The 57,671-nt window shown below is 38.3% G+C and carries 59 protein-coding genes, 1 other RNA gene and 2 other annotated features (1 of these 62 running past the window's edge); of the genes, 52 read left to right on the top strand and 8 right to left on the bottom strand.

Annotation, left to right across the window (positions count from 1 at the left end; all coding sequences use genetic code 11):
• From nadB to yajC, 13 genes are all read left to right on the top strand, one after another.
• Nucleotides 1–104: the end of an L-aspartate oxidase gene (gene nadB / locus NIZ91_17980; GenBank protein ID USY54604.1), read on the top strand. It extends 1,432 nt beyond the left edge of the window; only the last 104 of its 1,536 coding nucleotides appear in the window; its start codon lies off the left edge, out of view; the stop codon is at nt 102–104.
• Between the two features lie 35 nt (nt 105–139).
• Nucleotides 140–991, top strand: a complete 852-nt coding sequence (gene nadC / locus NIZ91_17975; GenBank protein USY54603.1) for a carboxylating nicotinate-nucleotide diphosphorylase — start codon at nt 140–142, stop codon at nt 989–991.
• Entirely contained in the window at nt 978–2,078 is a 1,101-nt protein-coding gene (gene nadA / locus NIZ91_17970) for a quinolinate synthase NadA (GenBank protein ID USY54602.1), read from the top strand. Before nadC ends, nadA begins: the two co-directional genes overlap by 14 nt.
• A gap of 208 nt (nt 2,079–2,286) precedes the next feature.
• Entirely contained in the window at nt 2,287–3,636 is a 1,350-nt protein-coding gene (gene safA, locus NIZ91_17965; GenBank protein ID USY54601.1) for a SafA/ExsA family spore coat assembly protein, read from the top strand.
• 64 nt (nt 3,637–3,700) lie between these two features.
• Nucleotides 3,701–4,600 (top strand): aminoglycoside phosphotransferase family protein, encoded by a 900-nt coding sequence (locus tag NIZ91_17960; protein ID USY54600.1) that lies wholly within the window; start codon nt 3,701–3,703, stop codon nt 4,598–4,600.
• A gap of 97 nt (nt 4,601–4,697) precedes the next feature.
• Nucleotides 4,698–5,423: a YhcN/YlaJ family sporulation lipoprotein gene (locus tag NIZ91_17955; GenBank protein USY54599.1), complete on the top strand. Its 726-nt coding sequence runs from the start codon at nt 4,698–4,700 to the stop codon at nt 5,421–5,423.
• Between the two features lie 289 nt (nt 5,424–5,712).
• The gene (locus NIZ91_17950; protein ID USY54598.1) at nt 5,713–6,219 is read left to right on the top strand and encodes an intercompartmental signaling factor BofC; all 507 of its coding nucleotides are present in this window, start codon (nt 5,713–5,715) and stop codon (nt 6,217–6,219) included.
• Nucleotides 6,220–6,487: 268 nt separating this feature from the next.
• Nucleotides 6,488–7,096: a Holliday junction branch migration protein RuvA gene (gene ruvA, locus NIZ91_17945; GenBank protein USY54597.1), complete on the top strand. Its 609-nt coding sequence runs from the start codon at nt 6,488–6,490 to the stop codon at nt 7,094–7,096.
• Nucleotides 7,097–7,115: 19 nt separating this feature from the next.
• Nucleotides 7,116–8,117 (top strand): Holliday junction branch migration DNA helicase RuvB, encoded by a 1,002-nt coding sequence (ruvB, locus tag NIZ91_17940; protein ID USY57217.1) that lies wholly within the window; start codon nt 7,116–7,118, stop codon nt 8,115–8,117.
• Nucleotides 8,114–8,314 carry a DUF2905 domain-containing protein gene (locus NIZ91_17935; protein USY54596.1) on the top strand — a complete coding sequence of 67 codons (201 nt, stop codon included), beginning with the start codon at nt 8,114–8,116 and terminating at the stop codon, nt 8,312–8,314. Before ruvB ends, NIZ91_17935 begins: the two co-directional genes overlap by 4 nt.
• Nucleotides 8,315–8,341: 27 nt before the next feature.
• A complete protein-coding gene (gene queA, locus NIZ91_17930) occupies nt 8,342–9,370 on the top strand; it encodes a tRNA preQ1(34) S-adenosylmethionine ribosyltransferase-isomerase QueA (GenBank protein ID USY54595.1) in 1,029 nt (342 codons plus the stop codon).
• Between the two features lie 23 nt (nt 9,371–9,393).
• On the top strand, nt 9,394–10,533 hold the full coding sequence (gene tgt / locus NIZ91_17925) for a tRNA guanosine(34) transglycosylase Tgt (protein USY54594.1): 1,140 nt from the start codon (nt 9,394–9,396) through the stop codon (nt 10,531–10,533).
• A 71-nt stretch (nt 10,534–10,604) separates the two neighbouring features.
• Nucleotides 10,605–10,868 carry a preprotein translocase subunit YajC gene (gene yajC / locus NIZ91_17920; protein USY54593.1) on the top strand — a complete coding sequence of 88 codons (264 nt, stop codon included), beginning with the start codon at nt 10,605–10,607 and terminating at the stop codon, nt 10,866–10,868.
• A gap of 36 nt (nt 10,869–10,904) precedes the next feature.
• Here the strand turns inward: yajC and NIZ91_17915 are convergent, their stop codons facing one another.
• Complete coding sequence (locus NIZ91_17915) at nt 10,905–11,288, bottom strand: TIGR04086 family membrane protein (protein USY54592.1); 384 nt, start codon at nt 11,286–11,288, stop codon at nt 10,905–10,907.
• A 143-nt stretch (nt 11,289–11,431) separates the two neighbouring features.
• Between NIZ91_17915 and NIZ91_17910 the strand changes: the two genes are divergently transcribed.
• Nucleotides 11,432–12,091: a DUF421 domain-containing protein gene (locus NIZ91_17910; protein USY54591.1), complete on the top strand. Its 660-nt coding sequence runs from the start codon at nt 11,432–11,434 to the stop codon at nt 12,089–12,091.
• A 28-nt stretch (nt 12,092–12,119) separates the two neighbouring features.
• Here NIZ91_17910 and spoVB read toward each other — a convergent pair whose 3' ends face one another.
• Complete coding sequence (gene spoVB, locus NIZ91_17905) at nt 12,120–13,670, bottom strand: stage V sporulation protein B (protein ID USY54590.1); 1,551 nt, start codon at nt 13,668–13,670, stop codon at nt 12,120–12,122.
• 145 nt (nt 13,671–13,815) lie between these two features.
• On the opposite strand from spoVB, the gene NIZ91_17900 reads away from it, so the two are divergent.
• The 7 genes from NIZ91_17900 to dtd all read left to right on the top strand — a co-directional run bounded on the left by NIZ91_17900 (nt 13,816) and on the right by dtd (nt 23,284).
• Nucleotides 13,816–14,109 (top strand): post-transcriptional regulator, encoded by a 294-nt coding sequence (locus NIZ91_17900; GenBank protein ID USY54589.1) that lies wholly within the window; start codon nt 13,816–13,818, stop codon nt 14,107–14,109.
• Nucleotides 14,110–14,223: 114 nt separating this feature from the next.
• Nucleotides 14,224–16,458, top strand: coding sequence for a protein translocase subunit SecDF (secDF, locus tag NIZ91_17895; GenBank protein USY54588.1), 2,235 nt, complete (start codon nt 14,224–14,226; stop codon nt 16,456–16,458).
• Nucleotides 16,459–16,593: 135 nt separating this feature from the next.
• On the top strand, nt 16,594–17,487 hold the full coding sequence (locus NIZ91_17890) for a cation diffusion facilitator family transporter (GenBank protein USY54587.1): 894 nt from the start codon (nt 16,594–16,596) through the stop codon (nt 17,485–17,487).
• A 71-nt stretch (nt 17,488–17,558) separates the two neighbouring features.
• Complete coding sequence (recJ, locus tag NIZ91_17885; protein ID USY54586.1) at nt 17,559–19,901, top strand: single-stranded-DNA-specific exonuclease RecJ; 2,343 nt, start codon at nt 17,559–17,561, stop codon at nt 19,899–19,901.
• A 15-nt stretch (nt 19,902–19,916) separates the two neighbouring features.
• A complete protein-coding gene (locus NIZ91_17880; GenBank protein USY54585.1) occupies nt 19,917–20,429 on the top strand; it encodes an adenine phosphoribosyltransferase in 513 nt (170 codons plus the stop codon).
• Nucleotides 20,430–20,622: 193 nt separating this feature from the next.
• Nucleotides 20,623–22,821 carry a bifunctional (p)ppGpp synthetase/guanosine-3',5'-bis(diphosphate) 3'-pyrophosphohydrolase gene (locus NIZ91_17875; GenBank protein USY54584.1) on the top strand — a complete coding sequence of 733 codons (2,199 nt, stop codon included), beginning with the start codon at nt 20,623–20,625 and terminating at the stop codon, nt 22,819–22,821.
• Nucleotides 22,822–22,837: 16 nt separating this feature from the next.
• The gene (gene dtd, locus NIZ91_17870) at nt 22,838–23,284 is read left to right on the top strand and encodes a D-aminoacyl-tRNA deacylase (GenBank protein USY54583.1); all 447 of its coding nucleotides are present in this window, start codon (nt 22,838–22,840) and stop codon (nt 23,282–23,284) included.
• A 50-nt stretch (nt 23,285–23,334) separates the two neighbouring features.
• On the opposite strand, the gene NIZ91_17865 is transcribed toward dtd, so the two are convergent.
• Nucleotides 23,335–24,225 carry an N-acetylmuramoyl-L-alanine amidase gene (locus tag NIZ91_17865; protein USY54582.1) on the bottom strand — a complete coding sequence of 297 codons (891 nt, stop codon included), beginning with the start codon at nt 24,223–24,225 and terminating at the stop codon, nt 23,335–23,337.
• 139 nt (nt 24,226–24,364) lie between these two features.
• On the opposite strand from NIZ91_17865, the gene NIZ91_17860 reads away from it, so the two are divergent.
• The 5 genes from NIZ91_17860 (at nt 24,365) to NIZ91_17840 (ending at nt 29,236) form a co-directional block, all read left to right on the top strand.
• Entirely contained in the window at nt 24,365–24,541 is a 177-nt protein-coding gene (locus NIZ91_17860; protein ID USY54581.1) for an RNA polymerase subunit sigma-70, read from the top strand.
• 130 nt (nt 24,542–24,671) lie between these two features.
• Nucleotides 24,672–24,905 (top strand) — a binding site (T-box leader).
• Nucleotides 24,906–24,972: 67 nt separating this feature from the next.
• Nucleotides 24,973–26,241, top strand: a complete 1,269-nt coding sequence (gene hisS, locus NIZ91_17855; GenBank protein ID USY54580.1) for a histidine--tRNA ligase — start codon at nt 24,973–24,975, stop codon at nt 26,239–26,241.
• Between the two features lie 12 nt (nt 26,242–26,253).
• The gene (gene aspS, locus NIZ91_17850; GenBank protein ID USY54579.1) at nt 26,254–28,032 is read left to right on the top strand and encodes an aspartate--tRNA ligase; all 1,779 of its coding nucleotides are present in this window, start codon (nt 26,254–26,256) and stop codon (nt 28,030–28,032) included.
• A gap of 46 nt (nt 28,033–28,078) precedes the next feature.
• Nucleotides 28,079–28,258: non-coding RNA, 6S RNA (gene ssrS, locus NIZ91_17845), on the top strand.
• Nucleotides 28,259–28,468: 210 nt separating this feature from the next.
• Entirely contained in the window at nt 28,469–29,236 is a 768-nt protein-coding gene (locus tag NIZ91_17840) for a tRNA threonylcarbamoyladenosine dehydratase (protein ID USY54578.1), read from the top strand.
• 82 nt (nt 29,237–29,318) lie between these two features.
• Here the strand turns inward: NIZ91_17840 and NIZ91_17835 are convergent, their stop codons facing one another.
• Entirely contained in the window at nt 29,319–30,584 is a 1,266-nt protein-coding gene (locus NIZ91_17835; protein USY54577.1) for a replication-associated recombination protein A, read from the bottom strand.
• Nucleotides 30,585–30,780: 196 nt separating this feature from the next.
• Here NIZ91_17835 and NIZ91_17830 point away from each other — a divergent pair, with 196 nt between their 5' ends.
• The 20 genes from NIZ91_17830 (at nt 30,781) to NIZ91_17735 (ending at nt 51,070) form a co-directional block, all read left to right on the top strand.
• Complete coding sequence (locus NIZ91_17830) at nt 30,781–31,197, top strand: Rrf2 family transcriptional regulator (protein ID USY54576.1); 417 nt, start codon at nt 30,781–30,783, stop codon at nt 31,195–31,197.
• A gap of 26 nt (nt 31,198–31,223) precedes the next feature.
• Nucleotides 31,224–32,366, top strand: coding sequence for a cysteine desulfurase (locus NIZ91_17825; GenBank protein USY54575.1), 1,143 nt, complete (start codon nt 31,224–31,226; stop codon nt 32,364–32,366).
• 28 nt (nt 32,367–32,394) lie between these two features.
• On the top strand, nt 32,395–33,507 hold the full coding sequence (gene mnmA, locus NIZ91_17820) for a tRNA 2-thiouridine(34) synthase MnmA (GenBank protein USY54574.1): 1,113 nt from the start codon (nt 32,395–32,397) through the stop codon (nt 33,505–33,507).
• A gap of 111 nt (nt 33,508–33,618) precedes the next feature.
• Nucleotides 33,619–34,278: a tetratricopeptide repeat protein gene (locus NIZ91_17815; GenBank protein ID USY54573.1), complete on the top strand. Its 660-nt coding sequence runs from the start codon at nt 33,619–33,621 to the stop codon at nt 34,276–34,278.
• A 28-nt stretch (nt 34,279–34,306) separates the two neighbouring features.
• A complete protein-coding gene (locus NIZ91_17810) occupies nt 34,307–36,670 on the top strand; it encodes an ATP-dependent RecD-like DNA helicase (GenBank protein USY54572.1) in 2,364 nt (787 codons plus the stop codon).
• Nucleotides 36,671–36,799: 129 nt separating this feature from the next.
• On the top strand, nt 36,800–36,991 hold the full coding sequence (locus NIZ91_17805) for a hypothetical protein (protein USY54571.1): 192 nt from the start codon (nt 36,800–36,802) through the stop codon (nt 36,989–36,991).
• 22 nt (nt 36,992–37,013) lie between these two features.
• Nucleotides 37,014–37,148: a YrzQ family protein gene (locus tag NIZ91_17800; GenBank protein USY54570.1), complete on the top strand. Its 135-nt coding sequence runs from the start codon at nt 37,014–37,016 to the stop codon at nt 37,146–37,148.
• Between the two features lie 131 nt (nt 37,149–37,279).
• Entirely contained in the window at nt 37,280–38,341 is a 1,062-nt protein-coding gene (locus NIZ91_17795; protein ID USY54569.1) for an AI-2E family transporter, read from the top strand.
• A gap of 51 nt (nt 38,342–38,392) precedes the next feature.
• Nucleotides 38,393–38,607: a binding site (T-box leader), on the top strand.
• Between the two features lie 133 nt (nt 38,608–38,740).
• Nucleotides 38,741–41,374, top strand: a complete 2,634-nt coding sequence (gene alaS, locus NIZ91_17790; GenBank protein USY54568.1) for an alanine--tRNA ligase — start codon at nt 38,741–38,743, stop codon at nt 41,372–41,374.
• An 84-nt stretch (nt 41,375–41,458) separates the two neighbouring features.
• The gene (locus tag NIZ91_17785; GenBank protein USY54567.1) at nt 41,459–41,728 is read left to right on the top strand and encodes an IreB family regulatory phosphoprotein; all 270 of its coding nucleotides are present in this window, start codon (nt 41,459–41,461) and stop codon (nt 41,726–41,728) included.
• Nucleotides 41,729–42,145 carry a Holliday junction resolvase RuvX gene (gene ruvX, locus NIZ91_17780; protein ID USY54566.1) on the top strand — a complete coding sequence of 139 codons (417 nt, stop codon included), beginning with the start codon at nt 41,729–41,731 and terminating at the stop codon, nt 42,143–42,145.
• A 124-nt stretch (nt 42,146–42,269) separates the two neighbouring features.
• The gene (locus NIZ91_17775; protein USY54565.1) at nt 42,270–42,554 is read left to right on the top strand and encodes a DUF1292 domain-containing protein; all 285 of its coding nucleotides are present in this window, start codon (nt 42,270–42,272) and stop codon (nt 42,552–42,554) included.
• Nucleotides 42,555–42,739: 185 nt separating this feature from the next.
• The gene (gene mltG, locus NIZ91_17770) at nt 42,740–43,840 is read left to right on the top strand and encodes an endolytic transglycosylase MltG (GenBank protein ID USY54564.1); all 1,101 of its coding nucleotides are present in this window, start codon (nt 42,740–42,742) and stop codon (nt 43,838–43,840) included.
• A gap of 332 nt (nt 43,841–44,172) precedes the next feature.
• Nucleotides 44,173–44,823 (top strand): O-methyltransferase, encoded by a 651-nt coding sequence (locus tag NIZ91_17765; GenBank protein ID USY54563.1) that lies wholly within the window; start codon nt 44,173–44,175, stop codon nt 44,821–44,823.
• Nucleotides 44,824–44,825: 2 nt separating this feature from the next.
• Nucleotides 44,826–45,755, top strand: coding sequence for a U32 family peptidase (locus tag NIZ91_17760; GenBank protein ID USY54562.1), 930 nt, complete (start codon nt 44,826–44,828; stop codon nt 45,753–45,755).
• A gap of 52 nt (nt 45,756–45,807) precedes the next feature.
• On the top strand, nt 45,808–47,070 hold the full coding sequence (locus NIZ91_17755) for a U32 family peptidase (protein ID USY54561.1): 1,263 nt from the start codon (nt 45,808–45,810) through the stop codon (nt 47,068–47,070).
• Nucleotides 47,071–47,077: 7 nt separating this feature from the next.
• Nucleotides 47,078–47,713: a uridine kinase gene (gene udk, locus NIZ91_17750; GenBank protein USY54560.1), complete on the top strand. Its 636-nt coding sequence runs from the start codon at nt 47,078–47,080 to the stop codon at nt 47,711–47,713.
• Nucleotides 47,714–47,926: 213 nt separating this feature from the next.
• Nucleotides 47,927–48,403, top strand: a complete 477-nt coding sequence (gene greA / locus NIZ91_17745) for a transcription elongation factor GreA (GenBank protein USY54559.1) — start codon at nt 47,927–47,929, stop codon at nt 48,401–48,403.
• A gap of 165 nt (nt 48,404–48,568) precedes the next feature.
• Nucleotides 48,569–50,326: a penicillin-binding protein 2 gene (locus tag NIZ91_17740; GenBank protein ID USY54558.1), complete on the top strand. Its 1,758-nt coding sequence runs from the start codon at nt 48,569–48,571 to the stop codon at nt 50,324–50,326.
• 114 nt (nt 50,327–50,440) lie between these two features.
• Nucleotides 50,441–51,070 carry a YrrS family protein gene (locus tag NIZ91_17735; protein USY54557.1) on the top strand — a complete coding sequence of 210 codons (630 nt, stop codon included), beginning with the start codon at nt 50,441–50,443 and terminating at the stop codon, nt 51,068–51,070.
• A gap of 19 nt (nt 51,071–51,089) precedes the next feature.
• Here the strand turns inward: NIZ91_17735 and NIZ91_17730 are convergent, their stop codons facing one another.
• Nucleotides 51,090–51,305 carry a YrzA family protein gene (locus tag NIZ91_17730; GenBank protein USY54556.1) on the bottom strand — a complete coding sequence of 72 codons (216 nt, stop codon included), beginning with the start codon at nt 51,303–51,305 and terminating at the stop codon, nt 51,090–51,092.
• 225 nt (nt 51,306–51,530) lie between these two features.
• On the opposite strand from NIZ91_17730, the gene NIZ91_17725 reads away from it, so the two are divergent.
• From NIZ91_17725 to NIZ91_17705, 5 genes are all read left to right on the top strand, one after another.
• A complete protein-coding gene (locus NIZ91_17725) occupies nt 51,531–52,172 on the top strand; it encodes a class I SAM-dependent methyltransferase (GenBank protein USY54555.1) in 642 nt (213 codons plus the stop codon).
• A gap of 18 nt (nt 52,173–52,190) precedes the next feature.
• Complete coding sequence (gene mtnN / locus NIZ91_17720; protein ID USY54554.1) at nt 52,191–52,886, top strand: 5'-methylthioadenosine/S-adenosylhomocysteine nucleosidase; 696 nt, start codon at nt 52,191–52,193, stop codon at nt 52,884–52,886.
• A 119-nt stretch (nt 52,887–53,005) separates the two neighbouring features.
• Nucleotides 53,006–53,929, top strand: coding sequence for a cysteine synthase family protein (locus NIZ91_17715; protein USY54553.1), 924 nt, complete (start codon nt 53,006–53,008; stop codon nt 53,927–53,929).
• 3 nt (nt 53,930–53,932) lie between these two features.
• Nucleotides 53,933–55,066 (top strand): bifunctional cystathionine gamma-lyase/homocysteine desulfhydrase, encoded by a 1,134-nt coding sequence (locus NIZ91_17710; protein USY57216.1) that lies wholly within the window; start codon nt 53,933–53,935, stop codon nt 55,064–55,066.
• A gap of 146 nt (nt 55,067–55,212) precedes the next feature.
• Entirely contained in the window at nt 55,213–55,455 is a 243-nt protein-coding gene (locus NIZ91_17705) for a YrhC family protein (GenBank protein ID USY57215.1), read from the top strand.
• 28 nt (nt 55,456–55,483) lie between these two features.
• Here NIZ91_17705 and sigK read toward each other — a convergent pair whose 3' ends face one another.
• Nucleotides 55,484–56,209: an RNA polymerase sporulation sigma factor SigK gene (gene sigK, locus NIZ91_17700; protein USY54552.1), complete on the bottom strand. Its 726-nt coding sequence runs from the start codon at nt 56,207–56,209 to the stop codon at nt 55,484–55,486.
• 214 nt (nt 56,210–56,423) lie between these two features.
• Here sigK and NIZ91_17695 point away from each other — a divergent pair, with 214 nt between their 5' ends.
• On the top strand, nt 56,424–56,585 hold the full coding sequence (locus NIZ91_17695; GenBank protein USY54551.1) for a hypothetical protein: 162 nt from the start codon (nt 56,424–56,426) through the stop codon (nt 56,583–56,585).
• 33 nt (nt 56,586–56,618) lie between these two features.
• On the opposite strand, the gene pssA is transcribed toward NIZ91_17695, so the two are convergent.
• Both pssA and NIZ91_17685 read right to left on the bottom strand, forming a co-directional pair.
• On the bottom strand, nt 56,619–57,158 hold the full coding sequence (gene pssA / locus NIZ91_17690) for a CDP-diacylglycerol--serine O-phosphatidyltransferase (protein USY54550.1): 540 nt from the start codon (nt 57,156–57,158) through the stop codon (nt 56,619–56,621).
• A 251-nt stretch (nt 57,159–57,409) separates the two neighbouring features.
• Nucleotides 57,410–57,550 carry a sporulation histidine kinase inhibitor Sda gene (locus tag NIZ91_17685; protein USY54549.1) on the bottom strand — a complete coding sequence of 47 codons (141 nt, stop codon included), beginning with the start codon at nt 57,548–57,550 and terminating at the stop codon, nt 57,410–57,412.
• Between the last annotated feature and the right edge of the window lie 121 nt (nt 57,551–57,671).

The following is a 57,671-nucleotide window of genomic DNA, read 5'->3' as shown; positions in this document are numbered from 1 at the left end:
GATGTGAAAGCAGAGGCGCTCACTATCGATCTGATTTCCCATATAAGGAACATAGTTGGGAGAAACAAAAGATTATTCATTCTTTAGAGGGTGTACTGGCTTAAATATGCATAATTAATGACAGAAAAGAGGGGATTTTGTGAATGCATTAAAGATTAAAACACTACTTCATCAATTTTTCATTGAAGATATTGGAGATCAAGATTTGACGAGTGAAGCCATTTTTTCACGTCACGAAACGGGATACGCTGAAATTGTTGCTAAGCAAAGTGGGATCTTTGTGGGTGATAGTATTATTGCAGAAGGCTTTTACCTAATAAATCAACAAGCGGAAGTTCAGCTGTATAAAAGAGACGGGGAACATGTTAAAGCTGGGGATATCATTGCAAAGGTTCATGGACCGATCCAAGCAATTTTAACAGGAGAGCGCGTTATTTTAAATCTTATTCAACGCATGAGTGGTATTGCAACAATGACTTTTCAAGCGAGAAAAATGATGGAAGGTACGCACACACAGATTTGTGATACGCGTAAAACGACGCCTGGACTTCGAGGGTTAGAGAAGTATGCTGTTCGCATGGGAGGCGGAGTAAATCATCGGTTTGGCCTATACGACGGAGTCATGTTAAAAGACAATCATATTGCGTATGCAGGTTCTATTAAAAAAGCTGTTTTAAAAGTGAAAGAATCTGTTGGACCAATGGTAAAGATAGAAGTTGAGATAGAGACCCTTGAACAGCTAAAAGAAGCGGTGGAAGCAGATGTAGATGTTATTATGTTTGATAACTGCCGTCCACAAACAATTAAGGAATGGATTTCCCTTGTACCAAATCATATCATGACAGAAGCTTCTGGTGGGATGACGTTAAATAACATAGCTTCATATAAAGACACGGGTGTAGATTATATTTCCTTAGGAGCTCTAACCCACTCTGTGCAGTCGCTTGATATTAGTTTAAACGTGGAGGAAATGAACCATGAACTTGTTTGAAACATTAAAGACTCAGACACTACCCCTTGAATATTCAACGATGTCAGATGAAGAGATGAAAAAAAGAATTAGAGTCATTAAGCAAAGGCTTGGTGATCAGCTTTACATATTAGGGCATCATTATCAAAAGGACGAAGTTTATGAGTTTGCAGATGCGGTAGGAGATTCCTTGCAGCTATCTCAAATGGCCGCAGCAAATAAAAAAGCTGCTTACATCGTATTCTGTGGTGTTCATTTTATGGCCGAAACGGCGGATATTCTAACAACGAGTAATCAACGAGTTGTATTACCTGATATGAGAGCAGGATGTTCTATGGCTGATATGGCCGACATTCAACAAACTGAAAAAGCATGGCCGATTTTGCAATCTCTGTTTGGAGACACAATTGTACCGCTTACGTATGTTAATTCTACTGCGGCGATTAAGGCATTTGTTGGTAAATATCATGGTGCAACCGTGACGTCATCTAATGCAAAAGAAGTGGTTCAGTGGGCGTTTACTAAAAAGCAGCGTATTTTATTTTTACCAGATCAGCATTTAGGGAGAAATACAGCTTATGAACTAGGTGTACCTCTTGATGAAATGGCTATTTGGGATCCAATTGAAAATGAGCTCGTTTTTGATGGTGACATAGAAAACGTAAAAATCATCCTGTGGAAGGGACACTGCTCTGTTCATGAAAATTTCACAGTGAAAAATATTGAATATGTACGTAAAACGCATCCAAACATGAATATTATCGTTCATCCAGAGTGTACGCATGATGTTGTACAGCAGTCTGACTATGCTGGTTCAACCAAATATATTATTGATACGATTAAACAAGCACCAGCAGGGTCAGAGTGGGCAATTGGAACGGAAATGAACTTGGTTAACAGACTGATTCATACTCATGAGGATAAGAAAGTTATTTCATTAAATCCTTATATGTGTCCATGTTTAACAATGAATCGTATTGACCTTCCACACTTGCTTTGGTCTTTAGAAATGATTGATAAGGGAATGCCAATTAATGAGATTAAAGTGGAGTCTGAAGTAGCTGTGCTGGCTCAAAAAGCACTTAACAACATGCTTGCAATGACTTAAAGATACGAAAATAAATGAGAATTGAAAAACAAGCATAAAAAAGATCCTTTCACATACATTTGTGGTGATGGATCTTTTTTTTATAAAAAAATCCAAACTTTTAAGCATCAAGAATAAAATACTTGTTCAAGGCATATGTTGTGATGAACAAACAGAACTTGCTTTGATTCCGCACATATAGATGAAATATACTCGACTCGGGAGGGGAATGACGTTGAAAATCCATATTGTCCAAAAAGGGGATACCCTTTGGAAAATCGCTCAAAAATATGGCGCAAACTTTGAAGAGCTTAAAAAAATGAACTCACAATTAAGCAATCCAGACATGATTATGCCTGGAATGAAAATTAAAGTACCAACTGGCGGAGTACCTGTGACGAATGAAGGTAACTCATTAGGGATTAAAGAAATGCCTAAAGTCCAGCATCCATATAGTGACCAATCAACGAAAGCTTATCCGGTAACTGAAATAGATAGTGAACCATCGCCAACTCCGAGCATGCAACCAATGAAAAAAGAGATGCCAATTGCTCCGCCACCAAAAAAGGAAGCACCAGTAGCGCCGGTAGCACCAGTAGCGCCAAAGAAAGAAATGCCGAAAAAAGAAGCACCAAAGAAAGAAGTGCCAAAGAAAGAAATGCCGAAAAAAGAAGCACCGAAAAAAGAAATGCCTAAAATGCCAAAGCTTCCAAAGATTCAGCCAATCGCTCCTGAAATTGACATTAATAATTACTATACGTTAAACATGGCGATGCAGCAGCCGAAAAAAGAAGAACCAAAAGTAGAAGCGGTTGTAGAGTCGCCTGAAAGTCCAGAGATGGAAAGTATAGAAGCACCAGTTCAACAGCCTTGTTATCCAATTGTACCAATTTCTCCAGTCATGCCTGGATGTGGATTTCATTATATGCCGTGTTATCCACCACCAATGCCGCCAGCATATCCAGCATACCCAGCATATCCACAGCAATGGCAGATGCCGCAGGTACAAGGAGAAATGGAATCGGCAGAATCAATGGAAAACAACCAAATGGTAGCTGGCCAAATGCAGTATCCAAATGCACCAATGCATGCTGGGAATGCGCCAATGCATGCTGCGAATGCGCCATTTTATCCAGTGATGAATCCGTATATGCCATGTGGTCCTGTTCAATGCTCGCCTTGCCCACCACCTTGGGGGTACCAGCAACCAGCGTATCCAATGTATCCATCGATGCCTCAGGTACAGGGGGAAATGATGGAATCTCCAGAGATGGAAAACAATAGTGTAATGGGCATGCAGATGCCATATCAGCCACCGCAAGAAGACTGTGGATGTGGATCTCCTCAGCCCATGCCATACGGACATCAACAGATGCCATACGGATATCAACAGATGCCATACGGATATCAACAGATACCATACGGATATCAACAGATACCATATGGGTACCAAGATCAGCGCTTGGCACCTTATCCAGACCCGTATGGACCCCCATTTGGTATGATAGGGGCACCTCCATATCCAGCAGTTGATCCAAATTTATTTAATATACCTGATTATGAAGAAGATGAAGATTAATAACGGCAGAGGCGATGACTCTATACATCGCCTCTTTTTTTATTTAGTAGAAAAAGGAGTTCACGTGAAGCAATACTATATAAAAAAGCCACATGTCTTTTATCTACACACGAATCAAGGGATGAAAATAATAAAGAAGTATCGTTATGAAGGCACAATCAATCGTACGTTTCAATTTATTCAAGCACTTAACGAGTACGGATTTAACGCTGCCGTTAATTTTGAACCATTTCCAAATGGAGAGCTTGTAATTAAAGCGAGAGAAGGTGTTTGGGGAATTATGCCTTACCTCCAAACAAAGTCATTAGCTTCGTATGAACAATCAAATCATCGAAAGGGAGTTATTGAGCTACTACATGCTTATCATAAAGCCGCATCACTTGCGTGGTATGATGTAAAAGACATATTTCCAACGTATGAACTTACTCATGTTTGGCAAAAGCGACTTGCTCGTTTTATTCATCACAAAAAACTTATTGAGTCCATCATTGGAAAAAGAACGTATAAAGTTATTGAAGATTTATGCCAAAACAGCTTAATCGCTATGCACAAGTACGAAAGCGAAGAGCAAAAGCATCCGCAAACAATCATCCATGGGGATACGGCTTCTCATAATTTTTTAAGGGGAATTAACAACGAGTATTATTTAATCGATTTTGATTGTGCAGCTCAATCTACACTTTTTACAGATTATATTCAATTAGCTCAGCGTTTTTTATTACAGGAAGACTTTTCAATTGAAAAGTTACTAAAGGAAAGAGGGATGACACATCTTTTTGATTCGCCTTATGTTATTGCTGCCCTGTGCTTTCCAGCTATGATTTTGTTACCTTGGTACACGCGTTTAACAAACATATCCTCCTCATATAGAGAGCTTATTCAGCTAAAAAAATGGACTGAAAAGCAGGTTATAAAAGCTGAGTTAACAAATAGGGAGATATTGCGTATATTCCCTAATATCTAAAGAGTTTACCGCTAACTGACAGCATAAATTATGCTCAACTTTAAGACCCTAATGATGAGTCCGCTATAAGGTGGCTCATTTAAAGGGGGAGTTTCGATTGAACAAGTATATTATTTCATCATTAGCAGCAGGTTGTATGTTTGGTTTAACGGCTTGTACAAGTGATCAGGGCATGGAGCAGCGTTATAACGACAATACTGAACCTGTTGGTTACTATACAAGTGAAAACGAAAATGAGCATCGTCTTGATCAAGGAAAAGGTCCTGTAACTGATATGTTAGATGGTGACGACGAAAACAACAATAGACGAACGGCTCCGTTAAACGTAACGGATGGGCGTTACGATAGCCCAACTAATTCGTATCAAAATCCATCTACAAATAAAAATGGTTTTTATAGCAATGCTAACATCGGTGACAGTGACATGAATTATCACGGTCATCTCAATGGTAGAAATAACCTCACGCAAACAAATACAAATGCTTATCCAGCAGATTTAACTGAGAAAGTAGCAGACAAAGCAGCTGGTGTAAACGGCGTGAAAGACTGTAGAGCAGTAGTTGATGATAACCGCATGTTAGTAGCTGTCGATCCATCTAACAGCAATGTAAACGAAGAAGAGCTTAAAAAGGCTGTACAAAAAGAAGTAAAGCCTTTAGCGAAAAAGTATGACCTTCAAGTTGAAGTAGATAACGGAATGTTCAATAGCGTACGTAATGTTGATAATGACATTCGTAACGGTGTAGATAATGGAATTATTCGTACAAACATCAACAGTTTGTATGAATCCATTGATGAGAATGTTAATCGTAAAAACCGCTAAGTAAAAAAGAACTGGGACTCAGTATTCCAGCTAACGAGATATCCGAACGACCGGGAGCTAACTCACCATCGTTCGGATATTTTTTTGCTTGCAAACCGAGTTGAAAAGCTAAATCTTGTAGAAGAGCCCTGACTTTCCTTTGAGAATGGCTTATTTAGTTTTATCATAGCTTCTCTTTGTGTATTTAAGGAAATGGATAAAAAAAGAAAGAAAGGAAAAGATATAAATAGAAATTCTTCTTTCAGTCATCTTTATGAAGTGACAAATTACATGTGTGAGGTGATGATGGATGAAACGAACCATTCATCAAATAATCATTGTATGTACCATCAGCAGCTTTTTAGTAAGCTTAGCTGGAGTAGTGGAAGCTAAGCGCCCGATGACTATTTTCTTGGAGCGTACGTATGTAGATGGAGTTATTAGTCAAGAGGTCGTAAATTCCCCGTACATGACAAAAGAAGAAGTAGTAAATGCTTATTCTACGTGGAGAGTAATTAAAGCATCAAACGAAGAGGTGGTACTGAGAAAGGCGGTTGACGATATTTCTCCAATGCTTAAAGAAAATGGCTACGTTGGCTTATCAGTTAATGGAGTATTATCTACGTTTGAAGGGAAACCTGTAAATTCTACAAATATTATTCAATCTTTCTTTCAGATTGATGTAGAAAAATTAGAGAGTTATCAAGAAGAGCGGCTAAAAGACGGGATTCGTGTTCAAACGAAAGATGACTATGTATCCTTGATGAATTTTTATAAAATGTACGAGCTTAATTCGCGGCCTACTTCTATCAAGTAGCCGCTTTTTGTTATGTTCTAACTAGCAGTAAGAACTTGAAAGCAGATTTCTTTTTATTTCTACGTCAAATTCCTTCTATTCACTTTTAGGGTTGTGTTAAAATAATAGTCAGCGCTATACGTTCGACAGAGTATGAACAGAAATTATGGAATTAAAACTATCATGGCTTCTTAGTTGGAAGATAGATGAATGAACTGGGCAGTGTTCTCTACTTGATGATAACAAGGAGGGTAGACTGCCTTCGTTCATGTGAGAGGGAGAGAGTTAGTTGATTGATTATATCAGAGGTGTGATTACATATATTAATCCAGAGTACGTTGTCATAGAAAATCAAGGAATGGGCTATCAGGTATTTACACCAAATCCTTATGTATTTTCTGTTGATAATGAAGAGAAAATTATTTATACGTATCAATATGTGCGAGAGGATATCTTAGCACTGTACGGCTTTAATTCTCGTGAACAAAAAGAACTATTTATGAAATTAATTAGCGTGTCAGGTATTGGACCAAAAGGTGCGTTGGCGATTCTAGCATCAGGTAACCCTTCTCAAGTGGTGCAGGCTATTGAAGAGGAAAATGAAAAGTTTTTAGTAAAGTTTCCGGGAGTAGGAAAAAAAACAGCTCGTCAAATGATTTTGGACTTGAAAGGAAAGCTTCATGACATCGTACCGGATGCAGTGCCATCACTATTTGCTGATATGGACGAACAAGAAGTTAAATCACAAAGCTCAGAAGCTTTAGATGAGGCTATTGAGGCACTAAAAGTCCTTGGATATGCAGAGCGAGAGATTAACAAGGTAGTTCCAGCCTTAATGCAGCAGTCGATGACGACGGATCAATATATTAAGGAAGCATTGAAGCGTTTGCTTAAGTAACGAATGAAGGAGGAATATGATGGACGATCGTATTGTGACAGGCGATGCACTTAGCGAAGAAGAAGTGTTAGAGCAAAGTCTTAGACCTCAATTTCTACAACAGTATATTGGTCAGCATAAAGTAAAGAGTCACTTAGATATCTTTATTAAAGCCGCTAAAATGCGAAGTGAAACGTTGGATCATGTACTGCTATATGGGCCTCCTGGCTTAGGAAAAACAACGTTGGCGACCATTATTGCCAATGAGATGGGCGTGCAAATTCGCACAACTTCAGGTCCAGCCATTGAACGTCCTGGAGATTTAGCTGCTGTACTAACAAGCTTAGAGCCAGGCGATGTGTTATTTATTGATGAAATTCATCGTCTTAATCGATCGGTTGAAGAGGTCCTTTATCCTGCAATGGAGGATTTTTGTCTAGATATTGTGATTGGGAAAGGCCCGAGTGCTCGCTCCGTACGGTTAGATTTGCCTCCCTTTACGCTTGTGGGAGCGACAACGAGAGCTGGTTTGCTTTCATCACCACTGCGAGATCGGTTTGGGGTTTTAAGCCGCTTGGAATATTACCAAGAAGAAGACTTAGCATCTATCGTAGAGCGTACAGCTTCTATCTTAAATGTAGGCATTGATACGCAAGCTACGCATGAAATTGCCAGGAGGGCTCGTGGGACCCCAAGGATTGCTAATCGTCTTTTAAGACGCGTTCGTGATTTTGCACAGGTAAAAGGTGATGGTGAAATTACCGTTCAACTTGCTACAGAAGCTTTAGAGATGCTGCAAGTTGACCGTTTAGGGTTGGATCATATTGACCATAAATTATTAAGAGGGATTATTGAAAAATTTCGTGGAGGTCCAGTTGGATTAGATACAATTTCTGCTACCATTGGCGAAGAATCACACACAATTGAAGATGTATATGAACCATACTTACTTCAAATTGGCTTCTTACAAAGAACGCCTAGGGGACGCATCGTGACGTCTCTTGTGTATGATCATTTCCAAATGGAGGTGCCAGAGAAGTGAACGAGCTCCCTAAATTAATAATGATTATGGGCGGTATTTTACTATTGGTCGGTTTTTTGCTACAATTTATCGGCAAACTTCCTGGTGATATTTTAATTAAAAAAGGAAATACAACCTTTTATTTTCCAATCGTGACTTCAATTATTATTAGCGTTTTATTGTCGCTTATTTTCTTTTTTATTGGTCGATTTAAATAATTATTTTAGTAGGAACAGGTGAATGAAATGAAAGTAGATTTGTTTGATTTCCATTTACCAGAGGAATTGATTGCACAAACGCCGCTTGAAAAGCGTGATGCATCAAGACTTATGGTAGTAAACAAAGAAACAGGTGAAGTACGTCATCATATGTTTCATGACCTTCTTGATTATTTACAAGAAGGTGATTGTCTTGTATTGAACGATACGCGTGTGTTACCAGCCCGTTTATTTGGAACAAAAGAAGATACGGGAGCTAATATTGAAGTTCTGCTTTTAAAACAAACAGAAGGTGACATGTGGGAAACGCTTGTAAAGCCTGCAAAGCGCGTTAAAGAAGGAACTATTATCTCGTTTGGGGATGGCCGCTTAACAGCCGTTTGTAAAGGTGTAAGTAATCAGGGGGGAAGACTGCTTGAATTCCAGTATGACGGAATCTTCTATGAAGTATTGGAACAGCTTGGTGAGATGCCGCTGCCACCTTATATCAAAGAACGCCTTGATGACCGTGAACGCTATCAAACTGTGTTCGCACGTGAACAAGGTTCAGCTGCAGCACCAACAGCAGGACTTCATTTCACGGAAGAAATGCTGGAAGAAATTAAAGCGAAAGGTGTGCATATTGCCTTTTTAACACTGCACGTTGGCCTAGGAACATTCAGACCCGTCAGCGTAGATGATTTAGAAGAGCATGATATGCATGCGGAATACTATCAAGTGAGTGAAGAAACAGCTTCATTGTTGAATTCAGTACGTAAACAAGGTGGGCGAATTATTTCTGTTGGGACCACGTCTACACGTACGCTTGAAACAATTGCAACTGAACACGATGGTGTGTTTAAAGCTTCATCGGGCTGGACGAGCATCTTTATTTTCCCTGGATACGAATTTAAAGCGATTGATGGTATGATTACAAATTTCCATTTGCCGAAGTCAACCCTTATTATGCTTGTTAGCGCGTTAGCTGGACGTGAGCATATCATCGGCGCATATGAAACAGCGGTAAAAGAAAAGTATCGATTCTTTAGTTTTGGCGATGCCATGCTAATCTTGTAATTTAACATGAAAGGAATACACTAATGACAGCTATTCGTTATGAACATATTAAAACATGTAAGCAAACCGGAGCACGCCTTGGTATTGTGCATACCCCGCACGGATCTTTTGAAACGCCGATTTTTATGCCAGTCGGTACGCTTGCTACAGTAAAAACAATGTCTCCTGAAGACTTAAAAGCAATGGGAGCAGGAATTATTTTAAGCAACACGTATCACCTTTGGCTACGTCCAGGTCATGAAATTGTGAAAAAAGCTGGTGGACTTCATAAGTTTATGAACTGGGATCGTCCTATTTTAACAGATTCAGGTGGTTTCCAAGTATTTAGTCTAAGCGATCTTCGACGTATTGAAGAAGAAGGCGTGCATTTCCGCAATCACTTAAATGGTGACAAGCTATTCTTATCACCTGAAGGAGCAATGGAAATTCAAAATGCACTTGGTTCAGATATCATGATGGCATTTGATGAGTGTCCACCGTATCCTGCTGAATATGATTACTTAAAACGTTCAGTGGAGCGTACAAGCCGCTGGGCTGAACGCTGCTTAAAAGCTCATAGTCGTCCGCAAGACCAAGGATTATTTGGTATTGTGCAGGGTGGAGAATTTGAAGACTTACGCCGTCAAAGTGCTTCTGATTTGGTTTCTATGGACTTCCCGGGTTATGCTGTAGGTGGGCTATCTGTTGGAGAGCCAAAAGACGTTATGAATCGCGTGCTTGAATTTACAACGCCTTATCTGCCAGCGGACAAGCCTCGTTATCTAATGGGAGTGGGTTCACCAGATTCATTAATCGATGGTGCTATCCGAGGAATTGATATGTTTGACTGTGTGTTACCAACACGTATTGCACGTAATGGTACATTAATGACGAGCGAAGGGCGTTTAGTTGTAAAAAATGCCAAATATGCAGAAGACTTTGGCCCAATCGATCCAAACTGTGATTGCTATACGTGTAAAAATTATTCAAGAGCGTATATTCGTCACTTAATTCGTTCTAATGAAACGTTTGGAATTCGATTAACATCTTACCATAACTTATATTTTCTGCTAAACTTAATGGAGCAAGTCCGTGAAGCTATTCGCGAAGATCGCTTAGGCGATTTCCGTGATGAATTCTTTGATAAATATGGATTTAACGGACCAAATGCAAAAAATTTCTAGGTCATTACAGGAGTTTTTCATTTGAATATGAATAAGTACCTGTTGATAAATTGATTAAAGGAGGAGATTTTGTGGAAATTTTCCAAGCAATATGGCCATTACTTTTAATGTTCGCCATCTTTTATTTCTTATTAATTCGTCCGCAGCAAAAGCGTCAAAAAGCTGTACAGCAAATGCAGTCTGAGCTGAAGAAAGGTGATAAAGTCATCACAATCGGTGGAATGCACGCTTTAGTTGAGGCAATTGATGAGGGAACAGTTATTGTGAAAACAACAGACGGTTCTAAGATGGTATTTGACCGTGCTGCGATTCGTGAAATCCGTAGCGAAGCATAATATAGAAAAAGCTCCTACATTGCTGTAGGAGCTTTTTTATGCTGTTTTAGAACCTGATAAGTTGACTCCAATCACACCACCAAGCATAGCTACTAGTAAAAAGCCACCGTGGAATAGGAGCTGCTGAGCCGAAAAGAGCTCGTTATATCCAAGAAACTGTAGCATAAGCATAAGAACAGAGTAGATAAGACCCGTTGCTCCACCAATCATCCAACCCTTTGAGCCACTTTTTCCACCTGACATAAACCCGCCAATAAAGACTGCCAAAAAGGACAAAATAGCAATCCACAGTTGCAAAGCCTGCTCAGTAACAGACGAAAACTTTAACAAAAGTGCTAACAAAAGGCTGATGATAAAACCAATAATAAAGATAATCATTACGCCAAAAAAGACAGCGCTGCTCATTCTTTTTGCTTCCATTACGAAAACCCCCTTATATGTCAAACTCCACCCTTAGTACGAGCATATTCACAAAATGGAAGAAATAGACGCAAAAAAGTTCGTCTATTTTCCTTTGTTTAAACGAAAACTAGTCAGGAATGTCAAAGTACGGAGGTTTTTATATGGAGATCGTAACAATGGTATTTCGTACTATTTTGTTGTATCTTATCGTATTAGTCATCTTTAGGCTAATGGGGAAGCGTGAAATCGGTGAGCTCAGTATTTTAGACCTTGTCGTATTTATCATGCTAGCAGAGCTAGCGGTGATGGCAATTGAGAATACAAATGATCCATTGCATCATAGCTTAGTGCCGATGGTTACTTTACTGGTAATTCAGATTGGGTTAGCGCTTTGGTCACTTAAAAGTAATCGCATGCGCAATTTCTTAGACGGTCAGCCGACGGTGATTATTCAAAATGGCGAAATTCGTGAAAGGGAAATGCAAAAGCAACGCTATAACTTTAATGATTTACTCATGCAGCTTCGCGATAAAAATGTGAAGGATATTGCTGACGTTGAATTTGCTATTTTAGAACCTTCTGGCAAGCTATCCGTTTTTGAAAAAAAGAATAACACTGCTTCTTCTGGAAAAGAAAGCCTAAATTTACCTTACATTATTGATGGTGTAGTTCAAGAAGAGCATTTGGCACTGGATAACCGTACAAAGCTATGGCTTCGCCAAGAGTTAAAAAAGCTAGGTTATGAAGAAATAAAGAATATTTCATATTGCACCTACAATAATGGAACCTTTTTTGTGGATAAAGTAGATGAACCGAAATAAAGAAGATGAGCGTAGTTGCTCATCTTCTTTATTTCTTTTTAAATAGCCGTAAAATTGAAAAACGGTGAAGTTCTTCTTTCGTAACAAGCTTGAATAGCAATAAAAGAATAACGTATAAAAGGCTCGTAACTGCTATGGAGACCAACGTTTGTAGTACAAGTGGAAGGTTGGAGAATAAGTGTGTAAAGGCATACTGTCCAACCCATCCAGCAGCTAACATGACGATAAAGCTTTTTACATAATCCATGATTTGTAGTTTATACATAATTTGTTTCATAACAGTTGATAAATGAAGAAGAGTAACGAGCATAGTGCCAACTACAATAGAAAGTCCGGCACCCATAATACCAAGAGTAGGTTGAGAAGCTAACAAGAAAATCAGTGCAGTCTTCACAGCTGCACCAATGAAGCTGTTAATCATTGCAGCTTTGGCTAGGTCTAAAGCTTGTAAGGCGGCCTGTAGGGGTCCTTGAAAGTAAGAAAAAATAAAAAATGGTGCCATTACTTTAACAAAAATAGCTGCTTTATCTGATCCATACATCAATTCCATTACAGGGTTGGCAAATACGTATAATACAACAACGGCAAGGCCACCTGTTATAAAGGAAAGGCGCAATGCTTGATGAAGTCTATACTGAATTTGTTTCATCTGATTCTTTGCATAAGATTCACTGATAGCTGGGACTAGTGCTGTTGAAAGAGAAACGGTAATAAAGGACGGTAACATTAATAATGGAAGTGCAAAGCCTGTTAGTTCGCCGTACTGTTGAGTGGCGATGGTGGTTGCTACGCCGGCAATTGCCAAGCTTTTGGCTACAACAATTGGCTCTAAAAACCAAGAAACTGAGCCAATCATACGACTTCCTGTAGTGGGAACAGCAATGCGCATTAAATCATAAAAGGTATCTTTGCCATCACGCAGGGATTGAAAAAAGTTACGCCGGACGGTTAACTTCTTTTTTCGCTTAAACATATAGAACATATAAAATAAAGATGCTAATTCTCCAAATACAGAAGAGAGCATAGCGCCAGCAGCGGCGTATTCAATTCCATAAGGTAAGAACGCCTTTGTGCATACAGCGATTAAAGTGATACGAACGACTTGTTCAATGACCTGCGAATAAGCAGCGGGTTTCATTTGTTGAAGGCCTTGAAAATAGCCGCGGATAACCGATGAAATAGCGATAATTGGAATGACAGGAATAATCGCTAATAGTGGATATAAGGTACGCTCATCTGTAAAAAAGGTTTTTGCAATAATAGGAGCGAATACTATTAAACTAAGCGTAAATATAAAACTCAACGTACACGTAATGCTTAAAGAAACAACCAGAATTTTTTTGATTTTGCGTTTGTCACCAAGCGCTTGTGCTTCAGCAACAAGCTTTGAAATAGCAACAGGTAATCCTAACTGAGTTAACGTAATAACGAGTACAAGAGTTGGAACAGCCATCATGTAAAGACCGACACCTTCGTTTCCGATCATTCTTGCAATAACAACGCGGTTAATAAATCCCAGAACTCTTGTAATCAATCCAGCTATAATTAAAATAATAGTACCTTGCAAAAATTTAGACATAGATCCTCACTGCCTTCTTGGACAAATTATAATTGACGTAATCCAATATATGCAGGGGATGTGTCCAAGCATGACAAGGAATCAAAGAAATAACAGAGAGCTTGCTTATATATTTTGCATGCGTGTGAAAAAAGGAGCCGTGAATATGAACTCGATAATATCAGATGAGCAAAAAGCTATCATTCAACCGGTAATTGAGAGTAAGTTAGAAGAATTTCATTTAATTGGTTACGAAGACGTAACGGAAGTGGAGCTGTGGGCGTATTTGAACCAAAAGAAGTGGAAAAAGCGTCAAGAATTTTCGTTGCATCAGGTTGTCAGTGACGTGTTGACTGTTAAGATTACTGATGTAATGAGCTATGTAACAATTGAATCTTATAAATCCAATATGTTCGAAACAGTTAGTGACAATGAGGATTGGAAAGAATTATTAAAGTAATGCAAATTTTATGGTTCGTCATTTGACAGACCCCCTAGTTATCGAAGATAATTAAGTTGGTATTTTACAGCGATTAGCTCATGTGTTTTACATAAGAAGGAGGATTTCTTATCGATGGTTAAAAGAGGACGTATCGTTACCTTTTTCCTCTTAGTACTTTTAATATTTGGTACAATCGGAACAACGGTTACAGGTATTGCGAAAGATATTAAGCTTGGCCTCGATCTTCAAGGTGGGTTTGAGATTTTATATGATGTAAAACCTGCTAAGAAGGGCGATGTCATCGACAACAGTGCACTTAAAAGCACAGTTGAAGCGTTGAATCAGCGTGTGAATGTGCTCGGTGTAAGCGAGCCTAGTATTCAAATTGAAGGAGATAATCGCATTCGCGTACAGCTTGCTGGTGTTACCGATCAGTCACAAGCTCGTGAGTTATTATCAACTGAAGCAAATTTAACCTTCCGTGATGTAAATGACAATATATTGATGGATGGTTCTGATCTTGCTCAAAATGGTGCCAAGCAGTCGTTTGATGAAAACAATCAGCCGAGTGTTTCGTTAAAGCTAAAAGATGCTGATAAGTTTAAAGAAGTAACAAAAAAAGTGCTAGATATGGCACCGAACAACTTATTGGTTATTTGGTTAGACTTTGAGGAAGGAAAAGATTCTTATAAGGCAGAAGCAGCTAAGCAAGATCCTAAGTTTTTATCCGCTGCAACTGTGAATCAAGTTTTCTCTCAAAAAGAAGTATCGATTACAGGTGGCAACTTTACAGTTAAAAGTGCTACAGAACTATCAGAGCTATTAAATGCAGGCTCTTTGCCAGTTAAATTAGATGAGATTTATTCAACGTCTGTCGGTGCTCAGTTTGGTGAAAAAGCTCTTGATATGACTGTTTTTGCAGGAGCGATTGGAATTGCTGCAATCTTTATTTTTATGATTGCATTCTATCGCTTACCAGGTATTATTGCAGTTATTACGCTGAGTTTTTATTTGTATTTAAACCTTTTAGTGTTTGACCTTATGCACGTTGTGCTTACGCTTCCAGGTATTGCTGCACTTATTCTTGGAGTAGGTATGGCAGTGGATGCTAATATCATTACATACGAGCGAATTAAAGATGAATTAAGAACAGGTCGTTCCGTTATGTCTGCTTTTAAAGCGGGGAATCGCCGTTCCATTGCAACAATTTTTGATGCAAACTTAACAACAATGTTAGCTGCTGTGGTGCTGTTTATCTATGGAACAAGTTCTGTTCAAGGATTTGCGACAACGTTAATGATTGGAATTGTACTAAGCTTTGTGACGGCTGTGTATGGAACAAGATTGCTATTGGCACTTCTTATTAACAGCCGCTGGTTAAATAAAAAGCCTCATTTGTTTGGTGTGAAAAAATCTGAAATTCATGATTTAAGCAAAGACGATGGGCAAACGGTTTTACCAACTGCTTGGGACCGTTTTGACTTTGTTAAAAACCGCAAGCGCTTCTTCGCTTTCTCTAGCGCACTTGTAATTGCAGGAATTGTTGCTGTTCTAGTATTCAAGCTGAACCTAGGAATTGATTTTGCAAGTGGAACCCGAGTAGAAGTGGCAAGTGATAAAGCTTTAACTCAAGAGCAGGTAGAAAAGGACATGTCTTCAATTGGATTAGACTCAGACGATGTGATTATCACAGGTGATGATAAAAAGACGGGAGTTGCCAGCTTTGTAGGTGTACTTTCACAAAAAGAAATTGCTGATTTAAAGGATTACTTCGGCGAAAAGTATGGCTCAGAACCTAACGTAAGTACGGTTTCTCCGACTGTCGGAAAAGAGCTAGCACGAAATGCAATGATTGCTGTATTAATTGCTTCCATTGGAATTATTATTTATGTAGGGTTCCGATTTGAGCTGTACATGGGATTAGCAGCTATTGTAGCTTTACTACATGATGCCTTTTTCATCATTGCGTTCTTTAGCTTGACTCGTCTTGAAGTTGATTTGACATTTATAGCCGCAATTTTAACAATCGTTGGTTACTCAATAAATGATACGATTGTAACGTTTGACCGCATTCGAGAGAACATGAAGAAGTTTAAATCAAAAACGTTTGAAGATTTAAAGTTTATCGTGAACTTAAGTTTGCGTGAGACGCTAACTCGATCTTTAAATACGATTATTACGGTTACCCTTGCTGTAGTAGCGTTATTACTATTTGGAAGTGACTCAATTTTAAACTTCTCTATCGCTTTACTAATAGGATTAATTGCAGGTACGTACTCATCGATTTTCATTGCCGCTCAGCTGTGGCTTGTGTGGAAAGGAAAACAGCTAGAACGTAAGAAAGTTGTTGAAAACGAAACGGAATAAATTAATGAAAAAGTGCACGGAATAACCCGTGCACTTTTTCTGTGTCTTCTCTTTCAATTCATATCATAAGCTTAGTAGCAAAAGAGAATTTTGGGAACGCTAATGAATACTGCTTTCTAGAAAGGGTGTGGAAAAGTGGACAATGAAAAGCGATTTAAAGAAGCGCAAACTGCAGCAGTGGTAGGAATGGTTGGTAATATTGTCTTGGCCATCATGAAATCAGTTGTAGGCGTCATGGCAAACAGTCGAGCACTCATAGCGGATGCAGCAAATTCCGTTTCAGATGTTGCCGGCTCACTTGTGGTTTTTATTGGTGTGAAAATTGCAAAGCAGCCACCTGATGAAGACCACCCTTATGGACACGGAAAAGCTGAATCAATCGCTGCTATTATCGTAGCCGTTCTTTTAGCCATTGTAGGGATTGAAATTTTAACTTCATCTTTCCAAGCATTCTTTAATCCAATAGAGCCACCTAAAATTTTTGCTATTTATGCTCTAGTTACGGCTATCATCATTAAAGAAGGATTGTATCGATACACATATCGTATTGGAAAGAAAATAAAAAGTGACGCTGTTATGATCAACGCACATGATCATCGTGTGGACGTCTTCTCTTCCTTTGCAGCGCTTGTAGGTATTGGGTCTTCTCTTATTGGTGATAAAATTGGAATAGAGTGGTTAGTATATGCGGACCCCCTAGCAGGATTAATTGTTTCTGTACTTGTTTTAAAAACAGCTTGGACACTAGGGGCAGAAGCTTTTCACAATACGTTGGATCATGTTCTTCATGAGGAAGATACTGCACATTTAAAAGAAATAGTGTTAGGTGTTGAAGGTGTTGAACGAATTGATACCCTTCATGCAAGGGAGCATGGTTACTATGCTATTGTTGATTTGCGCATTTCAGTCGATCCGTTTATTACGGTAGAAGAAGGTCATCAGATTGGAAAAGTAGTCAAAGAGCAGCTACTGGAAGAACCGAATATTCAAGGTGTATTTGTTCATATTAATCCATATTCAGAAAGTTAAGATTAAGCTCACTCATTGCCCCTTTGGACTGCCTTTAGTATAATTATGTGGGTTAAGGGGTGAGATGAGATATGCTACAGTCAAAGAAGCGTTGGAATGTAAAACATATAGATAATCCACTTGTTGATGAATTTGCAAAGAAACTCAATATTACACCTCTCGTTGCTTCACTGCTTATTAATCGAGGAATTCAAACGGTAGAAGAAGCCTCACAGTTTTTACATATTGAGGATGAATCTTTTCATGATCCATTTCTTTTAGAAGGTATGGAAGAAACGGTTGCACGTATTCGTCAAGCAATTGAAAACAATGAACGTATTATGATATATGGGGACTATGATGCTGATGGTGTAAGCAGTACGTCCGTTATGCTATCTGCTTTAGGTCAACTCGGAGCACAAGTTGATTTTTATATACCCAATCGTTTTACAGAAGGCTACGGCCCAAATGAACAGGCATTTAGACAAATTAGTGATGAAGGGTATGGTTTAGTCATCACAGTAGATACTGGAATTTCAGCAGTAAAAGAGGCAAAGCTAGCAGCTGAGCTGGGATTTGACCTAATCATTACTGACCACCACGAACCAGGCCCTGAACTTCCAGAAGCCTATGCAATTATACACCCTAAGCTTCCTGGTGGAGTTTATCCATTTAAAGAGCTAGCTGGAGTTGGGGTGGTATTTAAATTAGCACACGCTTTGCTCGGTGAAGCTCCTGAGCATTTATTAGAACTAGCTGTCATTGGTACAATTGCTGATTTGGTACCGCTAGTTGGAGAAAATCGACTAATAGCAAAAAAAGGTTTACGCTATTTAAAGAGTTCGACCCGACCTGGAATTGAAGCACTACTAAAAGTATGCAGCGTGAAGAAAGAAGACATTACGGAAGACACGATTGGATTTGCTCTTGCTCCAAGAATTAATGCTGTAGGTCGTCTTCAAGATGCAGACCCAGCAGTCGATTTACTGATGTCTGCTCATTATGAAGAAGCAATTGAGTTAGCAAAAGAAATTGATAATTTAAATAAAGAACGTCAACAGATTGTCAATGAAATTACACAAGAAGCAATCAATACTGTGGAAGGTCTATACCCGCCTAGTGAGAATCCAGTCTTAATTATTGAAGGTGAAGGCTGGAACGCAGGGGTTGTTGGAATTGTAGCTTCTCGCTTGGTAGAAAAATTCTATCGTCCAACCATTGTGTTAAGTCTTGATCACGAAACGGGCTTAGCAAAAGGGTCAGCAAGAAGTATCCCTGGATTTGATTTATTTGCAAACTTATCAAAGAGTCGTGATATTTTACCACATTTCGGAGGCCATCCAATGGCTGCAGGGATGACGCTTGAAGCAAAAAATGTTGAGCTATTGCGTCAACGCTTAAATGAACAAGCGCAAGAAGTGCTAACCGAACAAGACTTCATTCCCATTACTTCGATTGATACAATATGCAAAATTGAAGATGTTACAATCTCTAGTATTGAAGAACTTCAAACACTCGCGCCATTTGGTATGCATAACCCTAAGCCAAAAGTTCTTGTTGAGCACGTTACGCCAACATCAATGCGTAAAATTGGGAGTGACAAAAACCATTTAAAGCTTGTTGTAGAAGATAATGGATTCTCTATTGACGCTGTAGGATTTGGATTAGGACATGTGTTAGATGAGGTTTCTCCATTAGCTAAAGTATCGTTAGTCGGTGAGCTTTCTATTAATGAATGGAATAATATGCGAAAGCCACAGCTTATGATTGAAGATGTAGCGGTCAGCGAATGGCAGTTATTTGATTACCGAAATTCATTTGATATGAAACGGTTTTTTCAAGAGATTTTTACGAAAGAAATGGACATTGTAACTTTTAATCCAAAGACCGTTCAAAAGCATGCAGCGATTTTGCCAATGGATCAAGTCGTTGAGATTTCGACAGATGAACAGGCTAGTCTATATAAGTCAGCTGATAAACAAATGGTTCTTTTAGATTTACCAGATTCAACACAGAGGCTAAACCTCTTGTTTGCTGAAGGACAGCCGGCTCGAGTTTACGCGATGTTCGTAACAGAAAGTGATAGTTACTTTGATACGATTCCAACGCGGGAGCATTTTAAGTGGTTTTATGGACTGCTAGCGAAAAGAAGTCCGTTTGACTTAAACCGTTATAAAGAAGAAATTGCCATTCACAAAGGCTGGACAAAAGATACAATTGATTTTATCTGCCAGGTGTTTTTTGAACTAGAATTTGTTACAATAAACAATGGTCTAATTTCGCTAGTGAAAAATAGTTCTAAACGTGATTTAATAGAGTCTGTGACTTATCGTAATAAACAGCAACAAATTGAAATGGACAAAAACTTTATTTATAGTTCATATGCACAGTTAAAAAGTGAGTTTGAGAAGCTTCTTGCAAGTGCGGATGAATGAGGAGGCAACATTAGAATGAATTTTAAAGATTATATTACAATTGTACCTGACTGGCCAAAACCAGGTATTAAGTTTAAAGATATCTCAACATTAATGGATAATGGTGAAGCGTATCGTGCAGCGACAGATGAAATCATGAAGTATGCAAAAGATAAAGAGATTGATATCATCGTTGGACCTGAAGCACGTGGATTTATCGTTGGCTGTCCGGTTGCATACGCGTTAGGTGTAGGCTTTGCACCGGTTCGTAAAGAAGGTAAATTACCTCGTGAGGTAATTAAAGTTGATTATGGCTTAGAATATGGAAAAGACGTATTAACAATCCATAAAGATGCAATTAAGCCAGGGCAACGTGTATTAATTACAGACGACTTATTAGCGACAGGTGGAACAATTGAAGCAACAATTAAACTGGTTGAAGAACTAGGTGGAGTAGTTGCTGGGATTGCGTTCCTTATTGAATTGTCATATTTAGATGGACGCGAAAAGCTAGAAGGATATGACGTATTTACATTAATGACGTATTAATGAATGGATGTATAATGAAACAGAGAAGTGCCTAAATGAATTAGGCGCTTTTTTGTTTAATACAAAGAAAGCAAAAGATTGAAATGTGACTTTATTTGATAAATTATTACCAAAGGCTTTACATCTCTATTAATTTTCATGATAATAGTTACAATATGAATTAATAAAAATGCTAGTTGATAAAGGTGATTTCATGGCAAATGAGCAAGTCCTAACAGCAGAACAGGTCATTGATAATTCGAGACGGTATTTGGATGAAGAGGATGTTGCGTTTGTTCAAGCAGCATATGATTTTGCAAAAGAAGCACATAAAGAGCAATATCGTAAATCAGGAGAACCGTATATCATTCATCCTATACAGGTTGCAGGGATTTTAGTTGATCTTGACATGGATCCAGCTACAATTGCAGCTGGATTCTTACACGATGTCGTTGAAGATACAGAGATAACGCTAAAAGATTTAGAGAAAGCTTTCAATTCAGAAGTTTCAATGCTAGTAGACGGTGTTACAAAACTTGGGAAAATTAAATATAAATCAAAAGAAGAGCAGCAAGCAGAAAACCATCGCAAAATGTTTGTTGCAATGGCACAGGATATTCGTGTTATTTTGATTAAATTAGCGGACCGTTTGCATAACATGCGTACATTGAAGCACTTACCACAAGAGAAACAGCGCCGCATTTCAAACGAAACGTTGGAGATCTTTGCACCGCTTGCTCATCGTTTAGGGATTTCAAAAATTAAGTGGGAGCTTGAAGACACAGCGCTCCGCTATTTAAACCCTCAGCAATATTATCGAATTGTAAACTTGATGAAGAAAAAGCGAGCAGAGCGCGAGCAGTATTTAGAAGAAGTTATTGATGAAGTCCGCGAGAACGTTGATGATGTATCGATTAAAGTCGAAATTTCGGGTAGACCAAAGCACATTTATTCAATCTATCGTAAAATGGCTCTTCAAAATAAACAGTTTAATGAAATTTATGATTTGCTTGCAGTGCGTATTATTGTAGACAGCATTAAAGATTGCTATGCGGTACTTGGTATTATCCACACCTGTTGGAAGCCAATGCCTGGTCGTTTTAAAGATTATATTGCAATGCCAAAGCAAAACATGTACCAGTCTCTTCATACAACCGTTATTGGGCCAAAAGGAGATCCATTGGAAGTTCAAATTCGTACTTTTGATATGCATCAAATTGCAGAGTACGGAATTGCTGCACATTGGGCGTATAAAGAAGGAAAGTCAACGGAACATGCATCTTTTGAAGAGAAGCTAACTTGGTTCAGGGAAATTTTAGAGTTTCAAAATGACGCTAATGATGCAGAAGAGTTCATGGAATCATTAAAAATTGACTTATTTTCGGACATGGTCTACATTTTTACGCCGAAAGGCGATGTGATTGAATTACCATCCGGCTCCGTTCCAATTGATTTTGCATATCGCATCCACTCAGAAATTGGAAATAAAACAATTGGTGCGAAAGTCAACGGAAAGATGGTTACGCTTGATTACCGGTTAAAAACGGGAGATATCATTGAAATTCTAACATCCAAGCATTCTTATGGACCAAGTAAAGATTGGTTGAAGCTTGCTCAAACATCTCAGGCGAAAAATAAGATACGTCAGTTCTTTAAGAAACAAAGCCGAGATGAAAATATTGAAAAAGGCAAAGAGCTTGTTGAAAAAGAAATTCGTCAAATGGAATTTGATGTGAAAGAAGTATTAACAACCGATAATATTAAACGAGTAGCCGAAAAGTTTAACTTTTCAAATGAAGATGATATGTATGCAGCAATTGGATATAATGGTTTAACTGCTGCTCAGGTTGCCAATCGTTTAACAGAGAAATGGCGAAAACAGCGTGATCAGGAGCAGGAAGTGCAGGTAGATGATCTTGCTCGAGATACAGCAGCAAAGCGTGTACGTCAGCATAAGCGCAAAGACTCTGGTGTTATTGTACCGGGTGTTGAAAATATGCTTATTCGTTTATCAAAATGTTGTAATCCAGTTCCTGGTGATGAAATTGTAGGATTTATTACAAAGGGGCGTGGAGTATCTGTTCACCGCGCAGACTGCTTGAATGTCCATACGGAGGATTCGGAAAATCGTTTAATTCCAGTTGAGTGGGAAACGCATATTAAAGAAGGTAAAGAATTTAATGTCGAGATTGAGATATCTGGATATGACCGTCGCGGCTTGTTAAACGAAGTGCTGCAAGCTGTAAATGAAACAAAAACCAATATTTCAGCTGTATCTGGACGATCTGATCGAAATAAAATGGCAACCATTAATATGTCAATCTCTATTCATAACATTAGTCATCTTCATAAGGTTGTTGAACGTATCAAGCAAATTCGTGATATCTATTCGGTTCGTCGTATTATGCATTAAGAAAGGTACGTGAAGAATGAAAGTTGTAGTACAGCGTGCAAAAGAAGCAAAGGTTACCGTTGAAGGTGAAGTTGTTGGTGAAATTAGCAAAGGCTTTATGCTCTTAGTAGGGGTTACGCATGAAGATGAAGTGAAAGATGCGGATTACCTTGCAGATAAGATAGTCAACCTACGAGTGTTTGAAGATGAAGCAGGGAAAATGAATCACTCATTGCTTGATATTGAGGGAGAAATTCTATCTGTTTCGCAGTTTACGCTATATGGTGATTGTCGAAAAGGAAGACGCCCAAATTTTATGGGAGCGGCAAAGCCAGACAAAGCGCTTGCGCTGTATAAGTATTTTAACGAGCAGCTAGAGAAAAAGGGAGTTCGTGTTCAAACCGGTTCGTTTGGAGCAATGATGGACGTTAGCTTTACCAATGATGGGCCTGTTACGTTAATTATTGAAAGCAAAGATAAATAAGTGATTAAAAAAGCGTCTGTTGCATCACGTGCAAACAGGCGCTTTTTCTATTATTGTTTGAAGTATTGCTGAATTCCTACGGCTACTTGATGAGAGACTCTTCGCTGATACTCAACGGAATTAATGTAGGTTTCTTCACGCTTATTACTTAAAAAACCTAGCTCTAATAAAATGCTTGGACGTTTATTTTCACGCAGCACGTAGTAGTCTCCAAAGCGCACTCCTTTATCTTTTAAATCACTTTGATTGACAAGTGAAGCATGAACAGAACCAGCTAGAAGCGAGTCTTGGTTGTCATGATAAAAGTACGTGATGAGTCCCGTTAAGCTGGAATCAGCGACACTGTTATAATGAATGCTGATATACAAATCAGCGCTGTTTGAAGCCAAGATACGATTGGACAGCTTTACATAGGAATCGTCTGTTCTTGTTAATTTTACGATGGCACCATTGTTTTGAAGCTCTTCTTGTACAAAACGAGCAGTTCGAAGTGTTAAATCCTTTTCATATGTACCTTGTGTACCTATTGCCCCCTTGTCTTTTCCACCATGTCCTGGGTCTAAAATAATGGTTTTCCCTTTTAAATCGTCTGTAGGTAGATTTTTGATAGCAGGTGTCGATTTTAGCTGAATCTGTTGCTGTGGAGAGAGGTTATTAAAATTTAACAATGCTGTATGTGGTTTAGAAATCCAGCCTTTAAGGTCTTGAAATTGAACAAAAATCCAATCTCCTTGTTGATCTATAACGTTCACCTCATCATGCTGTTTAAGTGTTGCTGCAATTGAAAAAGCTAAACCTGGTCCTGTTCGAACGTGTAAGGTATCCGCTGTAATAATCCTAGGTGAGAAGCGTGGAGATTCTGGATGATCGAAGGAAGAGAGACAAACGAGTATGATGACAGACAACAAGAAATAGAGTTTAGACGAGCGAACAAAAGCCATACATATTCCTCCTTTATCACAGACTAAGTAATTCGAGATTACGAAAAAAAATCCTTTCGTTTATGAAAGATGTCGACTTTTTTGGCAATGCTATAAAGAGCATATGTAGTGTAAAAGTACATGGAAAGAAGGGGTATACGTGAAATTTAGTGATAAAGGTGAGCATTCCTTTCAACAAAATCAGTCGCTTTTCGGCATGCAGTTCCACGACTTCGTAGATAAAGAAAAGGATGCTTCTTCAATTGAATTAGCGTCAGAATTTGGTTTGTCGCTTCGAGATGTACAAAAGCTTAGAAAACAGCTAAATCGTTCATAATTCATTTCGCTTCCAACTTACCAACAATTTATAGCCGTGAAGTTCTTGACAACTGTTCATTTCATTCGTAATATAGTAAACAATTGCTATATTTTAACGAATGGCTATTACATAGCTTAATTTTATATGAATAGAGCCTATGATAAAGAAAAGTAGTTGAGATGACACATGGAGAGAGAAAAAGTGCCTTGGGCTGAAAGCATTTTACATGATGACTCAATGAATGAACACTTTGGAGGTTTCGCTCTGAAAGCATGGTTAGTAGGAGTTGAACGGTTTCGTACGTTAACGAATGAGTGGAAGCATGCAGCATGGTATGCTTCAATTAGGGTGGTACCACGTGATTTAAACTCTCGTCCCTACTAGTTGCTAGTAGAGATGAGAGTTTTTTTGTTATAGAAAATGAAGTTATAGGAGGCATATGACGCTTTATGTCAGTTCAAATACCAAGAGGAACTCAAGATATCTTACCAGGAAAAGTAGAATACTGGCAGTTTGTTGAGCAAAAAGCTCGTGAAATCTGTCGTGCATTTAACTACAAGGAAATTCGTACACCGATGTTTGAACATACTGAGCTATTTCAGCGTGGTGTGGGAGAAACAACGGATATCGTTCAGAAAGAAATGTATACCTTTAAAGATCGCGGAGATAGAAGTTTAACGCTTCGTCCAGAAGGAACTGCTGCTGTTGGACGTTCTTACGTAACGCATAAAATGTTTGGGAATCCAAATCAACCAACGAAGCTTTTCTATATTGGCCCAATGTTTCGATATGAAAGACCGCAAGCGGGACGCTTCCGTCAATTCGTTCAGTTTGGTGTTGAAGCACTTGGTGTGAATGATCCAGCTATCGATGCAGAAGTGTTGGCGCTTTTAATGAATTTTTACCAATCCCTAGGTTTAAAGAAGCTAAAGCTAGTTGTAAACAGCTTAGGAGATACAGAAAGTCGTCAAGCGCATCGTCAGGCGCTAATTGATCATTTCTCTCCGCGAATTGGTGAGTTTTGTAGCGATTGTCAAAACCGCTTGCACAAAAATCCACTTCGCATTTTAGATTGTAAAAAAGATCGTGATCACGAGCTTATGCATACGGCACCATCTATCTTAGAATATTTAAATGACTATTCAAAAGAATACTTTGAAAATGTACAGCAATACTTAACGGACTTAGACATTGAGTATGTTGTTGATCCAACGTTAGTTCGCGGGTTAGATTACTATAATCACACAGCATTTGAGCTAATGAGTGAAGCTGAAGGATTCGGTGCTATTACTACGCTATGTGGTGGAGGACGCTATAACGGACTAATTCAGGAAATCGGTGGTCCTGAAACACCAGGTATTGGATTTGCTTTAAGTATCGAGCGCTTACTATCAGCCTTAGAAGCTGAAAGCATTGAGCTTCCGGTAGAAAAGGGTATTGATTGCTATGTTGTGACGCTTGGGGACGCAGCAAAAGCAAAATCAGTGGCGCTTGTGAATAAACTTCGAAAAGCGGGCTTTGTAACAGAAAAAGACTACCAAGACAAAAAAGTAAAAGGCCAATTTAAATCTGCAGATCGCTTAGAAGCAAAATATGTAGTGGTCCTTGGAGATGACGAGTTAGAAAAAGGCGTAGCTAATGTGAAAGATATGGCATTAGGTCAGCAAGAAGAAGTGAAGTTAGAAGAGCTAGTAGCTTACTTACAGAACAAAGCTTAAGGAGGAATAGTCATGACAAAACGTTCATATTACTGTGGTGACGTAACGGAGACGGTCATCGGTGAAAAAGTACTGCTAAAAGGTTGGGTGCAAAAGCGCCGTGACTTAGGAGGATTAATTTTTATTGATTTACGTGACCGAGGAGGTTTAGTACAAGTAGTATTTAACCCTGAGGTGTCGAAAGAAGCGCTTGAAATCGCTGAAACTGTTCGAAACGAGTACGTATTGCAGGTTGAGGGTGAAGTAGTAGGTAGACAAGAAGGTACGATTAACCCTAACTTGAAAACAGGGAAAATTGAAATTCACGCTGAGCGTATCACAGTATTAAACGAAGCAAAAACGCCTCCATTTGCTCTGAATGATCAAACAGATGTATCAGAAGATGTGCGTTTAAAATATCGTTACCTAGACCTTCGCCGTCCGGAGATGTTTTCAACACTAAAGATGAGAAGCGATATTACAAAGACTATTCGCAACTTCTTAGATGACAACGACTTTTTAGATGTAGAAACACCGATTCTAACAAAAAGTACCCCAGAAGGTGCACGTGATTACCTTGTACCAAGCCGTGTGCATCCAGGAGAATTTTACGCGCTTCCACAGTCGCCGCAAATCTTTAAGCAGCTGTTAATGGTAAGTGGTGTAGAACGCTACTACCAAATCGCGCGCTGCTTCCGTGATGAAGACTTACGTGCGGATCGCCAGCCAGAATTTACGCAAGTCGATATTGAAACTTCTTTCTTAACACAAGAAGAAATTATGACAATGACAGAAGAAATGATGTCAAAAGTAATGAAAAATGTAAAAGGTTTAGATATTCAGACACCGTTCCCACGCATGTCTTATGATGAAGCGATGAGTCGATTTGGCTCTGATAAGCCGGATACGCGATTCGCTATGGAGCTTGTCGATTTATCTGAACTTGTAAAAGACTGTGGGTTTAAAGTATTCAGTGCTGCAGTAGAAAGCGGCGGTCAGGTTAAAGCAATCGCTGTTAAAGGAGCTGCTCAGAATTATTCTCGCAAAGATATTGATGCGTTAACAGACTTTGTTAAGATTTACGGTGCTAAAGGCCTTGCATGGTTAAAAGTTGAAGCTGAAGGACTAAAAGGACCAATTAGTAAATTCTTTAATGAAGAAGAACAAAGGCAGTTTATGAACACGTTACAAGCAGAAGAAGGGGATTTATTATTATTTGTTGCTGATAAAAAATCAGTAGTAGCAGATGCATTAGGTGCACTTCGCTTAAAGCTTGCTAAAGAGCTGGGCTTAATTGATGAGTCATTATTCAATTTCCTATGGGTAACTGATTGGCCACTTCTTGAGCATGATGAGGAAGAAGGTCGTTACTATGCGGCTCACCATCCGTTTACAATGCCAGTTCGTGAAGATTTACCTCAGTTAGAAACAAACCCAGGTGCCGTTCGCGCTCAAGCATATGATCTTGTTTTAAACGGCTATGAGCTTGGTGGCGGATCACTGCGTATTTATGAGCGTGATATTCAGGAGCAAATGTTCAAAACGCTTGGCTTTACCCTTGAAGAAGCGCATGAACAATTTGGCTTCTTACTTGAAGCGTTTGAATACGGAACACCTCCTCACGGTGGAATTGCATTAGGACTTGATCGTCTGGTTATGCTTCTTGCTGGACGTACAAATCTTCGCGATACGATTGCGTTCCCGAAAACAGCGAGCGCAAGCTGTCTATTAACAAACGCACCGGGTGAGGTAAGTGAGGCTCAGCTTGTGGAATTGAATTTAGATATTCGAAAAACAAAAACAGAAGCATAATATTGCAAAAAAAAATCTTCTGTGATAAGATACTTTCAAGAACAATAGAGTCCTGATATGTTCGTCTTTACAACAGTTTTGACCGAACAATTTGTTGCTTGGGAATTCGGAGTTTTTATACAGCGTACATGCCTTTTCTAAGGACTTACAATGTGTAAAACAGAGTACCCACCTGCTGAGAGCGGGTTCAAAACAAAAGCACTAAGACGGCATTATTGGGACTAGCGTACATAAAAACCTTCTCTGTTTTAGATAGAGAAGGTTTTTTTATGAGTTTTTAATACGTAACCCGATAGACATGCTTGCTTTTGAAGAAAAGTGTGTTATAGTCTAATTCGTATAAAAACCATTATGCAAGCATTTACGATGGTAGAAAAACTTGAAAAGTACACACTATTAAAAAAGTGTTGAAATAGAAAGGCGGAGTGTTTAAACAATGTTGCATCAATTTTCACGTAATGAGCTAGCGATTGGAAAAGATGGCTTAGCAACTTTAAAAGGCAGTACAGTAGCTGTTCTAGGTATTGGAGGCGTTGGTTCATTTTCGGCAGAAGCGCTTGCTCGCTCAGGAGTTGGACGATTAATTTTAGTTGATAAAGACGATGTGGATATCACAAACGTTAATCGTCAAATTCATGCTTTATTATCAACAGTAGGGAAACCAAAGGCAGATTTAATGCGCGATCGAATTCTTGATATTAATCCAGATTGCGAAGTCATTTCGTTAAAAATGTTCTATACAGAAGAAACATATGAGCAGTTCTTTAGCTATGACCCTGACTTCGTGGTTGATGCGTCTGATACTATTTCATATAAAATTCATTTGATGAAAGAGTGTTTAAGACGAAATATTCCGGTAATCTCAAGCATGGGCGCTGCTAATAAAATGGACCCAACTCGCTTTAAAATTGCTGATATTTCCAAAACCCATACAGATCCAATTGCGAAGGTAGTACGTACGCGACTGCGTAAAGAAGGAGTTCGCAAAGGAATTAACGTTGTCTTTTCGGATGAAAGACCAATCGTTATTCGTGAAGAAATTCGTAAAGAAGTAGGAAACGATGCAGCCGAAATTCGCAAAGCTAAAATGCCACCATCATCAAATGCATTTGTTCCTTCTGTTGCCGGTTTAATCATGGCTGGACATGTTATTAATGAACTGTTAGCAGACGTAACAATTAAACGTGTTGGTGACGATAAGTAAGAAAAAAAGCCCCATTAGGCTCTGAATTTTAAAAATAAAGTTTATCTTTATCTTTTAAAACCTGGCCTCTTTGGGGCTTTTATTATGTGGATAAATTCTTATAAACCTGTGCTAATGCTTGTTCAAATTTTCCTGTTCTTTTTGGTTCATAATAGCGTTTATTCTTTATTTTATCAGGAAGGTATTGCTGTTTAACCCATCCACTTTCAAAGTCGTGAGGATATTGATAATTCTGTGCTCTCCCAAGCTTAGCTGCTCCTTTATAATGGCCGTCTTTTAAATGATTGGGAACCTCACCAGACAAGCCTTTTTTTATATCAGCAATAGCAGCGTCAAGTGCTTTGTAAGCTGAGTTTGACTTTGGTGATAAACAAAGTTCAATGACGGCAGTAGCTAGCGGTATACGTGCTTCTGGAAGTCCTAGCCTCTCAGCTGATTCAATGGCGGATAGCGTTCTTGCACCGGCTTGAGGGCTTGCTAGTCCAACATCTTCGTATGCAATGACTAAAAGTCGTCTGTTAATGCTTATTAAATCACCAGCTTCAATCAGTCTTCCTAAGTAATGAAGAGCGGCATTCACATCACTTCCTCGAATGGATTTTTGAAATGCTGAAAGTACATCGTAATGAGCATCTCCATCTTTATCATGGGAAAAATATTTTTGCTGTAAGCACTGCTCAGCAATCTCAAGCGTGATATGAATAAAGCCTTCCTCATTTTCGTCCGTAGATAAAATAGCAAGTTCAAGGGCATTTAGAGCGGAACGAACATCGCCGTTACAGCTCGTTGTGAAGTGAAGCATTGCATCATGATCAACCTGAACATTTTGATCGCCATATCCGCGCTCTTTATCATGTAGTGCTCTGGTTAAGGCTTGTTCAATATCATCCGGTTCTAAGGGTTTTAGTTCAAAGATTTGACACCTACTTCGAATCGCTGGGTTAATCGCATGATAAGGGTTACTGGTAGTAGCTCCAATCAACGTAATAAGTCCATTTTCCAAATAAGGAAGTAAAAAGTCTTGTTTCCCTTTATCTAACCGATGAACTTCATCCAATAACAAGATTACTTTGCCAGACATTTTTGCTTCTTCAGCTACAATTTCCATATCTTTCTTATTATTCACAACCGCATTTAGCTGCCGGAAAGCTATTTTGGTTGTTTTTGCAATAGCTGTAGCAATAGACGTTTTTCCTACGCCAGGCGGGCCGTACAAAATCATTGAACTCAAGTGGTTGGCTTTGACCATTCGATAAATCATTTTGTCTTTTCCAACAAGATGCTGTTGTCCGATAATTTCGTTGATAGATTTAGGGCGCATGCGAAATGCAAGTGGGTTATTATTCATACACTGACCTCCTTTTAGGATTGGATATGTAGTTTTTCTTTACTGTATCATATCTAAAAAAGTGTTGAAATTTATCTCATAGGGATAGTATGATATAATGTCAACAGTATAACGTTTTTGAATGGGCTATTTTAATTTGAAACAATGAACGACCTATTATAAACACCTTTATTGAATATAAGAAGGAGTGGAGAAGATGAAAATCTCGACAAAAGGACGCTATGGTTTGACAATTATGATTGCATTAGCAAAACGTTTTGGTGAAGGACCCATTTCATTGAAAACAATTGCTCAAAACCATGACTTATCAGAACATTACCTTGAGCAGTTAATTTCCCCTCTTCGTAATGCAGGCCTTGTGAAAAGTGTTAGAGGTGCATACGGTGGCTATATTTTAGCACATGAACCTGCAAATATTACAGCAGGAGACATTATTTCGGTACTAGAAGGACCAATCAGTCCAGTAGAAGGGTTGGAAGACGAAGAGCCAGCTAAAAGAGAGCTGTGGATTCGCATTCGTGACGCGGTTAAAGAAGTGTTGGATAGTACAACGCTTGAAGATTTAGCGAATCATTCAGATGGCGAACAAGAATCATACATGTTTTATATTTAATTTGCTGATTTAGGAGGAGTTTTTAGTTGGAGCGTATTTATGTAGACCATGCAGCCACGTCTCCTGTACATCCAGCGGTTGTTGAAAGAATGACGACGTTTATGCATGAACATTTTGGGAATCCGTCAAGCATTCATCACTATGGACGAGAAAGCCGTAGATATCTAGATGAAGCGCGTCAAACAATTGCCAGCAGTATTGGAGCACGTGAAAATGACATTATCTTTACGAGCGGTGGAACAGAAGCAGATAACATGGCGTTGATTGGTGTTGCGCTTGCGAATAAACATCGTGGCAATCATATTATTACTACATCTATTGAGCATCATGCTGTCTTGCATACCTGTCAGTTTCTAGAAGAACAAGGTTTTGAAGTGACATATCTACCGGTTGATGAAACTGGGCGTGTATCCATTGAAGATATTAAACGCTCATTAACGGATAAAACAATTTTAGTTTCAGTTATGTATGGCAACAATGAGGTTGGTACAATCCAACCAATCTTAGAAATTGGTGCACTGCTAAAAGAACATGGTGCTTATTTCCATACGGATGCAGTGCAAGCTTATGGATTAATTTCTTTAAATGTGCAACAATTAGGTGTCGATCTTCTTTCCGTTTCTTCTCATAAAATCAACGGACCTAAAGGAATTGGCTTTTTATATGTTGCTCCACACGTTGTGCTTTCACCGCTTTTATTCGGAGGAGAGCAAGAGCGAAAGCGTAGAGCGGGTACAGAAAATATGGCAAGCATTGTTGGGTTTGAACAAGCTGTTCGCATTGCGCAAGAATCATTAAAAGAACGCGCAGTTCAGTATAAGCAGTTTAAAGAACGAATGATGCAGATACTAGAAGAGGAGCAGGTATCGTTTAACGTCAATGGTAATGTCGATTATGCTTTACCACACGTACTGAATCTTTCTTTTGAACGTGTAAACGTAGAATCCATGCTTGTGAATCTAGATTTAGCAGGAATTGCTGCATCAAGTGGATCAGCTTGTACAGCAGGAACTGTTGATCCGTCTCACGTACTTGTCGCAATGTTTGGCAAAGAATCTGATCGTATTACCTCTTCAATTCGCTTTAGCTTTGGCTTGGGTAATACGATGGAGCAAATAGAAGAATTAGCTCGTAAAACAGCAACAATCGTAAAGCGATTGGCAAAATAAAAGAACACGTTTATTGGAGGTGACTAAGTTGACGAAAGCACCAAAAGATACGCGTGTTGTTGTTGGAATGAGTGGAGGAGTAGACTCTTCAGTTGCTGCTCTTTTATTAAAACAACAAGGTTATGATGTAATTGGAATCTTTATGAAAAACTGGGATGATACGGATGAAAATGGCGTATGTACAGCAACAGAAGATTACAATGATGTCATTCGCGTATGTAATCAAATCGGTATACCATACTATGCAGTCAACTTTGAGAAACAATATTGGGATAAAGTATTTACGTATTTCCTTGATGAGTACAAAGCAGGTCGTACGCCAAATCCTGATGTTATGTGTAATAAAGAAATTAAATTTAAAGCATTTTTAGAACATGCGATGACGCTTGGAGCAGACTATTTAGCAACAGGTCACTATGCGCAAGTAGCGTATCGTGATGGTGAGTACAAAATGCTTCGCGGAGTAGACAATAACAAAGACCAAACGTATTTCTTAAACCAGCTTGGTCAAGAGCAGCTCTCAAAAGTGATGTTTCCACTTGGAGGAATCGAAAAATCCAAAGTGCGTGAGATTGCGAAAGAAGCGGGACTTGCGACAGCTACTAAGAAGGATAGCACGGGCATTTGTTTTATTGGAGAACGCAATTTCAAAGAGTTTTTAAGTCAGTACCTTCCAGCTCAGCCTGGTCTTATGCAAACGTTAGATGGTGAAGTAAAAGGAAATCATGATGGCCTGATGTATTATACAATCGGTCAACGTCACGGGCTTGGAATTGGTGGAAGCGGAGAGCCTTGGTTTGCTGTTGGTAAAGATTTAGAAAAGAATGTTCTTTATGTTGATCAAGGGTTTCATAATGAACTGTTATACTCAACGTCTATTACAGCAACTAATGTTGGCTGGGTAAGTGATCGTGAGTGGAACGAGCCGCTTTCTTGTACAGCTAAATTCCGTTATCGTCAAGAAGATAATGAAGTAACGGTTGAAAAGCTAGACGAAAATACGGTTAAAGTACTTTTTAAGAAACCAGTTCGTGCCGTAACGCCAGGACAAGCTGTTGTATTTTATAACGGTGAAGAGTGTCTAGGTGGAGCTACAATCGATAATGTGTATAAAGATGAAGAGCAGCTTTGGTACGTGTAATACGAATCCAAAGGCTTTTTAACGAAACCTCGGCTCTGTAGAGCGGGGGTTTTGTTATGATATACTACTAGTAATGGGATAAACTAATAAAAAACAACGGTGGAGTGAAATATGACAGATAAAAATCAATTAGGTATTCAATATATGCAAGATGGAAAATTTGAAGAAGCAGCAAAAACATTTTCAGAAGCAATTGAAGAAAATCCAAAAGATCCAGTTGTATACGTAAACTTCGGCAACCTTTTAGCCGCAGTTAGCGAAACGGATCGAGCACTAAAATTTTATGAACGGGCAATTGAAATTGATGAGGAAACAGCAACTGCTTATTATGGTGCTGGTAACGTGTACTTTAACCTTGAGCAATTAGAACAAGCGAAGCATTATTTTGATTTAGCTATTAAAAAGGGCTTAAATTCTTCAGATGCGCATTTTATGCTTGGCTTAACACTATTTCATTTAGAACAAACAACGTATGCTCTGCCTTATTTAAAACGAGCAGTAGAGCTCAATGAACACGATACAGAAGCCAGATTTCAGCTTGGACTTTGTTTAGCTCAACTGGAAATGGTAGATGAAGCGGTAGAAGAGTTACTTCGCGTTGTCCAAGAAGATGAAGAACATGCTGATGCTTACTACAATCTAGGCGTAGCTTATGCGATGAAAGATGATAAAGATAAAGCTATCTCAATGTTTGATCAAGCATTAGAAATCCAACCAGATCATCATCTAGCAGCAAATGGTAAAAATGTTCTTTCAATGATGGAACACTAAGAAGTGAATGTAAAAATGGGGGAATAGTATGAGTGAGGAAGTTCTAAACCCTTTACAACCCGAGGAAGAGAAAACGTACATAAAAGGCACGGCAATTGTCACGGTCTTTCATAACGAAGAAAACTTGTATAACGTAACAAGAATTAGAATAAAAGAAACAAATGTATCTATGGACGATAAAGAAGCGATTGTTACGGGTTATTTCCCTCGTTTAAATGAAGATGAGCTTTACACTTTTATTGGAAATTTTAAAGAACATCCGAAATTTGGCCTTCAGTTTCAAGTAGAGCAGTTTAAAAAAGAGCTTCCCCAGTCAAAGCAAGGGGTTATTCAGTACTTATCAAGTGATCTCTTTAATGGTATTGGTAAAAAAACGGCAGAAAATATTGTAGAAGCACTGGGTGAGCGTGCAATTTACCGAATGCTACAAGACCCTGCAGTATTAAAAAAGGTGCCTAGACTTTCTGCTGATAAAGCTGAAAAGCTAATTGCTCAGCTAAGAGAGCACCAGGGGTTAGAAGAAGTAATGGTTAAGCTGACAGATTTGGGTTTTGGTCCGCAGCTTTCTATGAAAATTTTCCAAGCTTATAAACAAGAAGCTCTAGAAGTGATTCAAACAAATCCTTATCAGCTTGTAGAAGATGTGCAAGGAATTGGCTTTAATCGAGCGGATGAATTAGGGAGAAAGCTCGGGTTAGCAACCAACCACCCTAATCGGCTTCGAGCTGGGATTTTATACGTTATTGAACATGAATGCAATCAAATGGGACACGTCTATGTGAAAGCAGAGCAGCTCTATCAGAAAACGGGAGAACTGTTACAAAAGAGTCGTCAAGAACCCCTCTCAGAAATGGATATTACACGCGAGATTGACGCATTAAAAGAAGAGAAAAAGATTATTATTGATGACGATAAAATGTACTTTCCACCGCTTTTTTATGCTGAAAAAGGAGTCGTTAAAGCAATTAGTAAGCTCATGGCCCAAACAGAGTACGCAGAGCAATTTCCCGAATCAGAGTTCCTTCTAGCTTTAGGGGAGTTAGAAGAACGTTTAGGCGTACAATATGCACCTTCGCAAAGGGAAGGGATTCAAAAAGCACTTTTATCCCCAATGCTTCTTCTTACAGGAGGCCCAGGGACGGGTAAAACAACAGTAATTAAAGGTATTGTAGAACTTTATGCAGAGCTTCATGGCTGTTCGTTAAATCCAGGCGATTATAAAAAAGACGAAGGGTTTCCCGTATTGCTTGTCGCTCCTACTGGACGAGCGGCTAAGCGTATGAGTGAGGCAACGGGCTTACCAGCGGTGACGATTCACAGGCTTCTAAAGTGGAATGGACAAGAAGGATTTGACCACAATGAAGAGAATCCAATCAATGGCAAGTTGTTGATTGTGGATGAGGTCTCCATGGTAGATCTATGGCTTGCTCACCAACTCTTTAAATCACTTCCAGCTAGCATCCAAGTAGTGCTTGTAGGAGATGAAGACCAATTGCCTTCAGTTGGTCCTGGCCAGGTACTGAAAGACTTATTACATTCTGAAGCCGTTCCTACCGTACGATTAACAGACGTGTATCGCCAAGAAGAAGGTTCATCTATCATTGATTTGGCCCATGAAATTAAAAAAGGACGTCTTCCATCCGATTTAACTAATCAACAAGGTGATCGTTCTTTTATTCGCTGTTACGGTGGGCAAATTACAGATGTCGTCAAACAAGTGTGTGGCAATGCTGTAAAAAAAGGCTATACGGCTAAAGATATTCAGGTGTTAGCTCCAATGTATAAAGGTCCAGCTGGTATTGATAAGATGAATGAAGTCCTTCAAGAGTTATTTAATCCGGCTTCTCATCAACGGAGAGAACTGAAGCATGGAGATGTAACCTATCGTGTAGGGGATAAGGTGCTTCAGCTTGTCAATCAACCGGATAGCAATGTTTTTAATGGGGATATGGGGGAGATTGTATCTGTTTTTTTTGCCAAAGAAAATACAGAGAAGCAGGATATGCTCGTTATTTCATTCGAAGGAAATGAAGTAACGTATACGAAACAAGACTTTAATCAGATTACGCATGCGTACTGCTGTTCTATTCATAAATCACAAGGAAGTGAGTTCCCCATTGTTGTGTTGCCTATTGTGAAAAGCTATTATCGAATGCTGAGACGAAACCTTCTCTATACAGCCGTCACCAGAAGCAAGCAGTTCTTAATCTTATGTGGCGAAGAAGAAGCGTTTCAAATTGGCGTAAATCGGAACGAAGATAGCGTTCGGCAAACCAATCTACAAGCTCTTCTCAAAGAGCAATTAGTTGATGAGTTAGAAGATCCTGAGGTTCCATTTATGAAAGATGCAAATATTGGTATGGAAAACCTTACGCCGTATGATTTTATGTAAGATATCGCAACCTACAAAAGAATTAAGCATTGTTTAATTCCCTCCTCCTACCCTGGTGTTTAGGTATGGACATGGTAAAAAGTGGACAGAATACGTTTTATAAACGAACGTATAAAAGAGGTGTTCACTTTGTTAAAGTGTCCAAACTGTAGAAGTATTGATGTTGGTAAAATTGGGGTTAATCAATATTATTGCTGGAATTGTTTTATTGAAATGACGATTTCAAAAGGACAAATTAATACCCACCAAGTAGAAGAGGATGGCACATTAAGCTCATTGGATGATCTATTTTCAGAGGATGAGCGTACGATGAACTTTTAACTCATTTAGGGGGGGCTTTGCGATGAATCGAATTATTCCGTCAGTAGTTGCTTTTGGTCTAGGGGCTTATGCGTTTAAAATGGCAGATGACCGAGATATGTTTACAAAGCGCAATATGAAAAAAATGCGCAAGCGTGTAATGAAAGCAATGCACTAAAATCATTGTTGGTCTCTTTACAAAAAAAGCTCTTGCTTAGCAAGGGTTTTTTTTATGTCAAAGGATATCTTAAAAACATCATGAATAAACTCTTTTCTTTGTTGAAAAATAAACATGAGGAGGAGTTTATTGTGAAAGAGGTACCGATTAAATGGTTTTATCGCTTGGGGATTTTTTTGCTGGCACTGCTTTGTATATTGCTTTTATTTAAAATAAAGTTTGTTTGGCTACCGTTTCTTGAGATGTTTTTTAAAGCAATGTTGCCTTTTTTTGTTGCTGCCTTTATTACATATTTACTTCATCCAATTATTGAGAAGACGCATGAAAGAGGTGTTCCGCGACCTCTTGCTATTTTACTCATTTACCTCATCTTTTTTGGTGGAATAGGTTATGGCATCTATAAAGGATTTCCTCTTTTCGTTATTCAGCTAAAAGAATTAAATGAACAGTTGCCCGAACTTACGGAGATGTATAAGGGGTGGGTGCATGAAATTCATGATCGTACTTCAACCCTGCCAAACGGAGTTCATGAGAAAATTGAACAAAGTATTGTCGATTTAGAGCAAACTGTTAACGCATGGTTATTACGAGTAATGGAGGGAGTTAAATCCATCGTTAATTCATTTTTAATTCTCATTATTATTCCATTTATTGTATTCTACCTGCTAAAAGACTTTGGGCTTGTTCGAAAAGCAGTCGCATATATTGTGCCAAAAAGATGGCATGAGGAAGGAAAGCATTTTCTACATGATGTAAATTTGTCATTAGGGAGCTATCTTAGAGGGCAGTTTTTTGTTTGTCTCATCATAGGTGCCATTGCCACGGCTGCATTTTGGTTTTTTAACGTACCGTACGCACTGTTGCTAGGAGTAATCATAGGCATTACGAATATCATTCCGTATTTTGGCCCAATTATTGGAGCAGTACCGGCCGCTATTCTCTCTATGACGGTCTCTGTTAAGCTTGTGCTAATTGTTGTCGTCATTATTTTTGTGCTTCAATTTTTAGAAGGCAATGTTTTATCTCCTCTAATTGTAGGGAAGAGCTTACATATTCATCCTCTTTTTATAATCTTAGCGCTTTTGCTTGGAGGAGAATTTGGAGGAGTATTTGGGTTAATTATTGCTGTTCCCATTTTAGCTGTTGTAAAAATTTCAATTCTACATGTGCGAGGGCATACTTTGAAACATTGACAAAGCAACCCGAATTTGTCATAATATCGCCATAGAAAACGTTACATAGTAAACAATACAATGATGGAACCAAGTAGGCTGTACACTGGTATATAAGAGAAGCACTTCCAAGGCTGAAAGAGGTGCAATACAAAGAATAGCTGAATAGCTAGTCCTGAGTGCAGGAAAAACCTGCCGTTTCAGCAGCGTTAATGCGATGAAGGTGATGAACATCCTTGTATGTTCATAATCAGGGTGGTACCGCGAGCTAAACTCTCGTCCCTGCTTTTTGGGATGAGAGTTTTTTTGTGCGCAAATTTCTAAAATTGCCTATTGTATTGTGCGTAATGAAGCAAGCTGCTTTTAGGTCATTCTGTTTTTGTCTATAAATAATGAAGAGTTCTAAAGGAGGAACCAATCATGAAAAAGTTAACATCTGCACAAGTGCGCCAAATGTACTTGGATTTCTTTAAAGAAAAAGGTCATGATGTAGAGCCAAGTGCTTCTCTTGTACCTCATGAAGACCCATCCCTTTTATGGATTAACAGTGGTGTTGCCACGCTAAAGAAATACTTTGACGGACGTGTCATTCCACAAAACCCACGTATTTGTAATGCTCAAAAATCAATTCGTACAAATGATATTGAAAATGTCGGTAAAACAGCGCGTCACCATACGTTCTTTGAAATGTTAGGTAACTTTTCAATCGGTGAATATTTTAAGGAAGAAGCAATCGACTGGGCTTGGGAATTCTTAACAAGTGATAAATGGATTGGCTTTGATTCTGAAAAACTATCGGTTACTATTCATCCAGAAGACGAAGAAGCATTTAAGCTTTGGAATGAAAAAATCGGTGTTCCAAAAGAGCGTATTATTCGTTTAGAGGGTAACTTCTGGGATATCGGTGAAGGACCAAGTGGACCAAATACAGAGATTTTCTATGACCGTGGTGAAGCTTATGGAAACGACTTAACAGATCCTGAGCTGTACCCTGGTGGAGAAAACGAACGCTATTTAGAAATCTGGAACTTAGTATTTTCTCAATTTAACCACAATCCAGACCATACCTACACACCGCTACCAAAGAAAAACATTGATACAGGAATGGGACTAGAGCGTATGGTATCTGTCATTCAAGATGTACCAACAAACTTTGATACAGATTTATTCATGCCAATTATTGAAGCAACTGAAAGTATCTCAGGTGCTAAGTACCGCACGGAAGATGAAAAGGACGTGGCATTTAAAGTAATTGCTGACCATATTCGTACGGTAACATTTGCCGTTGGAGACGGAGCTCTTCCATCAAATGAAGGCCGTGGATATGTACTGCGTCGTTTATTGCGTCGCGCTGTGCGCTATGCGAAGAAATTAGGCATCAATCGTCCGTTTATGTATGAGCTAGTACCCGTTGTAGGCGAGATTATGGTTGATTTCTATCCAGAAGTTAAAGATAAAACAGACTTTATTCAGCGTGTTGTGAAAAACGAGGAAGAGCGTTTCCATGAAACGTTAAATGAAGGTCTTGCTATCTTAGCAACGATGATTAAAAAAGCAAAAGACCAAAGCAGTAATATAATTTCTGGTGAAGATGTATTCCGCTTATATGATACGTATGGCTTCCCTGTAGAGTTAACGGAAGAATATGCAGAAGATGAAAAAATGAAAATAGACCATGCTGGTTTTGAAAAAGAAATGGCAGGTCAACGTGAACGCGCAAGAGCGGCTCGACAAGATTCTAACTCTATGCAAGTTCAAGGTGGCGTACTAGGCGAATTAACAGTTGAAAGTGAATTTGTCGGCTACGATAAAGATGAAGTGGAAACGTTCATCGAAGCCATTATTGTAAATGGCGAGCTTGTTGATAGAGTAACAGAAGGTCAAGAAGCACAGGTTATTTTAAAGCAAACTCCATTCTACGCTGAGAGCGGTGGACAGATTGCTGACCAAGGAGAAATTTCAAATGCGACAGCTGTGGCGGCTGTTAAAGATGTACAAAAGGCACCAAATGGCCAAAACGTACACACGGTAGAAGTAAGAAATGGTGAGCTTGTAAAGGGTGAAACATACACAGCAACAATTAGTGGGAAAAAGCGCGACGCAATTGTGAAAAACCATACGGCAACTCACCTCCTTCATCAAGCGTTAAAAGATACGTTAGGAACGCATGTTAACCAAGCTGGTTCATTAGTAACTCCAGGTCGCTTACGTTTTGACTTCTCTCATTTTGGCCAAGTAACAGCGGAAGAAATTGAAAAAATTGAGACGATTGTTAACGAAAAAATTTGGGAAAACATTGCGGTAAATATTGAAAATAAAGCTATTGACGAAGCAAAAGCAATGGGAGCAATGGCGCTGTTTGGTGAAAAATATGGTGATATCGTTCGAGTTGTTCAAGTTGGAAACTATAGCTTAGAACTTTGTGGTGGTTGCCACGTTGCGAACACGTCTGAAATTGGTCTATTTAAGATTGTGTCAGAATCAGGAATTGGAGCTGGAACACGTCGTATTGAAGCAGTAACTGGAAAAGCAGCTTACCAGTTGATGAATGACCAAGTAACATTGTTAAAAGAAGCAGCAGCAAAAGCGAAAGCAAATCCTCGCGATCTTGTTGGACGTGTAGAAGGTTTACTAGAAGAGATTCGCCAGCTTCAACGTGAAAATGAGTCATTAGCAACAAAATTAGGAAATATTGAAGCAGGAAACTTAATTGACCGTGTAAAAGACGTAAACGGTGTGAGTGTCCTAGCAGAAAAAGTAAACGCAACGGATATGAACAATCTTCGTTCAATGGTAGATGACTTAAAGCAAAAACTTGACTCAGCAGTTATTGTACTAGCAGCACCTCAAGGTGAAAAAGTAAACATCGTTGCGGGAGTGACAAAAGATTTAATTTCAAAAGGTCATCATGCAGGTAAGATTGTAAAAGAAGTGGCAACAATTTGTGGCGGCGGCGGCGGCGGGCGTCCAGATATGGCTCAAGCAGGCGGAAAAGACCCGAACCAAATTGAAAATGCATTGAAGATTGTAGAAGAATGGGTTAAATCCGTTTAATTCTCCGCTTTCTTGGTGTACAATAGAAGTAAGACTTAACATGATTCATAATGTGCTCACAAATTAAACGAGTGAGGTGGGAAAATGAGTTCATTTGATAAAACAATGCAATTCAATTTTCAAGATGAGCCAGCTGAAACAAGCGTCCATGAGGTTTTATTTACGGTTTATGACGCATTGAAAGAAAAAGGATATAACCCGATTAACCAAATCGTTGGATATTTGCTATCAGGCGATCCTGCTTACATTCCTCGTCATAATGATGCGCGAAATACAATTCGCCAATTAGAGAGAGACGAGCTCATTGAAGAACTTGTGAAATCTTATTTACAACAGCATCGAAAGGATTCATAAATGCGCGTATTAGGATTAGATGTTGGTACGAAAACGATTGGCGTAGCTGTAAGCGATGAAATGGGCTGGACAGCTCAAGGAATTGAGACTATTAAAATTGCTGATGAGCAAATGAAGGAGTCTTATCCTCGATTACAGCAGTTAATTGATGAATATTCAGTTGAGAAAGTCATTGTTGGACTACCCAAAAATATGAATGGAACAATCGGTCCTCGCGGTGAAGCTTGTCTTCAATTTGCGGAGGAACTAACGAAGAATCTAGACATTGAAACGATGATGTGGGATGAGCGTTTATCGACAATGGCTGCAGAGCGTGTGCTACTTTCAGCGGATGTTAGTCGTAAAAAGCGTAAAAAAGTCATCGATAAGATGGCAGCTGTTATGATTCTTCAAGGATATTTAGACAGCAAACAATAAGGTTGATTGTTGCTTAGCTTCTGCACGGTTATACTCGATTATAAGAGTCTAATTTGATAAGAAGCTAGGGCTTTCAACTTGTCATAAAATCGCTAGTAACTAGCCGGAAAATGAGGTGTCAAACATGACAGAAGAAGGAAAAATTACAATCGTAGACGAAAGTGGTAACGAACAATTATGTGAGATTCTTTTCACATTTGATTCTGAAGAATATGGTAAATCTTATGTGATTTATTATCCGATTGGTGCAGATGAAAACGACGATGAAGAAATTGAAATTCATGCGTCTGCCTTTACACCAAGCGAAAATGGTGAAGATGGTGAGCTTCAACCAATCGAAACAGAAGAAGAGTGGGATATGGTTGAGGAAATGGTTAATACGTTCCTTGACGAAGAAGAAGGCGAATAAAAAAGTTGGTGGCGAGAGCCACCAACTTTTTTTATGGTTTTCTTTCAAATAATTTACATCTTTACTGTCTATCCTAATGAGGATATGTCTTTTCACTTGCTTTTATAGGCGATCTTGTATGATAATGACGAAAAATGAGATAAATTGTAGTATAATAGTGCGTGCGTATGAGAGGAGGATGCAACTTGTCGCACCAGTCTTTTTTAACCCCTAAAAATAATAAACGAAAAAAAATTATGATTGTGACAATAATTCTTTTAGCTGTACTTATTGGTGGAGGCTTTTTTTATGCCCAATCATTTGTACAACCCGTTGATAAAAACAGTAGTAAACAAGTAAACATAACGATTCCACAAGGTTCTTCAGTACGCTCGATTGGAACGTTGTTAAAAGAAGAAAAGCTAATTAAAAGTGAAAGTGCTTTTCGATACTATATTAAAGCTTCTAGCGTATCAGGTTTTCAGGCTGGAACATACACTTTCTCTCCTTCCATGAGCTTAAGTGAGATGGTAGATATGATGGAAACGGGAGATGTATCAAAGAATCCCGATGTTCGCTTAGCGATTCCAGAAGGGCGTCAACTTGACGAGATAGCTACTATCATTGCAAATAGAACGAAGTATACAGAAGCAGAAGTAATGGATACTCTAGACAATCCTGCTTTTATTGAGAAGATGAAGAAGAAATATCCGGACCTTGTGACGGATGAAGTGCTTAATAAGGATATCAGGCATCCTTTAGAAGGGTACTTGTATCCTGCTACTTACGATTACTATGATTCAAATATTTCGCTTGAAGTTATTTTAGACGAGATGATTGGCAAAACAAATGGTGTTTTAGCTCAATATCAAAAAGAAATGAAGAGCAAAAAATATACTGCTCATCAACTTTTAACAATGGCGTCTTTGATTGAAGAAGAAGCAACGAAACAGGTTGATCGCGAGAAAATTGCAAGCGTGTTTTACAATCGTATTGAAGAGGATATGCCATTACAGACGGATCCAACGGTGTTATATGCTTTAGGTGAACATCGTGAGCGCGTCTACTATAAAGATTTAGAAGTGGACTCACCTTACAATACGTACAGAGAGAAAGGACTTACACCAGGACCAATTGCTAACTCTGGTTTAATGTCCATTAAAGCAGCTTTGGAGCCCGCTGATACAGATTACCTTTATTTCTTAGCGAATAAAGATGGAGAAGTCATCTTTACTAAAACACTCGATGAACATAACCAGGAAAAAGCGACTCATATCACAGGTCCTCGGGAAGAAGATAAGGAATAAAAGTAATAATATACGTTAATTATGTGTTTAAAACCCCCTCTATTTTAAAAAGCAGAGGGGGTTTTAGTTATAAATTTGTATGGATAGCTCTAATAATCGATTCGACTTTTGGCATCTGCTCTACTTTTATGTTAAAATATATCGGGTTTACGTTCAGAAAAAAACCACTTATAATAGACTAGTTGTATATTTTTATTGCGGTATATTTTGTACGTTAGTACATGGTAATTAAGGCTTTTTTAAAGCTTTAGTCACGTTTATTTAGTAAATCAAACTATATATAACCGCTTTTGACTAACGTCAAACATACTTCTTTGAACGGAGGAAGTGTTTTGCTTTTACAAAATGTTGAACAATATGTAGAAAACCTTATTCCTAAGCGTACAGAGCTTGTTGAAGAGATGGAGAACTATGCAAAAGAGCACGTGGTACCAATTATGGAACTTATCGGAATCGAAACATTGCTTCAAATTCTTCGCCTTCATCAGCCAGCACATATATTAGAAATTGGGACAGCCATCGGCTATTCTGCTATTCGTATGGCTGAAGCATTGCCAAATGCTAAAATCGTTACGGTAGAACGTAATGAAGATCGTTATAAACAAGCTCAATTATTCATTAATCGAGCTGAAAAGAAAGAACAGATTAAAACCTTGTTTGGAGATGCTTTAGAACTTCAAGCAGACATTGAAAAAAATGGCCCTTACGATGCCGTGTTTATTGATGCTGCCAAAGGACAATATCAGCGATTCTTTGAGCATTATGCACCACTCTTAAATAAAAAAGGTATTATTATTTCAGATAATATTTTATTCAAGGGGCATGTAGCAACAGATTTATCGCAGATTGAAACGCGTCGTAAGCGAAGTTTAATTAAAAAAATTGATGCATACAACGTATGGCTAATGGAACATCCAGATTTCCAAACCACAATTTTACCAATTGGGGATGGAATTGCAATTAGTATAAAAAGAGGTGACTGACAATGAAAAAACCTGAATTATTAGTAACACCAACTGCTGTTTCAGATATTAAACCATTAATAGAAGCAGGTGCAAACGCATTTGTAATTGGTGAACAGCGATACGGGTTAAGACTTGCAGGAGACTTTAAGCGTGAGGATATTGTAGAGGCAGTTAATGTTGCACACGCTCATCATGCAAAAGTTTATGTAGCTATGAATGCATTATTTCACAACGATAAAGTAGCTGAGTTAGATGAATATATCTTATTTTTACAAGAAGCAGGCGTAGATGCGATTGTCTTTGGGGATCCGGCAGTATTGATGGCTGCTCGTGCAGTTGCGCCGAAAATGAAGCTTCACTGGAATACAGAGACGACGGCAACTAACTGGTATACATGTAATTATTGGGGGCGAAAAGGTGCTAAGCGTGCAGTATTAGCTCGCGAGCTAAGTATGGACAGCATTATTGATATTAAAGAACATGCAGAAGTAGAAGTGGAAGTACAGGTCCACGGAATGACATGTATGTTCCAATCGAAGCGCTCTTTATTAGGTAATTATTTTGAATATCAAGGTAAGGTTATGGAAGTTGGAAATCGTAAGCTTGAAAAAGACATGTTCTTATTCGACAAAGAGCGTGATAACAAGTATCCAATTTACGAAGATGAGAACGGTACACATATCATGAGTCCAAACGATATTTGTATTATCGACGAGCTTGCAGAAATGATTGATGCGGAAGTCGATGTCTTTAAAATTGACGGCGTGTTAAAAAGCTCAGAATACATTATTGAGGTAACGAAAAAGTATCGCAAAGCTATTGATTTATGTGTAGAGAATCGTGAAGAGTATGAAAATCTAAAAGATGAGTTACTAGAAGAAATTGAAGGAATGCAACCAGCAAATCGTCCTCTTGATACAGGGTTCTTCTTTAAAGAAACTGTTTACTAAGCATCATGAGAACGGAAAAATCGAAAAAGTAGACAATTAGGAGGTACTAACTATGGCTGTACAAATCGATACGGTTGTTAATGGGAAGCGTGTTATTACGAAAAAGCCCGAGTTGTTAGCTCCAGCAGGCAATCTTGAAAAGTTAAAAGTAGCAGTACATTATGGTGCTGATGCGGTCTTTATCGGTGGAAAAGAGTTCGGTCTTCGCTCAAATGCAGGCAACTTTTCATTAGAAGAAATGGCTGAGGGAGTAGAATTTGCCAAAAAATACGGAGCACGTATTTATGTAACAACAAATATCTTTGCTCATAATGAAAACATGGATGGCTTAGATGAATATTTAATGGGATTACAAGCTGCTGGCGTAGCTGGAATTATCGTAGCTGACCCGTTAATCATTGAAACATGCCGTAAGGTTGCGCCAAAGCTAGAAGTTCACTTAAGCACTCAGCAGTCGCTTTCAAACTGGCGTGCTGTTCAGTTCTGGAAAGAGGAAGGTTTAGAGCGTGTTGTATTAGCACGCGAAACTGGGGCTGATGAGATACGTGAAATGAAAGAAAAAGTAGATATTGAAATTGAAACATTTATCCACGGAGCTATGTGTATTGCTTACTCTGGTCGATGTACGTTGAGTAATCATATGACGGCTCGTGATTCAAATCGTGGTGGTTGCTGTCAGTCATGTCGTTGGGACTACGACTTATTCAAGTTAGAAGGCGAAGCAACAGAAGTTCCTTTATTCAATGAGTCAGATAGTCCGTTTGCAATGAGTCCAAAAGATTTAAATTTAATTCAGTCAATTCCAAAAATGATTGAGCTTGGTATCGACAGCTTAAAAATTGAAGGCCGTATGAAGTCAATCCACTATATTGCAACAGTTGTAAGTGTCTACCGCAAAGTTATTGATGCTTATTGCGCAGACCCAGAAAACTTTGTAATTCAAAAAGAGTGGTTAGATGAGCTTGATAAATGTGCTAATCGTGATACTGCGCCTGCTTTCTTTGAAGGTGTACCAGGCGTAGATGAGCAAATGTTTGGTATTCATGGTAAGAAAACAACATTTGATTTTGCTGGACTAGTGTTAGACTATGATGAAGAAACAAGCATGGTAACACTCCAACAACGAAACCACTTTAAGCCTGGAGACGAAGTGGAATTCTTTGGCCCAGGAATTGAAAACTTTACACAAGTAGTCGGCACAATTTGGGATGAAAAAGGAAATGAGCTAGACGCTGCTCGTCATCCGTTACAAATTGTAACGTTTAAGGTAGACAAACCATTGTCTTCTTACAACATGATGCGGAAGGGGATGTAATAAGAAAATGGGGAAAAAGCCCGTTGTAATCGGTATTGCTGGTGGATCTGGCTCTGGAAAAACAACTGTTACAAAAGCAATTTATGAATATTTTAAAGGTCATTCAATTATGCTTCTGGAGCAAGACTATTATTATAAAGACCAAAGTAACCTGCCATTTGAACAGCGTTTACAGACGAATTATGATCACCCTTTAGCATTTGATAATGACCTTTTAATTGAGCACTTGCAGAAATTATTAAATTATGAGAGCATTGAAAAACCTGTATATGATTATACTATTCATACTCGCTCTCAAGAAGTTATTGTAGAAGAGCCAAAGGACGTTATTATCTTAGAGGGGATTTTAGTGCTCGAGGACAAACGTCTGCGTAACTTAATGGATATTAAGCTGTATGTTGATACAGATGCTGATTTACGTATTATCCGCCGAATGTTACGAGATATTAAAGAGCGTGAGCGTACGCTAGAATCCGTAGTCGATCAATATATTTCAGTGGTACGTCCAATGCATAATCAGTTTATTGAACCAACTAAGCGATATGCTGATATTATTATCCCAGAAGGCGGACAAAACCACGTAGCAATTGATTTAATGGTAACGAAAATCCAAACAATTCTTGAACAAAATGCGATTTTATAATAACATAGCATAGATACAGGGATTTTTTTGAAAATAAAATCGTCATATTCTATAAAAAAGGTCTTGACATATAGTAGAGAAACGAGCAGCTTCTAATTTGAAGCTGTCATTTCTCTATTCACTGAGATTTTAGAATATGAAACCTTTTAGTACATACAGAAAACACTGTATAAGGCACTAATGTATTTCGATTTTATAAAGGAGTGAAGGGTTATGGCACAAGAAAAAGTGTTTCCAATGACGGAAGAAGGAAAGCTAAAATTAGAACAAGAATTAGAATATCTGAAGACGGTAAAGCGTAAAGAAGTAGTAGAGCGTATTAAGATTGCTCGTAGTTTTGGTGACTTATCAGAGAACTCTGAGTACGATTCAGCAAAGGATGAGCAAGCTTTCGTTGAAGGGCGTATTACAACGCTTGAAAATATGATTCGCAATGCAAAAATTATTGAAGAAGATGTAGAGAATTCTTCAATTGTATCTTTAGGAAAATCTGTTACGTTTGTTGAACTACCAGACGGAGACGAGGAAACGTATACAATTGTAGGTAGTGCGGAAGCTGATCCATTTGAAGGCAAAATTTCAAATGACTCTCCAATTGCTAAAAGCCTAATAGGCAAGCAGGTTGGAGATGAAGTAACAGTTCAAACTCCAGGCGGAGAAATGGCTGTTAAAATTGTTACTGTAAAGTAAATATAAGTCAATTAGCTTGTTAAAAGGAAGCGCCAACGAATAGTTTCGTTGATGCTTCCTTTTTTTCTACTTCTATAAAAAATTTTAATTCTGAATTTTATCTGTTGTGTTTGTTTGAAAAAAAGATACATCGGCGACAATGGTACAGAGTGAGGTGTATCGACATTGAGAGTAGTTCGAAAACGAATGCAATCGATTTTGATTATTATTATGTTGTTAATTTTTTTACTTATTGGCAGACTCGTTCAAATACAGCTTATTAGTACAGAATCATTTTCAAATCATAATGTTAATTTAATTGAAGAAAGCGTTCATCAGCGCACACAAGAGATGGTAGTAGACGATGGAAGAGGGAAATTTATAGACCGCAACGGTCAATCGCTTACATCCGTTACGAATAATCGTCTTGTGCTGTTTCCGTTTTTAAATGAAATGAAATGGCCTATGCAGCAGGTTTCTACTATTACGGGAATCTCGACAGTAGAGATGGTTACAAAGCTAAAAGATACGAGGTCTCCCGTAGCTGTTGGAGATCATTTAACTATTGATCAGTTAAAGCAAGTAAATGAATTAAAGATACCTGGAGTTTTTGGTGTTCCATTAAAGGATAACCGTCCTATACCTATTGCTGAGCATGTAATTGGTTTAGTGAGACAAAGTCAGGAGAAAATCGTAGCACAGTATGAAGATAAATTGAAAAGTGGGGAATTAAAAACAAATACGCCGATTGGCATTACAGGTATGCAAAAGACATTTGACGAATTTCTTCTACCACAGCAAGAGTCGAAGTTGTTATATCACGTGGACCGGTTTGGGGGCCCCATGTTTGGAATTGATGTTAAGTATACGGGGGATGCTAATCCTTTTTATCCAGTAAATGTGAAAACGACGTTGGATTTGACAATTCAAGAAAAGGTAGAAGAGTTATTAGAACAATATAACTTAAAAGAAGGCGGAGTAGTACTATTAGATATTGAAAAGAGTAACATCCTAGCCATGGCTAGTAGACCTAATATCAATCAAACTCACCCGTATGAAGAAAAAGCAAAAGGGTTATATAATCGCATGCTAATTCCACAAGTCCCTGGATCAGTGTTTAAAACCGTCACGGCAGCTGCTGCAGTAGAAGAAGGGATTCTTGCTCCGAATATGACGTTTAATTGTAATCAAAGCATCTATGACCAACCGTTAGAGGATGGTCATCAAAAAGGGATGTTATCCTTTGAAGAGAGCTTTGCTCAAAGCTGTAACAAAACATTTGCACAGCTAGCTAAGCAGATGAGTGAAAAAAACCCTGATTCATTGGACCAATATGCTCAAAAATTAGGTCTGACGGAACCTGTGGGATGGAGCGGAGATGTGTTTCACTTTGACCATTTTACACAGCTTCAAGAGGGAAAAGGAACAGTATGGCAGAAAGATACCAATAAACATGTTCCTAATGCCATTTCTCAAACCGCAATCGGTCAGTTAGACGTGAAGCTTACTCCTTTAGCAGTTGCTAATATGATGGCTACGATTGCTAGAGGTGGAGAAAAGCGACAAGTAAAGATAGTCGATGAAATTCAATATAAAAACAAAGCTTCGCTTTATACGTTTAAAAACAAAAAGTTACCTGGCGAAAATATAGAAAAGCAAACAGTTAGGGAACTTCAACAGTTACTAAGTCAAGTTGTTCAAAGTGATGATGGCACGGGGAGGCGTTTTCGAGATCTTCCTTACTCAGTAGCAGGAAAATCTGGTACTGCTGAAATTGATGTAAAGAACGAAATCGTCAATAAGTGGTTTGCTGGATACTTTCCTGCCGACAAGCCTAAGTATGCGTTAGTAGTCGTGGATTTGAATACAAAAAGTACAATATCATCTACAAATCAAGTTTTTTATGATATTGTTAAAGAAATGTATGATTTAAATCATCAATAACTAAAAGCCATGTAAAAAATATTACAAAAATGCTTCAAATGAAGGTATGTGCTTCATGAATTTCCAAACACATGGTAAAATAGAACATTATAAAAGTTGGAGGAAGTTGTAGCAATGAATAACAATCGTTCTTCAAGACATCAAAACAAAGAAAAAAAGGTTAACCGATTATATAATGTGTTAATTGCCGTAGTTGCGGTATTGATTGTCTTTATCGGTGGCTCACTTATTCTTGGAGGAGGATCAGATGAGACATCTCCAGAACAGAATAATGAGCAAACGCCAAAGTCCGAAAATAATAATGATACGGAGCAAAATACTCCTGAAGAAAACACGGAGGAACCTGCAGCTGATGAAGAAGCGGATGAAAATGCAACGGATGATGAAGCAACAGAGCAAGAGGAATCTTCTGATGTAGAAGTGGAAGAAAATCCTGAGCCAGGTGTTGAAAGCCGTACAGTAGATCCATCTTGGGAACCTGTAGGTACAGAGCAAGGTGAAAAGCCAGCAGCTACGTATAAAAAAGGTTCAACTGACTGGAATGAAATGCTTGCAGCCGTTGGTGCTGGAGTAGGTGTTAATCCAAGCGATATGACAGTATGGCGTTTAGGTAATAATGGTGCTCCTGAAAAAGCAGTGGCAACAATTAGCCCTAAAGGTGAAGGTTCAGTAAAATATCGAGTGGAGATTGAATGGGTAGAAAACGAAGGTTGGAAACCAACTGTCGTTGAAAAATTATCTTAACAAAAAAGCGGCGCTTTTATTAGCGCTGCTTTTTTAATTTGAAATGAACAACAGCAGAGTAGAGCTTTTTACCTTTGTCATAGTCCACTGCCATTTGATGTGACACACTTTTTACTTCTAACAAGATAGCTTTATTTTGTTCAATTTTGTTGCTAATTTGCTTTTCTAAATCCTTTAAATCATGTGATTCAAAAAACTCAATCTTATCCTCAATCATATCAAACTGAAAGTTCATAGTTATTCTTTCCTTTCTGCATCCCATATTTACCAAGCTTTATTTTAACAAGAATTCTTGCCGAAATAAATTTATTATGATACTTTAAGAACAATTAAACTTTTAAATCATACTATATCTATAAGAATTATAAGGAAAAGAAAAATGACCTTTTAAATAACAGCAACTTTTTATTGTACAAAAATAACTTGGATAGTAACAAATTTAAACATGAGGGTGAGATAGATGGGAAGAGAGTTTTTAAACATCTTTGAAAAATGGGCAGAAAACTATGATTCGACTGTTGAAGGGCATGATCAAGAATATCAAGAAGTTTTTCGAAACTATGAAGAGATTTTACAAGCAGTTGCAAATCGTTCATCAGGAAGCGTAATTGAATTCGGTGTTGGAACCGGGAACTTAACGAAAAAACTGCTGGAAAACAATTTAACCGTAACAGGAATTGAGCCTTCAAATTCAATGCGAAAGCTTGCGGCAGGAAAGCTAGGTGAACTAGCTACTTTATCTGACGGCGATTTCTTAGCGTTTCCTGCTCCAAAAGAGCAGGTTGATACAATTGTTAGTACTTATGCTTTTCATCACTTAACAGATAAAGAAAAAGAGCTTGCGATTAGAAACTATAGCAACCTTCTACAAACAGATGGTAAAATAGTGTTTGCTGACACGATGTTTGAAACAAACGAAGCGTTTCAAGAGACGATTGAATATGCTAAGCAACATAAATTCTTTAACTTAGCGGAAGACTTACAAAGAGAATATTATACAACGATCCCTGTCTTAAAAAATCTTTTTGAGCAAAATGGGTTTGAAGCAACTTTTGAACGTTTCAATCATTTCGTTTGGATTGTGGAGGCAACGAAACAATAACAGAAAGAGGTTCGTATAATGAAAGTAGCAATCATTGGTGCTATGGAGGAAGAAGTAACCATTCTCCGAGACAAGGTAGAAAACAGAGAAGAAACAGTCATTGCAGGCTGCGAATATTCAACTGGTACAATCAATGGAGTTGAGGTAGTACTGTTGAAGTCGGGAATTGGAAAAGTAAATGCTGCATTATCAACAGCAATTTTATTAGAGAAATTTCAGCCAGATTATGTAATTAACACAGGATCTGCTGGTGGGTTTCATCCAGATCTAAATGTTGGAGATGCAATTATTTCATCGGAAGTACGTCATCATGATGTTGATGTAACAGCATTTGGCTATGAGTACGGTCAAGTTCCAAATTTACCAGCTGCATATCAAGCTGACGAAAAACTTGTTGAGATCGCAGAACAAAGTGCACAAGAAGTAACGGATATGAAAGTAGCTAAAGGTTTAATCGCAACGGGTGACTCATTTATGAATGATCCAGTTCGCGTTGAATTTGTAAGAGAAAAATTTCCAGAATTAATGGCAGCCGAAATGGAAGCAGCTGCAGTGGCTCAGGTTTGTCACCAGTTTAAAGTGCCTTTCGTTATCATCCGTGCATTATCTGATATTGCTGGTAAAGAATCAGATGTATCGTTTGATCAGTTCCTTGAAAAGGCAGCTGTAAACTCTACAAACTTAGTATTAAACTTTTTATCCAAATTAAAATAATAAAAGCTATCTAATGTTACCAATGCTATTTTATAGTATTGGTACTATTGGAATTTAATTCATACTAAACAGGTATGTTAACTATAAATGGTAACTTCTACTAAAGAGGTGTTGGCATCATGGAAGTCGTAAAAAGTATCCATGAATTAATTGGAAAAACCCCTATCATTGAAATTACAAAATTCTCGCTTCCTACAGATGTAAGATTATTTGCCAAGCTTGAATACTTTAACCCTGGAGGAAGTATTAAAGATCGTCTTGGAAAAGAGCTAATTGAAAGAGCACTTGCTGAAGGGAAGGTTACTGATGGTGGGACGATAGTTGAACCAACTGCAGGAAATACCGGGATCGGGCTTGCTCTAGCAGCTGTTCCATACAATTTAAATGTTATTGTATGTATTCCTGAAAAGTTTAGCATTGAAAAACAGGAGCTTATGAAAGCCCTTGGTGCGAAAGTTATTCATACGCCTACGAGTGAGGGAATGAAAGGAGCTATTCAAAAAGCAAAAGAGCTTGTTGAAGCTATTCCAAACTCTTACTGCCCGCAGCAGTTTGCAAATGCTGATAATCCTCTAACGTATTATAAAACGTTAGGTCCAGAGGTATATGAACAGCTCGATGGTCAAATCGATATATTTGTCGCAGGAGCAGGGACAGGTGGTACGTTTATGGGTACTGCTCAGTATTTAAAAGAACAAAATTCATCAATAAAAACAGTGATTGTGGAGCCAGAAGGATCAATTTTAAATGGTGGCCAACCAGGGCCTCACAAAACAGAAGGCATTGGAATGGAATTTGTACCAAGTTACATGGATACAAGTTATTTTGATGATATTCATACTATTAAAGATGACTTAGCATTTAAAGCCGTTCAAGAGCTAGCGGTAAGAGAGGGGCTATTAGTAGGGAGTTCATCAGGAGCTGCTTTTATGGCCGCACTAAAAGAAGCACAAAAAGCTGAGCCTGGTACAAATATCCTTACTATTTTCCCAGATAGCAGTGAACGATATTTAAGTAAAAAAATTTATGATGGAGGTATTTAAATAATTAAGCGTAAAACACAGCTTATTCACGGTGGAATTGCAGGAGATCAACATACTGGAGCAGTATCAGTTCCAATTTATCAAGTAAGCACGTACAAGCAAGAAGAAGTTGGGAAACACAAAGGCTATGAATATTCACGTACTGGAAATCCAACTAGACATGCTCTAGAAGAATTAATTAAAGACCTTGAAGGAGGAGAAGCAGGATTTGCGTTTGGATCGGGGATGGCTGCAGTTACAGCGGTTATGATGTTGTTTAACAGCGGTGACCATGTTATTTTAACGGATGATGTATATGGCGGTACGTATCGTGTAATTACAAAAGTGTTAAATCGTATCGGCATTGAAGCGACATTTGTTGATACAAGTAATGTTGCAAACATCGAAAAAGAAATTAAAGAAAATACAAAAGCACTGTACATTGAAACACCAACAAACCCATTATTGAAAATCACCGATATTTCAGAAGCTACACAAATAGCGAAAAAGCATGATTTAGTAACGATTGTCGATAATACATTTAGCACACCATACTGGCAAAACCCAATTGAGCAAGGAGCGGATATTGTTCTCCATAGTGCAACAAAGTATCTAGGAGGCCACAGTGATGTTGTCGCTGGCTTAGCTGTTGTGAATTCAAAAGAACTGGCAGAAGAACTTCATTTTATTCAAAATTCAACTGGTGGTATCTTAGGTCCACAAGACTCATGGTTACTCATGAGAGGGATGAAAACGTTAGGAATTCGCATGGAAGAGCATGAAGCAAACACAAAGAAAATTGTGGACTACTTAAGCAATCATCCAGCGGTACAAAAAGTTTACTACCCAGGCCTTGAAAGTCATCCAAACCACGCAATTGCTAAGCAGCAAGGAAGAGGGTTTGGTGGTATGGTATCATTTGATGTAGGCAGTGAAGAGCAGGCTAATAAGCTATTAACTACGGTAAAATACTTCACGTTGGCTGAAAGTTTAGGAGCGGTGGAAAGTTTAATTTCTTTACCTGCTAAAATGACACATGCTTCTATTCCAGCTGATCGTCGCAATGAGTTAGGAATAACGGACGGACTAGTACGTATATCAGTAGGTCTTGAAGATGTAGAAGACTTAATTGAAGATTTATCAAATGGCTTAAAATAAAAGAGATTGGGTGAACTCCCAATCTCTTTTATTTACATAAATTGTCACCCTTGTGCTGGTGTTCTGTATGTTACCATAAAGATAGGATTTCTAGTCACCACACGTACTAAGAAACGTAAAAAGCTTAGGGGAAAAGGGTGAAGCTTATGAATCAAAAAGAATTAAAATTAATTAAACAAAAAATAGAAGATTATCGACGATTTATTTATGTATTGTTAGCTATAGGTACATTTTTATATATTGGTGTATTAATTGGGCAAGGTGAAAAAACATTTGTTCAATTAATGTTCATGTCTGGAGTAGATGTTGTTTTATTAATAGTAGCCTTTTACTTTGCTTATCAAGCTAAAAAGTTAAAGAAAAAAATAAAAGATGAGATTTCGTCATAAAGGTGTATAAAGAAAAGTGGAAAAAGAGTTAATTTTTCTTTCCATTTTTCTTTTTTTCTTTTTCAGCACGATAAAACTCATGAAACATCTTCATTAATGCGCGTTTCTCAATGCGAGAAACATAGCTTCTAGATATATTGAGTTCCTTAGCTATTTCACGCTGGGTTTTTTCTTTCTGTAAATCGAGTCCGAATCGTCCAACAATTACCTCTTTCTCACGTTCATCAAGAATGTCGATATACTCTTTAATTTTCTCTAATTCCATATTTAGCTGAATCATATCAATGACATCATCCGATTCGGATTTTAAAATGTCAATAAGGCTAATTTCATTTCCTTCTTTATCTTGGCCAATTGGATCGTGCAACGACACGTCCTTTTTTGTTTTCTTTAAAGCTCTCAAATGCATTAAAATTTCATTTTCAATACACCTTGCCGCGTATGTTGCGAGCTTTGTACCTTTTCCTTGAGAATAGCTTTCAATCGCTTTGATTAAACCAATTGTTCCGATTGAGATAAGATCTTCAGCGTCTTCCCCCGTATTTTCAAATTTTTTTACGATGTGTGCTACGAGTCGAAGGTTGTGTTCAATTAATAAGTTTCTTGCTTCTTGGTCTCCTTCAGCCATTAAAGTTAAATAGCGTTTTTCTTCTGCAGCCGATAGGGGCTGTGGAAAAGCGTTATTTTTAACATACGACACAAGAAATATCAACTCTTTAAAAAAGTATCCGAGCGCTGTAATAATAGTTGACATTTTCACACCTCCAGTTAGTGTAAGCGATAAAGCCGTGACATTAAACTATATGTTAGGCGGGCTTACTATGTGCCTGTACGGTTAAAAATAACGGCAAGACAAGCGAGTTTCGCAAAATTCTTTTTAAGAGGTACAGACACAATGGACACCTGCCCATACATAAGCTATCTTTTTGAATAAATTATAAGTAATACGTATGTAAGGAGTGACAACTATGTCATATGGATATGGCGCATATGGGTGTTATCCAAGCTATCCATGTTATCCACCTTGTGGCGGCGGAGGATATGGATGGGGAATAGGGTTACTAGTTGTTTTATTTGTACTACTACTTATTTTCGGCGGCTTTTACTGGTTTGGATGTTACTGGGATTAATAAAAAACCTCATGCGAGCGCATGAGGTTTTTGTTATACTTTCTTTAGTTTAAACGTGCTAACCATTAAGAAAGATAAAATAATGGTTAAAAACATAAAAACATAGGACGGTAAGTAAGGTACAGATAAGTAGCTTAGGGTTAATAAACAACCTGCAGCTGTAATCGGTAATCCTGTAAAATAACCGTTGTTCTCTGTAATATTAAAGCGTGCTAATCTTAGAGCACCACATGCAATATATACAATAGCGAATACGGCTCCAGAAGCTCCGTAGCTAAACAGGATGCTTTGATATAGTAGTAGAGCCGGAGCAATACCAAATGATATAATATCGCACATGGAATCTAGCTGTTTCCCAAGTTCTGATTCAATATTTAACTTCCGGGCAACCATTCCATCAAAGCGATCAGCTAGCGCTGCAAGAAAAATAAGCAGTAAGCTAAGCTTTAATTCATCACGTAGAATGAATAAAATGGAAAAGCTACCAAGACTTAAATTTAGTAATGTTAAAGCATTTGCTGATTGGGATTTTATCTTTTTAATTGTATGATCAAGATAATCTAATAAAAACAAGTTCCTCACTCCTTTTAGAGGATGACCTCCTATAGCATGATGATAGAAAAGATCGTAATTTCATTTTAGACGTAAACGAGAGGCTAGTAAAGAACTATTGAAGTTTGGCACCTTAAAATTATAGGAATGTATATAAAGGTTGTTAGCTGCACTAAAGCAAAAAAATAGAACCTATTTAAGAAAGAGAAAAGCTTGTCAGATGAACGGGTACTGGACAGGCTTTACTACTCTCAAATAGGCCCTTCTATTAGTTAAGATGGAATCTGAATGGTTATTTTTAATGATCGGCGTTGAATTTCTTTTTCAATTAGCTGAATGAACTCTGGACTTAATTGTAACTGTGTAGCTTTATAATATGATTCGATAAGAAGTTCATCTGATAACTTTCGCATGATAATGCCGCCACCTCCTGTAAAAAAGATAGGTGCTTTAATTCTAAGAAGTATCTCGTGTCCTAATAGTATTCTTATTCATAATGTATCATGAATCGAAATATAGAACAATCGTTCTGTT

The sequence above is a fragment of the Bacillus sp. 1780r2a1 genome, from assembly GCA_024134725.1.
GTDB lineage: Bacteria > Bacillota > Bacilli > Bacillales > Bacillaceae_H > Priestia > Priestia aryabhattai_A.
This window is presented reverse-complemented; position numbering and strand designations above follow the sequence as displayed.

What these genes read in the sequence shown, in the direction of transcription:
- safA (USY54601.1), top strand. Translation starts at nt 2,287, where the DNA reads ATGACGTTGAAAATCCATATTGTCCAAAAAGGGGATACCCTTTGGAAA.
- NIZ91_17880 (USY54585.1), top strand. Translation starts at nt 19,917, where the DNA reads ATGAATTTTAAAGATTATATTACAATTGTACCTGACTGGCCAAAACCA.
- NIZ91_17715 (USY54553.1), top strand. Translation starts at nt 53,006, where the DNA reads ATGGAAGTCGTAAAAAGTATCCATGAATTAATTGGAAAAACCCCTATC.
- ruvX (USY54566.1), top strand. Translation starts at nt 41,729, where the DNA reads ATGCGCGTATTAGGATTAGATGTTGGTACGAAAACGATTGGCGTAGCT.
- NIZ91_17815 (USY54573.1), top strand. Translation starts at nt 33,619, where the DNA reads ATGACAGATAAAAATCAATTAGGTATTCAATATATGCAAGATGGAAAA.
- spoVB (USY54590.1), bottom strand. Translation starts at nt 13,670, where the DNA reads ATGTCTAAATTTTTGCAAGGTACTATTATTTTAATTATAGCTGGATTG.
- NIZ91_17755 (USY54561.1), top strand. Translation starts at nt 45,808, where the DNA reads ATGGCTGTACAAATCGATACGGTTGTTAATGGGAAGCGTGTTATTACG.
- NIZ91_17865 (USY54582.1), bottom strand. Translation starts at nt 24,225, where the DNA reads ATGGCTTTTGTTCGCTCGTCTAAACTCTATTTCTTGTTGTCTGTCATC.
- NIZ91_17800 (USY54570.1), top strand. Translation starts at nt 37,014, where the DNA reads ATGAATCGAATTATTCCGTCAGTAGTTGCTTTTGGTCTAGGGGCTTAT.
- aspS (USY54579.1), top strand. Translation starts at nt 26,254, where the DNA reads ATGACAAAACGTTCATATTACTGTGGTGACGTAACGGAGACGGTCATC.
- NIZ91_17775 (USY54565.1), top strand. Translation starts at nt 42,270, where the DNA reads ATGACAGAAGAAGGAAAAATTACAATCGTAGACGAAAGTGGTAACGAA.
- NIZ91_17695 (USY54551.1), top strand. Translation starts at nt 56,424, where the DNA reads ATGTCATATGGATATGGCGCATATGGGTGTTATCCAAGCTATCCATGT.
- dtd (USY54583.1), top strand. Translation starts at nt 22,838, where the DNA reads ATGAAAGTTGTAGTACAGCGTGCAAAAGAAGCAAAGGTTACCGTTGAA.
- secDF (USY54588.1), top strand. Translation starts at nt 14,224, where the DNA reads ATGGTTAAAAGAGGACGTATCGTTACCTTTTTCCTCTTAGTACTTTTA.
- tgt (USY54594.1), top strand. Translation starts at nt 9,394, where the DNA reads ATGACAGCTATTCGTTATGAACATATTAAAACATGTAAGCAAACCGGA.
- NIZ91_17900 (USY54589.1), top strand. Translation starts at nt 13,816, where the DNA reads ATGAACTCGATAATATCAGATGAGCAAAAAGCTATCATTCAACCGGTA.
- NIZ91_17760 (USY54562.1), top strand. Translation starts at nt 44,826, where the DNA reads ATGAAAAAACCTGAATTATTAGTAACACCAACTGCTGTTTCAGATATT.
- mtnN (USY54554.1), top strand. Translation starts at nt 52,191, where the DNA reads ATGAAAGTAGCAATCATTGGTGCTATGGAGGAAGAAGTAACCATTCTC.
- NIZ91_17685 (USY54549.1), bottom strand. Translation starts at nt 57,550, where the DNA reads ATGCGAAAGTTATCAGATGAACTTCTTATCGAATCATATTATAAAGCT.
- NIZ91_17910 (USY54591.1), top strand. Translation starts at nt 11,432, where the DNA reads ATGGAGATCGTAACAATGGTATTTCGTACTATTTTGTTGTATCTTATC.
- queA (USY54595.1), top strand. Translation starts at nt 8,342, where the DNA reads ATGAAAGTAGATTTGTTTGATTTCCATTTACCAGAGGAATTGATTGCA.
- NIZ91_17730 (USY54556.1), bottom strand. Translation starts at nt 51,305, where the DNA reads ATGAACTTTCAGTTTGATATGATTGAGGATAAGATTGAGTTTTTTGAA.
- sigK (USY54552.1), bottom strand. Translation starts at nt 56,209, where the DNA reads ATGTCAACTATTATTACAGCGCTCGGATACTTTTTTAAAGAGTTGATA.
- NIZ91_17950 (USY54598.1), top strand. Translation starts at nt 5,713, where the DNA reads ATGAAACGAACCATTCATCAAATAATCATTGTATGTACCATCAGCAGC.
- NIZ91_17830 (USY54576.1), top strand. Translation starts at nt 30,781, where the DNA reads ATGAAAATCTCGACAAAAGGACGCTATGGTTTGACAATTATGATTGCA.
- udk (USY54560.1), top strand. Translation starts at nt 47,078, where the DNA reads ATGGGGAAAAAGCCCGTTGTAATCGGTATTGCTGGTGGATCTGGCTCT.
- NIZ91_17735 (USY54557.1), top strand. Translation starts at nt 50,441, where the DNA reads ATGAATAACAATCGTTCTTCAAGACATCAAAACAAAGAAAAAAAGGTT.
- NIZ91_17840 (USY54578.1), top strand. Translation starts at nt 28,469, where the DNA reads ATGTTGCATCAATTTTCACGTAATGAGCTAGCGATTGGAAAAGATGGC.
- greA (USY54559.1), top strand. Translation starts at nt 47,927, where the DNA reads ATGGCACAAGAAAAAGTGTTTCCAATGACGGAAGAAGGAAAGCTAAAA.
- NIZ91_17875 (USY54584.1), top strand. Translation starts at nt 20,623, where the DNA reads ATGGCAAATGAGCAAGTCCTAACAGCAGAACAGGTCATTGATAATTCG.
- NIZ91_17785 (USY54567.1), top strand. Translation starts at nt 41,459, where the DNA reads ATGAGTTCATTTGATAAAACAATGCAATTCAATTTTCAAGATGAGCCA.
- NIZ91_17725 (USY54555.1), top strand. Translation starts at nt 51,531, where the DNA reads ATGGGAAGAGAGTTTTTAAACATCTTTGAAAAATGGGCAGAAAACTAT.
- alaS (USY54568.1), top strand. Translation starts at nt 38,741, where the DNA reads ATGAAAAAGTTAACATCTGCACAAGTGCGCCAAATGTACTTGGATTTC.
- hisS (USY54580.1), top strand. Translation starts at nt 24,973, where the DNA reads ATGTCAGTTCAAATACCAAGAGGAACTCAAGATATCTTACCAGGAAAA.
- NIZ91_17705 (USY57215.1), top strand. Translation starts at nt 55,213, where the DNA reads ATGAATCAAAAAGAATTAAAATTAATTAAACAAAAAATAGAAGATTAT.
- NIZ91_17810 (USY54572.1), top strand. Translation starts at nt 34,307, where the DNA reads ATGAGTGAGGAAGTTCTAAACCCTTTACAACCCGAGGAAGAGAAAACG.
- NIZ91_17835 (USY54577.1), bottom strand. Translation starts at nt 30,584, where the DNA reads ATGAATAATAACCCACTTGCATTTCGCATGCGCCCTAAATCTATCAAC.
- ruvB (USY57217.1), top strand. Translation starts at nt 7,116, where the DNA reads ATGGACGATCGTATTGTGACAGGCGATGCACTTAGCGAAGAAGAAGTG.
- NIZ91_17915 (USY54592.1), bottom strand. Translation starts at nt 11,288, where the DNA reads ATGGAAGCAAAAAGAATGAGCAGCGCTGTCTTTTTTGGCGTAATGATT.
- recJ (USY54586.1), top strand. Translation starts at nt 17,559, where the DNA reads ATGCTACAGTCAAAGAAGCGTTGGAATGTAAAACATATAGATAATCCA.
- nadA (USY54602.1), top strand. Translation starts at nt 978, where the DNA reads ATGAACTTGTTTGAAACATTAAAGACTCAGACACTACCCCTTGAATAT.